At 64.3% G+C, this 53,812-nt stretch carries 46 protein-coding genes and 1 pseudogene; 23 read left to right on the top strand and 24 right to left on the bottom strand.

All coding sequences use genetic code 11. The features are described 5' to 3' along the window. The first annotated feature begins 78 nt into the window (after positions 1 to 78). From PQ627_RS18960 to PQ627_RS18935, 6 genes are all read left to right on the top strand, one after another. Positions 79 to 1,509, top strand: a complete 1,431-nt coding sequence (locus tag PQ627_RS18960) for a xylulokinase (protein ID WP_274262901.1) — start codon at positions 79 to 81, stop codon at positions 1,507 to 1,509. Positions 1,510 to 1,578: 69 nt separating this feature from the next. Continuing rightward, complete coding sequence (locus PQ627_RS18955; RefSeq protein WP_274262900.1) at positions 1,579 to 2,562, top strand: LacI family DNA-binding transcriptional regulator; 984 nt, start codon at positions 1,579 to 1,581, stop codon at positions 2,560 to 2,562. Between the two features lie 192 nt (positions 2,563 to 2,754). Further along, positions 2,755 to 4,497, top strand: a complete 1,743-nt coding sequence (gene araB, locus PQ627_RS18950) for a ribulokinase (protein WP_274262897.1) — start codon at positions 2,755 to 2,757, stop codon at positions 4,495 to 4,497. Further along, positions 4,494 to 5,201, top strand: coding sequence for an L-ribulose-5-phosphate 4-epimerase (locus tag PQ627_RS18945; protein ID WP_274262896.1), 708 nt, complete (start codon positions 4,494 to 4,496; stop codon positions 5,199 to 5,201). Before araB ends, PQ627_RS18945 begins: the two co-directional genes overlap by 4 nt. A gap of 66 nt (positions 5,202 to 5,267) precedes the next feature. Next, positions 5,268 to 6,788 (top strand): L-arabinose isomerase, encoded by a 1,521-nt coding sequence (araA, locus tag PQ627_RS18940; protein ID WP_274262895.1) that lies wholly within the window; start codon positions 5,268 to 5,270, stop codon positions 6,786 to 6,788. Further along, on the top strand, positions 6,785 to 7,693 hold the full coding sequence (locus PQ627_RS18935) for an aldose 1-epimerase family protein (RefSeq protein ID WP_274262894.1): 909 nt from the start codon (positions 6,785 to 6,787) through the stop codon (positions 7,691 to 7,693). The genes araA and PQ627_RS18935 overlap by 4 nt, the downstream gene beginning before the upstream one ends. A 57-nt stretch (positions 7,694 to 7,750) precedes the next feature. Here PQ627_RS18935 and PQ627_RS18930 read toward each other — a convergent pair whose 3' ends face one another. The 7 genes from PQ627_RS18930 to PQ627_RS18900 all read right to left on the bottom strand — a co-directional run bounded on the left by PQ627_RS18930 (position 7,751) and on the right by PQ627_RS18900 (position 13,039). Beyond that, entirely contained in the window at positions 7,751 to 8,593 is an 843-nt protein-coding gene (locus PQ627_RS18930) for a substrate-binding periplasmic protein (protein ID WP_274262893.1), read from the bottom strand. Positions 8,594 to 8,619: 26 nt separating this feature from the next. Further along, positions 8,620 to 9,273 carry an amino acid ABC transporter permease gene (locus PQ627_RS18925; protein WP_144660872.1) on the bottom strand — a complete coding sequence of 218 codons (654 nt, stop codon included), beginning with the start codon at positions 9,271 to 9,273 and terminating at the stop codon, positions 8,620 to 8,622. Then, positions 9,270 to 9,908 (bottom strand): amino acid ABC transporter permease, encoded by a 639-nt coding sequence (locus PQ627_RS18920; RefSeq protein WP_144660870.1) that lies wholly within the window; start codon positions 9,906 to 9,908, stop codon positions 9,270 to 9,272. The genes PQ627_RS18925 and PQ627_RS18920 overlap by 4 nt, the downstream gene beginning before the upstream one ends. Before the next feature lies 1 nt (position 9,909). Continuing rightward, positions 9,910 to 10,680 (bottom strand): amino acid ABC transporter ATP-binding protein, encoded by a 771-nt coding sequence (locus PQ627_RS18915; protein WP_262276277.1) that lies wholly within the window; start codon positions 10,678 to 10,680, stop codon positions 9,910 to 9,912. 23 nt (positions 10,681 to 10,703) lie between these two features. Continuing rightward, positions 10,704 to 11,477 (bottom strand): hypothetical protein, encoded by a 774-nt coding sequence (locus PQ627_RS18910; RefSeq protein ID WP_274262892.1) that lies wholly within the window; start codon positions 11,475 to 11,477, stop codon positions 10,704 to 10,706. Beyond that, entirely contained in the window at positions 11,470 to 11,970 is a 501-nt protein-coding gene (locus PQ627_RS18905) for a RidA family protein (protein WP_274262891.1), read from the bottom strand. The genes PQ627_RS18910 and PQ627_RS18905 overlap by 8 nt, the downstream gene beginning before the upstream one ends. A 151-nt stretch (positions 11,971 to 12,121) precedes the next feature. Next, entirely contained in the window at positions 12,122 to 13,039 is a 918-nt protein-coding gene (locus PQ627_RS18900; RefSeq protein ID WP_274262890.1) for a LysR family transcriptional regulator, read from the bottom strand. Between the two features lie 127 nt (positions 13,040 to 13,166). Here PQ627_RS18900 and PQ627_RS18895 point away from each other — a divergent pair, with 127 nt between their 5' ends. Then, the gene (locus PQ627_RS18895; protein ID WP_274262889.1) at positions 13,167 to 14,447 is read left to right on the top strand and encodes an amidohydrolase; all 1,281 of its coding nucleotides are present in this window, start codon (positions 13,167 to 13,169) and stop codon (positions 14,445 to 14,447) included. Between the two features lie 25 nt (positions 14,448 to 14,472). Beyond that, on the top strand, positions 14,473 to 15,438 hold the full coding sequence (locus PQ627_RS18890; RefSeq protein ID WP_274262888.1) for a LysR family transcriptional regulator: 966 nt from the start codon (positions 14,473 to 14,475) through the stop codon (positions 15,436 to 15,438). A 51-nt stretch (positions 15,439 to 15,489) separates the two neighbouring features. On the opposite strand, the gene PQ627_RS18885 is transcribed toward PQ627_RS18890, so the two are convergent. After that, on the bottom strand, positions 15,490 to 16,518 hold the full coding sequence (locus PQ627_RS18885) for a LacI family DNA-binding transcriptional regulator (protein ID WP_274262887.1): 1,029 nt from the start codon (positions 16,516 to 16,518) through the stop codon (positions 15,490 to 15,492). Between the two features lie 133 nt (positions 16,519 to 16,651). Here PQ627_RS18885 and PQ627_RS18880 point away from each other — a divergent pair, with 133 nt between their 5' ends. Genes PQ627_RS18880 through PQ627_RS18865 form a run of 4 tightly spaced genes read left to right on the top strand, consistent with a single transcriptional unit; the run spans position 16,652 to position 21,694 of the window. Then, positions 16,652 to 17,026: an L-rhamnose mutarotase gene (locus PQ627_RS18880; protein WP_274262886.1), complete on the top strand. Its 375-nt coding sequence runs from the start codon at positions 16,652 to 16,654 to the stop codon at positions 17,024 to 17,026. Further along, on the top strand, positions 17,023 to 18,189 hold the full coding sequence (rhaI, locus tag PQ627_RS18875) for an L-rhamnose isomerase (protein WP_274262885.1): 1,167 nt from the start codon (positions 17,023 to 17,025) through the stop codon (positions 18,187 to 18,189). The genes PQ627_RS18880 and rhaI overlap by 4 nt, the downstream gene beginning before the upstream one ends. A gap of 5 nt (positions 18,190 to 18,194) precedes the next feature. Further along, positions 18,195 to 20,231 carry a bifunctional aldolase/short-chain dehydrogenase gene (locus PQ627_RS18870; RefSeq protein WP_274262884.1) on the top strand — a complete coding sequence of 679 codons (2,037 nt, stop codon included), beginning with the start codon at positions 18,195 to 18,197 and terminating at the stop codon, positions 20,229 to 20,231. Beyond that, positions 20,228 to 21,694, top strand: coding sequence for a rhamnulokinase (locus PQ627_RS18865; protein ID WP_274262883.1), 1,467 nt, complete (start codon positions 20,228 to 20,230; stop codon positions 21,692 to 21,694). The genes PQ627_RS18870 and PQ627_RS18865 overlap by 4 nt, the downstream gene beginning before the upstream one ends. Here PQ627_RS18865 and PQ627_RS18860 read toward each other — a convergent pair. Together PQ627_RS18860 and PQ627_RS18855 are read right to left on the bottom strand one after the other, a co-directional pair. Further along, positions 21,673 to 21,951, bottom strand: coding sequence for a putative quinol monooxygenase (locus PQ627_RS18860; protein ID WP_274262882.1), 279 nt, complete (start codon positions 21,949 to 21,951; stop codon positions 21,673 to 21,675). The two genes, PQ627_RS18865 and PQ627_RS18860, sit on opposite strands and share 22 nt — an antisense overlap. Positions 21,952 to 22,051: 100 nt before the next feature. After that, complete coding sequence (locus PQ627_RS18855) at positions 22,052 to 22,966, bottom strand: AEC family transporter (RefSeq protein ID WP_274262899.1); 915 nt, start codon at positions 22,964 to 22,966, stop codon at positions 22,052 to 22,054. Positions 22,967 to 23,101: 135 nt separating this feature from the next. Between PQ627_RS18855 and panD the strand changes: the two genes are divergently transcribed. Next, positions 23,102 to 23,533 carry an aspartate 1-decarboxylase gene (panD, locus tag PQ627_RS18850; protein WP_186313571.1) on the top strand — a complete coding sequence of 144 codons (432 nt, stop codon included), beginning with the start codon at positions 23,102 to 23,104 and terminating at the stop codon, positions 23,531 to 23,533. 215 nt (positions 23,534 to 23,748) lie between these two features. Next, positions 23,749 to 24,675 carry an AEC family transporter gene (locus tag PQ627_RS18845; RefSeq protein WP_274262881.1) on the top strand — a complete coding sequence of 309 codons (927 nt, stop codon included), beginning with the start codon at positions 23,749 to 23,751 and terminating at the stop codon, positions 24,673 to 24,675. A gap of 35 nt (positions 24,676 to 24,710) precedes the next feature. Here the strand turns inward: PQ627_RS18845 and PQ627_RS18840 are convergent, their stop codons facing one another. Together PQ627_RS18840 and PQ627_RS18835 are read right to left on the bottom strand one after the other, a co-directional pair. Next, a complete protein-coding gene (locus tag PQ627_RS18840) occupies positions 24,711 to 27,347 on the bottom strand; it encodes a trehalase-like domain-containing protein (protein ID WP_274262880.1) in 2,637 nt (878 codons plus the stop codon). 106 nt (positions 27,348 to 27,453) lie between these two features. Then, entirely contained in the window at positions 27,454 to 28,443 is a 990-nt protein-coding gene (locus PQ627_RS18835) for an LLM class flavin-dependent oxidoreductase (RefSeq protein ID WP_274262879.1), read from the bottom strand. A 257-nt stretch (positions 28,444 to 28,700) separates the two neighbouring features. On the opposite strand from PQ627_RS18835, the gene PQ627_RS18830 reads away from it, so the two are divergent. Next, positions 28,701 to 29,684, top strand: a complete 984-nt coding sequence (locus tag PQ627_RS18830) for an ABC transporter substrate-binding protein (RefSeq protein ID WP_274262878.1) — start codon at positions 28,701 to 28,703, stop codon at positions 29,682 to 29,684. A gap of 88 nt (positions 29,685 to 29,772) precedes the next feature. Here PQ627_RS18830 and PQ627_RS18825 read toward each other — a convergent pair whose 3' ends face one another. Together PQ627_RS18825 and PQ627_RS18820 are read right to left on the bottom strand one after the other, a co-directional pair. Further along, positions 29,773 to 30,702, bottom strand: a complete 930-nt coding sequence (locus PQ627_RS18825; RefSeq protein ID WP_274262877.1) for a threonine/serine dehydratase — start codon at positions 30,700 to 30,702, stop codon at positions 29,773 to 29,775. 99 nt (positions 30,703 to 30,801) lie between these two features. Next, positions 30,802 to 31,689 carry an aldo/keto reductase gene (locus tag PQ627_RS18820; protein ID WP_274262876.1) on the bottom strand — a complete coding sequence of 296 codons (888 nt, stop codon included), beginning with the start codon at positions 31,687 to 31,689 and terminating at the stop codon, positions 30,802 to 30,804. 116 nt (positions 31,690 to 31,805) lie between these two features. Between PQ627_RS18820 and PQ627_RS18815 the strand changes: the two are divergent. The 3 genes and pseudogenes from PQ627_RS18815 (at position 31,806) to PQ627_RS18805 (ending at position 34,464) form a co-directional block, all read left to right on the top strand. Next, a pseudogene (locus PQ627_RS18815) lies at positions 31,806 to 32,722 on the top strand (helix-turn-helix transcriptional regulator). A gap of 23 nt (positions 32,723 to 32,745) precedes the next feature. Continuing rightward, the gene (locus PQ627_RS18810) at positions 32,746 to 33,186 is read left to right on the top strand and encodes a GNAT family N-acetyltransferase (protein WP_274262875.1); all 441 of its coding nucleotides are present in this window, start codon (positions 32,746 to 32,748) and stop codon (positions 33,184 to 33,186) included. A 72-nt stretch (positions 33,187 to 33,258) separates the two neighbouring features. Then, positions 33,259 to 34,464, top strand: coding sequence for an FG-GAP repeat domain-containing protein (locus PQ627_RS18805; RefSeq protein ID WP_400453844.1), 1,206 nt, complete (start codon positions 33,259 to 33,261; stop codon positions 34,462 to 34,464). 195 nt (positions 34,465 to 34,659) lie between these two features. Here the strand turns inward: PQ627_RS18805 and PQ627_RS18800 are convergent, their stop codons facing one another. From PQ627_RS18800 to PQ627_RS18770, 7 genes are read right to left on the bottom strand one after another with little or no spacing between them, the layout of a single operon-like run. Beyond that, positions 34,660 to 36,003 (bottom strand): NtaA/DmoA family FMN-dependent monooxygenase, encoded by a 1,344-nt coding sequence (locus tag PQ627_RS18800; RefSeq protein WP_274262873.1) that lies wholly within the window; start codon positions 36,001 to 36,003, stop codon positions 34,660 to 34,662. Positions 36,004 to 36,011: 8 nt separating this feature from the next. After that, the gene (locus PQ627_RS18795) at positions 36,012 to 37,064 is read right to left on the bottom strand and encodes an LLM class flavin-dependent oxidoreductase (protein WP_274262872.1); all 1,053 of its coding nucleotides are present in this window, start codon (positions 37,062 to 37,064) and stop codon (positions 36,012 to 36,014) included. After that, the gene (locus PQ627_RS18790; protein ID WP_274262871.1) at positions 37,061 to 37,882 is read right to left on the bottom strand and encodes a DUF1684 domain-containing protein; all 822 of its coding nucleotides are present in this window, start codon (positions 37,880 to 37,882) and stop codon (positions 37,061 to 37,063) included. Before PQ627_RS18790 ends, PQ627_RS18795 begins: the two co-directional genes overlap by 4 nt. Continuing rightward, positions 37,866 to 39,032 carry an LLM class flavin-dependent oxidoreductase gene (locus PQ627_RS18785; protein WP_274262870.1) on the bottom strand — a complete coding sequence of 389 codons (1,167 nt, stop codon included), beginning with the start codon at positions 39,030 to 39,032 and terminating at the stop codon, positions 37,866 to 37,868. Before PQ627_RS18785 ends, PQ627_RS18790 begins: the two co-directional genes overlap by 17 nt. Then, entirely contained in the window at positions 39,029 to 40,036 is a 1,008-nt protein-coding gene (locus PQ627_RS18780; protein WP_274262869.1) for an ABC transporter substrate-binding protein, read from the bottom strand. The genes PQ627_RS18785 and PQ627_RS18780 overlap by 4 nt, the downstream gene beginning before the upstream one ends. 9 nt (positions 40,037 to 40,045) lie before the next feature. Further along, on the bottom strand, positions 40,046 to 40,960 hold the full coding sequence (locus PQ627_RS18775) for an amino acid ABC transporter ATP-binding protein (RefSeq protein ID WP_274262868.1): 915 nt from the start codon (positions 40,958 to 40,960) through the stop codon (positions 40,046 to 40,048). Beyond that, positions 40,957 to 41,922 carry an amino acid ABC transporter permease gene (locus PQ627_RS18770; protein WP_274262867.1) on the bottom strand — a complete coding sequence of 322 codons (966 nt, stop codon included), beginning with the start codon at positions 41,920 to 41,922 and terminating at the stop codon, positions 40,957 to 40,959. The genes PQ627_RS18775 and PQ627_RS18770 overlap by 4 nt, the downstream gene beginning before the upstream one ends. Before the next feature lie 286 nt (positions 41,923 to 42,208). Here PQ627_RS18770 and PQ627_RS18765 point away from each other — a divergent pair, with 286 nt between their 5' ends. The 4 genes from PQ627_RS18765 to PQ627_RS18750 all read left to right on the top strand — a co-directional run bounded on the left by PQ627_RS18765 (position 42,209) and on the right by PQ627_RS18750 (position 47,542). Further along, positions 42,209 to 44,152, top strand: a complete 1,944-nt coding sequence (locus PQ627_RS18765) for an FAD/NAD(P)-binding protein (protein WP_274262866.1) — start codon at positions 42,209 to 42,211, stop codon at positions 44,150 to 44,152. Positions 44,153 to 44,231: 79 nt separating this feature from the next. Further along, positions 44,232 to 44,750, top strand: a complete 519-nt coding sequence (locus PQ627_RS18760; protein WP_144660801.1) for a GNAT family N-acetyltransferase — start codon at positions 44,232 to 44,234, stop codon at positions 44,748 to 44,750. A gap of 9 nt (positions 44,751 to 44,759) precedes the next feature. Continuing rightward, positions 44,760 to 46,478: a helicase HerA-like domain-containing protein gene (locus PQ627_RS18755; protein ID WP_274262865.1), complete on the top strand. Its 1,719-nt coding sequence runs from the start codon at positions 44,760 to 44,762 to the stop codon at positions 46,476 to 46,478. Positions 46,479 to 46,513: 35 nt separating this feature from the next. Then, complete coding sequence (locus PQ627_RS18750) at positions 46,514 to 47,542, top strand: hypothetical protein (RefSeq protein WP_274262864.1); 1,029 nt, start codon at positions 46,514 to 46,516, stop codon at positions 47,540 to 47,542. Between the two features lie 141 nt (positions 47,543 to 47,683). Here PQ627_RS18750 and PQ627_RS18745 read toward each other — a convergent pair whose 3' ends face one another. The 3 genes from PQ627_RS18745 to PQ627_RS18735 form a co-directional block, all read right to left on the bottom strand. Then, positions 47,684 to 49,657: an NHL domain-containing thioredoxin family protein gene (locus PQ627_RS18745; protein WP_274262863.1), complete on the bottom strand. Its 1,974-nt coding sequence runs from the start codon at positions 49,655 to 49,657 to the stop codon at positions 47,684 to 47,686. Then, positions 49,657 to 51,879 carry a cytochrome c oxidase assembly protein gene (locus tag PQ627_RS18740; protein WP_400423073.1) on the bottom strand — a complete coding sequence of 741 codons (2,223 nt, stop codon included), beginning with the start codon at positions 51,877 to 51,879 and terminating at the stop codon, positions 49,657 to 49,659. The genes PQ627_RS18745 and PQ627_RS18740 overlap by 1 nt, the downstream gene beginning before the upstream one ends. A 122-nt stretch (positions 51,880 to 52,001) precedes the next feature. Further along, positions 52,002 to 52,289 (bottom strand): HU family DNA-binding protein, encoded by a 288-nt coding sequence (locus PQ627_RS18735; RefSeq protein WP_011776355.1) that lies wholly within the window; start codon positions 52,287 to 52,289, stop codon positions 52,002 to 52,004. A gap of 442 nt (positions 52,290 to 52,731) precedes the next feature. Between PQ627_RS18735 and PQ627_RS18730 the strand changes: the two genes are divergently transcribed. After that, a complete protein-coding gene (locus PQ627_RS18730; protein ID WP_274262862.1) occupies positions 52,732 to 53,724 on the top strand; it encodes a patatin-like phospholipase family protein in 993 nt (330 codons plus the stop codon). Positions 53,725 to 53,812: the final 88 nt, after the last annotated feature.

The raw sequence follows: 53,812 nt of genomic DNA, 5'->3' as shown, positions 1-53,812 counted from the left end.
CCCACCACCGCAACCCCCGCCGCCGGGCTGCCCAGGATTTCCCGGGCAGCCCGGCGCGGCCCGCCAAAGGAACAACGCATGCCTCTCGTAGCCGGGATCGACAGCTCCACCCAGTCCTGCAAAGTGGTTATCAGGGATTCAGTTACCGGAGCCTTGGTACGCCAGGGCCGGGCCTCCCACCCGGAGGGCACCGAGATCCACCCGGATCATTGGTGGACAGCCCTGCAGGAAGCAATCGCGGCAGCAGGCGGACTCGACGACGTCGATGCCGTATCCGTCGGTGGGCAGCAGCACGGGATGGTGTGCCTCGACGAAAGCGGAAATGTGGTCCGTCCTGCCCTGCTGTGGAACGATACCCGCTCCGCGCAGGACGCTGAAGAACTCATCCGCAACGCCGGACAGGGTGATCCAGCTGCCGGAGCCAGCTATTGGGCGGGCAGCACGGGCACGGTTCCGGTGGCCTCCCTGACGGCCACCAAACTGCGCTGGCTGGCGCGGGTCGAGCCCGAAAACGCGCAACGGACGGCCGCGGTGTGCCTCCCGCACGACTGGCTGTCCTGGCGATTGGCCGGTCACGGGCCCGGAACAGGCCCGGCATCGCTGGAACTGCTCCGCACGGATCGCTCCGACGCTTCCGGCACGGGATACTTTTCGGCGACCAGCGGCGAGTACCTTCCGGATGTCCTGGAGAGCACCCTCGGGCACCTCCCGGTCCTGCCCCTAGTCGTTGGGCCCCTGGAGACGGCAGGCAAGACCCCAGGCGGCGCCCTGATAGGACCCGGTGTAGGAGACAACGCAGCTGCGGGGCTCGGCGTGAGTGCCGGAGTCGGGGACGTTGTCATCTCCATCGGAACGTCCGGAACGGTATTCGCGGTCTCGGATACTCCTTCCCGCGACTCAAGTGGACTGGTGGCGGGCTTTGCCGATGCCACTGGCCACTACCTCCCGCTGGCCTGCACGCTCAACGCCACGCGGATCTTCGATGCCACCGCCGCCTTGCTCGACGTGAGCCTGAACGAGCTTGGAGCCCTGGCGCTGTCCGCTCCGGAAGGTGCGGAAGGCTTGACCCTGGTGCCCTATTTCGAAGGCGAACGAACCCCGAATCTTCCCGAGGCCACGGGATCACTTCACGGACTCACCCTCTCCAACTACACCCCCGCGAACCTGGCCCGCGCGGCGATAGAGGGAGTTGTCTGCTCGCTGGCTGACGGTTTGGCTGCCCTCCAGGCCCAGGGTGTCGATGCCCGGCGGATCATCCTTGTTGGTGGAGGCGCTCAATCAGAAGCTGTTCAACACGTGGCTGCCTCCGCGTTCGGCCTGCCCGTCTTTGTTCCCAAGCCCGGCGAGTACGTCGCTGACGGCGCTGCACGGCAAGCGGCCGGAGTCCTCACGGGCCAGTTGCCCGGATGGCCCGTGGAAGGGCTCACTGTAGACCACGCTGAGCCCCAAGGCGTTGCGCCCTTCCTGGAGAGGTACCGCCATTACGCCGCCAAGGCAGCCATCGGCTGATCCTGGCCGCCAGTGCTTTATCGTGACAGGGTGAGCTCAGAACAATCTGCATCAGCCCGCCCTCCCGTCATGGAGGACGTAGCCCGCGTGGCAGGAGTTTCCCACCAGACTGTCTCCCGGGTCCTGAACAACCACCCGAACGTGAGTTCCAAGACCCGCGAACGTGTAGAGCAGGCCATCACCGAGTTGGGCTACCGGCGCAACACTGCAGCGCGCAGCCTGGTAACCCGACGGTCCCAAACCATAGGGGTGCTGGGCAGTGAGCTTGCCCAGTACGGCCCATCGCACACATTGCTCGGCGTGCAGCAGGCAGCCCGTGACGCCGGCTACTTCGTCAGCGTGGCGGGCCTTCGCGAGGTCACTCCGGAAACCATCAAGGATGCCCTGGCCCACTTCATGGACCAAGGCGTTGACGGCATTGTGGTGACTGTTCCGCATCCGGGCACGTTCGAGGTCCTCAAAGATGTCACCTCCCAGGTGCCATTGGTTGCCGTGGGTTCCGTCGGCGATGAGCAACTGGCTGGCGCCACGGTCGACCAGCGGCAGGGGGCGCGTCTCGCCGTCGAGCATTTGCTGGACCTTGGGCACCGGCGGATCGGCCACCTGTCGGGCCCCTCCGACTGGATCGACGCCGCCGCCCGCATCGACGGCTGGCGTGATGCACTGAACGCTGCCGGCATTGAGCCCGGTTCCCTGATCGAAGGTGACTGGAGTGCCGAATGCGGGTACCGGGAAGGCCTGAAGATCGCGGCCGAACGGGCCGTCACCGCACTGTTTGTGGCCAACGACCAGATGGCCCTTGGGGTATTGCGAGCCTTTCATGAAACCGGGGTGCAGGTTCCCGGTGACATCAGCCTGGTGGGTTTTGATGACCAGCCAGAGTCGGCCTACTTCATCCCGCCGTTGACCACAGTGGCCCAGGACTTCGAAGAACTCGGCCAACGGTGCATTGGGTTGTTGCTGGACCGCATTGAGAGCGGCAGCACCGGCACTGCGGCTACCGTGACTCCGCAGCTCATCGTCCGCTCCACCACGGCGCCGCTCCCCAGCTAAGCCGGAGCATCCCGGCAGCCTCGTCTGGGGCCCGCCCCCGCACCGCCCCGCGGCCCGCCCCCGCACCGCCCGTCCCGTCGCCGGACTTCTCTTGACATCAATGTTGTGAGCGCTAACAATTGCATCAGACGTTCTTCACTTTCCACCCCGACCCCCGGCAATGAGGCCCTGGCCAGCCGGATGGAGACCCCCATGAAAACCTCTGACAACCTCCCGCTCGATGAGCAGTTCGTCATCGGCGTGGACTACGGCACCTTGTCCGGCCGCGCCGTCGTGGTGCGCGTTTCGGATGGCGCCGAGATCGGCAGCGGCGTGTTCGAGTACCCTCACGCCGTCGTCTCGGACCGCCTCCCCACCAGCGGCCACCGCCTCCCTGCAGACTGGGCCCTCCAGGTCCCCAACGACTACCGCGACGTCCTGCGCAATGCCGTCCCGGCCGCCGTCGCCGATGCCGGCATCAACCCGGAGAACGTGGTGGGCATCGCCACCGACTTCACCGCCTGCACCATGGTTCCGACGACGGCGGACGGCACGCCGCTGAACGAGCTGGAACGCTTCGCGGACCGGCCCCATGCTTTCGTCAAACTGTGGCGTCATCACGCCGCCCAGCCGCAGGCAGACCGCATCAACCAGCTGGCCGAAGAGCGCGGCGAGTCCTGGCTCCCCCGCTACGGCGGCCTGATTTCCTCGGAGTGGGAATTCGCCAAGGGCCTGCAGCTTCTCGAGGAAGACCCCGAAGTCTACGCAGCCATGGAGCACTGGGTTGAAGCGGCCGACTGGATCGTCTGGCAGCTCTGCGGAAGCTACGTCCGCAACGCCTGCACGGCCGGCTATAAGGGCATCTACCAGGACGGAAAATACCCCTCGGAGGATTTCCTGGCAGCCCTGAACCCTGACTTCAAGGACTTTGTCAGCAGCAAGCTGGAACACACCATCGGGCGCCTGGGAGATGCCGCGGGATATCTCACCGAAGAAGCCGCCGGCTGGACCGGGCTCCCGGCGGGAATCGCCGTGGCGGTAGGCAACGTGGACGCCCACGTCAGCGCACCTGCCGCAAACGCAGTGGAACCTGGGCAGCTCGTCGCGATCATGGGAACTTCCACCTGCCATGTCATGAACGGCGATGTCCTGCGCGAAGTACCGGGTATGTGCGGCGTGGTCGACGGCGGCATCGTGGATGGACTCTGGGGCTACGAAGCGGGCCAGTCCGGAGTGGGCGACATCTTCGGCTGGTTCACCAAGAACGGCGTACCTCCTGAATACCACCGGGCCGCCGCAGCCCAGGACCAAAGCATCCACGAGTACCTCACGGAACTCGCGGAAAAGCAGGCCATCGGCGAGCACGGACTGATCGCGCTGGACTGGCATTCAGGCAACCGCTCAGTGCTGGTGGACCACGAACTGTCCGGCGTTGTGGTGGGCCAGACGTTGGCCACCAAGCCTGAGGACAGCTACCGGGCCTTGCTGGAGGCCACGGCGTTTGGGACCCGCACCATCGTGGATGCGTTCCGCGATTCCGGTGTTCCGGTGAAGGAGTTCATCGTGGCCGGGGGCCTGCTGAAGAATAAATTCCTGATGCAGGTCTACGCGGACATCACCGGCTTGCAGCTCTCCACCATCGGCTCGGAACAGGGTCCCGCACTGGGTTCGGCCATCCACGCTGCCGTTGCTGCCGGGAAGTACGCGGACATCCGGGAGGCCGCCGCTGCCATGGCCGCCGCGCCGGGGGCTGTGTACACCCCGATCCCGGAGAACGTGGCCGCGTACGAAGTGCTCTTCCAGGAGTACAAAACCCTTCACGACTACTTCGGCCGCGGAACCAACAACGTGATGCACCGCCTCAAGTCCATCCAGCGCCAGGCGCAGGGCGCAGGCGGGGTCTCCGAACCGGCGTCGAACTCTTCCACCGACAACGCTGAGCGGGTGTCCGCATGAACGCCCTTCTGGACACCATCGCGCAGGTCCGCAAGGACGTCTGCGAACTCCATACCGAACTGACGCGCTACGGACTCGTGGTTTGGACGGCAGGCAACGTTTCCGGCCGCATCCCGGGCCATGACCTGATGGTCATCAAGCCCTCGGGAGTCTCCTATGACGACCTCACCCCCGAGCTCATGGTGGTCACCGATCTTTACGGCACCCCCGTCAGGGGCATGAACACCGGCAGCAGCGGCACCATCGACTGGGGCAATCCCGACCTCTCGCCGTCCTCGGACACCGCAGCGCACGCCTATGTTTACCGGCACATGCCCGAGGTCGGTGGAGTGGTGCACACCCACTCCACCTACGCCACGGCCTGGGCGGCCCGGGGTGAGGAGATCCCGTGCGTGCTGACCATGATGGGTGACGAATTCGGCGGGCCCATCCCCATAGGCCCGTTTGCCCTGATCGGTGACGACTCGATAGGCCAAGGCATCGTGGAGACGTTGAAGGACTCCAACTCGCCGGCAGTGCTGATGCAGAACCACGGGCCGTTCACCATCGGCCAATCCGCCCGCGAGGCCGTCAAAGCCGCCGTGATGTGCGAAGAAGTGGCCAAAACGGTGCACGTTTCGCGCCAGCTCGGGGATCCGCTTCCCATCGACCCAGCCAAGATCGCCTCGCTTTACGACCGCTACCAGAACGTTTACGGCCGCTGAGCCGGACCACCAACGCTCTGCCGCCCAACCAGCCACCGCTTTACGCCCATACCCAGGAGCCATCAAATGCCCAACGCCAACAACACCTCGCTCGACCAGTACGAGGTCTGGTTCCTCACCGGCAGCCAGCACCTCTACGGCGAGGATGTCCTCAAGCAGGTCGCCGCGCAGTCGCAGGAGATCGCCAACGTCCTGAACGCCGCTGGTGAGGTGCCGGTGAAGCTCGTCTGGAAGACCGTCCTCACCGATTCCGACGCCATCCGCCGCACCGCCCTTGAAGCGAACTCGGACGATTCCGTCATCGGCGTGACCGCCTGGATGCACACGTTCAGCCCTGCCAAGATGTGGATCCAGGGCCTCGACGCCCTCCGCAAACCGCTGCTCCACCTGCACACGCAGGCCAACCGGGACCTCCCCTGGGCGGACATCGACTTCGACTTCATGAACCTGAACCAGGCGGCCCACGGCGACCGCGAATTCGGCTACATCCAGGCGCGCCTCGGCGTGCCGCGGAAGACCGTCGTCGGGCATGTCTCCAACCCGGAGGTCGCCCGCCAGATAGGCGCCTGGCAGCGTGCCTCCGCAGGCTGGGCAGCGGTCCGGAACCTGAAGCTGACCCGCTTTGGCGACAACATGCGCAACGTCGCCGTCACCGAGGGCGACAAGACCGAAGCCGAACTGCGCTTCGGCGTCTCGGTCAACACCTGGTCGGTCAACGAACTCGCCGACGCCGTCCACGGCGCGGAAGAGTCCGACGTCGACACGCTGGTTGCCGAGTACGAGCGGCTTTACGAGGTGGTGGACGAGTTGAAGGCCGGCGGTGCCCGGCACGAATCGCTGCGGTACAGCGCCCGGATCGAGCTGGGCCTGCGCAGTTTCCTGGAAGCCAACGGTTCCGCGGCCTTCACGACCTCTTTCGAGGACCTCGGCGAACTCCGGCAACTCCCAGGCATGGCCGTCCAGCGGCTCATGGCCGACGGTTACGGCTTCGGAGCCGAAGGTGACTGGAAGACCGCCATCCTGGTCCGGGCGGCCAAGGTCATGGGTTCGGGGCTGCCCGGCGGCGCCTCGCTCATGGAGGACTACACCTACCACCTGGAACCCGGCTCGGAGAAGATCCTCGGGGCGCACATGTTGGAGGTCTGCCCGTCCCTCACGGCGAAGAAACCGCGCGTCGAGATCCATCCACTGGGTATTGGCGGCAAGGAAGATCCCGTCCGGATGGTCTTTGACACCGACGCAGGGCCCGGCGTCGTCGTCGCGCTGTCCGATATGCGCGACCGGTTCCGTTTGGTCGCCAACGCCGTGGACGTCGTCGACCTCGACCAGCCGCTTCCCAACCTGCCGGTGGCCCGCGCGCTCTGGGAACCGAAGCCGGACTTTGCCACCTCGGCCGCCGCGTGGCTGACCGCCGGCGCCGCCCACCACACTGTACTCTCCACCCAGGTGGGACTCGAGGTGTTTGAAGACTTCGCCGAGATCGCCCGCACGGAACTGCTCACCATCGACGAAGGCACCACCATCAAACAGTTCAAGAAGGAACTTGCCTGGAACGCTGCGTACTACAAGTTGGCCGGCGGCCTGTGAGCGCTGAATACAGCCTGAAAGCCGGCGGCTACGAGGCGGTTGTCACGGAACGGTCCGCTGCGCTTCGTGTCTTGCAGTTCGAAGGCCGGGACCTTGTGGTTCCGTTCCCGGAAGGCGGCCCGATCCCGGACTACCGCGGCATCATCGCCGCGCCGTGGCCGAACAGGATCGCTGACGGGAGATACACCTTCGACGGCGTCAGCCACCAGCTGGCGGTCAGCGAACCGGAGCGGGGCACGGCGCTGCACGGGCTCGCTTACCCGCTCGACTGGACCGTCAAGGAACACGACCCCGGTTCGGTCACCTTGACGTGCACTGTGGGACCGACGTCGGGCTATCCGTTCGTGGTGGAACTCTCGACGCGGTATGTCCTGGACGAAACCGGGCTCCACACCTCCGTGACCGCCCACAACGCCGCAGACGTTGCTGCGCCCTACGGGGTCTGTCCGCACCCGTACTTGGTGGCGGGTTCTTCGCCCTTGGACGAGTGGATCCTTGAAGCGCCCGCTTCCTCGTTCCTCGAGGTCACGCCCGACCGCCTGCTGCCGGTTTCGCTGGAACCCGTGGAGGGGCATGAGTTCGACTTCCGTGCGGCCCGTCCGATCGGTGCCACCGAAATCGACCACGCGTTTACGGACGTCACGTTCGACGGCGGGCTGGCGCGGCTGTCGCTGCGCGACCCGGCGGGCACCGGCGTCGGAATGTCGTGGGACGGAAGCTGCCCGTGGCTGCAGATCCATACGGCAGACAAGCCGGCACCCATTCCGAGCCGTATTGGACTGGCCGTGGAGCCGATGACGTGCCCGCCCGATGCCTTCAACAGCGGCACGGACCTGATCCGCCTCGAACCCGGAGCCGAGCACACAGCGTCCTGGAGCATCTACGCCCTGCAGCAACCCAACTAGGGGACAGCACACGTCCTACTGAGCACTCAGTGGAGCAGGTGCTGTCCCCTACTTGGGTTAGCCGATCAGGCGGGCCGACCCCGTCTCTATCGCCGAGGCCGGGAAGCCGTTCTTCACCACGATCTTCTCCAGGCTGCCATCCTTGCGGAGGCTGTCCACGTAGTCGTTCAAAGCCTTGAGCAAAGCCGTGTTTCCCTTGGTCACCGGCAGGCAGGTCTGCGGCGGTTCGAGGGAGGCCTTAATGGCGTTGTCAGGCTCCAGAACTTCTACCTTGAGGCCGTTGCTGTTGTTGTGGGCCTCGCCGAAGCCATCGATGCCCACGTCAAGCCGGCCCGACTTGAGGTCCTGGAACAAGTCCACGGGCGCTTTGTAGAGCTGGAGGTCCCCGCCGAGGTAGCTCTTGGCGTCATCCACCCAGACGTTGCCGTTGACGGTGCCGACCTTCTTGCCCTTGAGGTCAGTGACTTTGTTGAGACCGTCCTTGGAGATCAACACCATCTGGTCCGTGTAGATGGGGTCGGTCAGGTCCAGGATGTCGGCCCTCGCCTTGGACCGCCACCAGCCGCCTGTCGCGACGTCGGCGCGTCCACCTTGGACTGTGGGGATAACTGCCGCGGCAGCAGCGGAAACAGTGGTGATGGAGAGACACTGCTTCTGCGCAAAACCCATGAGGATATCTCCGTCAACGCCTCCGAGCTCATTGCCCTTGAACGTGACGTAGGGAGGCGCTTCATAGACAGCCACCGTCAGGTTGCCCTTCTTAATGGTGCCGAAGTCCGATGCAGCTTTGCAGTCTGCGGAGACCTTGGATCCGGCCGCTTCAGTGCCACCGCCGCAGCCGCTGAGCGCCGCAGCCAGCGTCAGGGCAGCCACAGCGGACGCGATCATTCGTAATTTCATTGTGGTTCCTTTGCCTAAATGGCGTATCAACGGTGACGCGCCAAACGATGCTCAACGAAGTTGCTCAGGGAACTCGCGGGAATGGTGATCAGGGCGTACATGAGGCCCGCGAGGGTGAGGATGCTCAGGTAGCGGAACGTGATGGAGCCGATGGAGTAGGCCTGGCTCATCAGTTCCGGCATGGCAATGGTGTAGGCCAGGGAGGTCGCCTGAAACACCATGATCGCGAATCCCATGAGCGGTGGGATGGCGATTCTGATCCCTTGCGGAATCACGACAAAACGGAGGATGTCCCCGCGGGCCATCCCCAGGGCATGACCGGCTTCAATTTCACCGGCGGGCACTGCCTGCAAGCCGCCACGGATGATCTCGCTGGTGTAGGCCGCGGTAGTGAAGGCGAGCGCCAGCGATGCTGCGACGAAGGAGGTCAGCGTCATTCCGGCCGAGGGAAGGCCAAAGTAGAACAGCTGCAGGACCACCAGGGCAGGAGTTCCACGACCTACCTCGATCACACCGATCGACAGGACCCGCACCGGCCGGTTTCCCGAACTCGCGCCGAGGGCCAGAACAAGTCCGGCGGGCAAGCCAATCAGCAGCGTTACCAGCGTCAGCTGCAGGCTCACTCCGAGCCCGCCCAACAGGTCCGGGAAGTAATCCACCCAGTCGTTGAAGAAAGTCATCGCGCAACCCGCTTTCGGAGCTTGGCGTCCAGCAACCTTGTTGCCCAAGCGCAGGGAATGGTCATGGCCACGTACAGCCCGGCTGCCCACAGGAAGGGCACGATCGCATCACCGGACACCGTGGATTCATGGCTGGCCCAATAGATGGTGTCCTGGACTCCGATGACCGAGGCCACGGAGGAATCCTTGAGCAGGCCGATGGCGAAGGTGGCAGCAGCGGGAATGGACACGCGCAGGACCTGAGGTCCGATGACGCTGAGCAACGTCGCGGCGCGTGAAAGGCCCAATGCGTCGCTGGCTTCCCACTGGCCGTCATGGATGGCTGTCAGCCCGCCACGGTAGATTTCGGCCATGTAGGCGGAGGACACGAGGCCGAAGCCAATCACGGCAGCCGCGAAGGAACTGAGCTCGATCACACCCGTTCCTACGCCGAAGTAGATGATGAACAACCATGCCAATGGCGGGATCCCGCGCAGCAGTTCAATGAAGGAACGCGCGATGAACCGCACTGCCGCCAGCCGGGACCGGCGGGCCAGTGCCAACGGGATGCCACCGATGGCGCCAACCAGAAGCGAGGAAAGTGTCAGCGCGAGCGTCATGGAAACGCCCTGCGCCACCACGCTGAGGTGATCCATGTCAGCGCTCCAATACGGCACGCAGGAACCGGCGGGTGCGGTCCATGGCGGGAGCAGTGAAGACGTCGGCAGGGTCGCCTTCTTCGAGAATGGCACCTTCGGCCATCACCACTACGCGGTCCGAGACATCCCTGGCGAACTGCATCTCGTGGGTGACCACCACCATGGTCATCCCTTCAGCGGCCAGCTCACGCATGACCGCCAGAACCTCAAGGCCAACTTCCGGGTCCAGGGCCGACGTCGGCTCATCGAACAGCATCACCTGCGGGTCCAGAGCCAGAGCCCGGGCGATTGCAATGCGTTGCTGCTGGCCGCCGGAACAGCGGCCCGGATATTGCCTGGCCTTGTCTGCCAGCCCTACACGTTCCAGGAGCTTCATGGAACGTGCGTCAGCTTCTGCCCGGCTCCTGCCAAGGACGCGTTCCTGCGGAAGGGAGATGTTCCGCAGCACTGTCATGTGCGGGAAGAGGTTGAAGGACTGGAACACCATGCCCACGTTGCGGCGTAGCCGGACCAGGTCCTTATGGCTGATCTCCGTCCCGGCCACCACCTGGTTTCCCTCAACGGTGATCCGTCCGCTGTCCGGGACCTCCAGCAGGTTGATGCACCTGAGCAGGGTGCTCTTTCCAGCCCCACTGGGACCGATGATGGCGATGACCTCGCCTTCACGGACAGACAAGGACACGTCATTGATAACGGTGTGGTCCCCGTACCGCTTGACGACTGATTCCAGCGAGATGGCGGTCCTGCCCTGCTCGGTGTCTTCATGCATGACTGACTCGTTCCTGACCTGTGTCATTGGCTCAAGGCGGCGCTGGCTGGCGCCGGTGCCGCACCGGCGTCGAACCCTTTGCCCAGGGCGTTCAACGCAAAAGAGGCGATATCGAGGATCGGCACGTTGGTGTATTTGCGGATCTCTTGGCGGAATTCGGGCAACAAGGTGCATTCAAGGACCAGGACACCGACGTCGGCGAAGCGGCCACCGGGCCCGAACTCACGCTTGACCACCCTGGCGACGCCCTCCTTCAGCAAGGCTTGGTCCCAGCCGTTGCCCAGCGCGTGATCGTTGGTCAGCATGGTTGCCCAGCCGGGCTCGCCTTCCATGCCGGCGATGACGATCTGTGCCGACAAGGGGTGATCGGCCAACAGCTTGGTGGCGAGTGACTCCGAGACGGTCAACACACCGATGTAGCCGCTGGACAGCACCGAGGCGATGGGGAGCAGGTCCAGCCCACTGGTGATGACGTTGGTCGTCTGGCGCTTGTCCTTGCGGGCGTAGAAGAAGAAGCCGCAGTCGGTGATGACCAAGGGGCAGTGCGCAAGCTTCTTGCTCGCCTTCCAGAAGGCCTCCACAGCTTCGGGCTCACCGTTCACAAGAGGCTCCACCCGGGCACCCCGCGCCACCGCGTAGGCCACGGGAAGGCCCTGCCAGCTGGCGGGATTCTCGAAGAAGCCTACGGGGTTGTCACTGATGCCGGGCGCATCCGGGGTGAGGCATTCCACGTAGTCCACCGGATACGAGTCGAGGTCGCAGAGGATGACGCCAAGCTGGGGCTTGACTTCAGTCATTGCCGGCCACCTCCACGGGAACGTCGAGCGTTGCCTGGCTGCCGCCGTCGAACGCTTCTACGCGGGTTGCGGCACTGCCGACGATGGCGACGGCGTTGACCTCCACCCGGATGCCCGGCAGGTTCAGCTCCTCGCCGATCAGGATGCCGGTCGCCGTGGGGCCGGGAGCCGGGAAGTAGCTGAAGCGGATGTCGTAGGTACGCTGCCATTCTTCGTAGCTGAGCTCGCCGGCGTAGAAGGTGTTGAACTGGACGACGTCGCCCATGGTTCCGCCGAGGCTTTCGATGACCCGCTTCAGGGACTCCATGACGTTCTTGCACTGTGTCACGATGTCGCCGGGGTTGTTAACGTTGCCGTCAGCGTCGAGGTCCTCCTGGCCACCCACATAAATCATGTCCCCAACGCGGATGCCGTGGCTGTGGTTGATCTTGAAGTGGCCTGGCACCTGCCAGTGTCCGGGAACCTCTGCGAAGCGTCGTTCGAGGGTGGTCATTTTTCGTTTCTCCTTTGTGGTGATCGTCACTGATCACTTCAAGCATGGAACGAAAAAAGGGGGTTTGACCGGCTTGCAGAACGAGGTTTGCTGGGGCTGCCGCAAGAGATTCTTGGGCCTGGGTTAACGGCCCGACGGCGGCCTTGGCGGCTTAGGCGGCAGCGGCACCCAGGAGGCCATGGACCTCGTCGAGGACGGCTTTCACGATTGGCCGCCGGGCGTCGCTGCTGCGCGTTACCGTGAGCACCCGGCGTTGGATCCGGGGCTTGTCGAAGGCATGGATTCCTACCGGCGCCACCGCACTGTCCACGGAGAACGGCGGGAGCAAAGAGATGCCCCTTCCCCGCGAAATGGCTTCGACCAAGAGCAGAAGATCGTCCACAACCCACCGGCTGTTGGGTTCGAATCCCTCGTTCCGGCAGGCGAAACGGACCGCCTGTCCGCAGGCACCCACTTCGGGGGTCAACACCCAGTCCGCGTTCTTGAGGTCGGTCAGCTTCAGCCGTGGCGGCACAACAAAGTCCGGTGGAGTGATCAAGGCCAATGGCTCACTCATGACTTCCCTGGTCACCAGGTAGTCGGGAAAGGCGACGGGCACATTGTCGTAAAGGTCCACAATCGCAATGTCCAAAGCGCCGTTCAGCAATTGCTCGATGCTGTCCACCGGCTCCACGACGTTGACCGTCAGTTCGACGTCGGGAACGGTCACCTCGAGCTTTTCGGCGACCGGCAGCAGTACGTTCCGGGCAAGGGAGGGAATGGAGCCGATCCGGACCCGGCCGGCAAGCTCGCCGCTGAGCTGGTCCATCTCGGCGCGGGTTGCCTCAAGGAGCCGGACCACCGCGCGTGCGTGCTCCACCAGTATTTCCCCCGCACCGGTCAACCCGACGCCCCTTGATGAACGGTCCAAAAGCTGGACGCCGGTTTCACGTTCCAGGATGCTGATTTGCTGCGAGACAGCCGAGGACGTGATGCCCAGGACGCGGGCCGCGCCCGCCAGTGACCCCTGCTTCGCGACCTCGTTGAGGAGTCGCAGCCTGGTGACGTCCGGGAGGGGTTTTTCGGTCATGAATCATTCTTGCACAATAAGCTGTTCTTAAGGCACTTGCGCATGTATCTTAAGTAAAACAACGAGCCAGGCCTGGCGACAACGTCGTCGCCGCTTGGCCGGCCTACCTCCCCCGAAAGGACGCCACGTGAACCCCGTGGATACGCCCCCGTCCCCCTTGGCCCTGACCGGCATCCTCGGTGCCCCGGACTCACTTGCCAGGAACATCACCGCCACCATCGATGACCTCACCCCGGACCTCCAGGAACTCAGCCACGGAATTCACGGCATCGCGGAAGTCGGCTTCGAGGAACGGCTCTCCGTAGCCTTCGCCGCCGAATTCCTTCGCTACAGGGGCTATCCGGTCCAGGTGGGAAGGTATGGCCTGCGCACTTCGCTGCGTGCCGAAGCAGGCTCGGGCTCCCCGAAGGTGGCCGTGCTTGCCGAATACGATGCCCTTCCGGGGGTGGGCCACGGATGCGGGCACAACGTCATCTGCGCCGCGGCCGTAGGGGCGTTCCTCGGAGTCGCCGCGCATGTTGAAGAGCTGGGCGGCTCGGTTGTGCTGATCGGCACGCCTGCAGAAGAGAACGGAAACGGCAAGGAACTCCTGGCCAGGGCAGGCGCCTTCGACGACATCGACGCCGTCGTGATGCTGCATCCCTTCACCGGGGAATATGAGGTTGCGTCCTTTGCATCACTTGCCGTCCGCGACGTGGAAGTAACCTTCCACGGGGTGGCCGCCCACGCGTCGTCGGCACCGCACATGGGGCGCAACGCCCTCGACGCCGTGGTGGCCGCGTACCAGGGGATCGCCGCCCTGCGCCAACACATCCCTGCCACGGATCGCCTGCACTGCCTCATCACGGAAGGCGGCACGGCGGTGAACGTTGTCCCCCACGTGGCGCGCGCCGTCGTCGAAATCCGCTCCCTGGACCCGGCAGGTCTGGTGGACATCTCGCAGAAAGTGCAGGACATCCTGGAAGGTGCGGCACTGATGACAGGCACCCGCCTCGAAACCAACTGGGACCCATTCCCCGCCTATCTTCCCGTCCGCAGCAACAACGCATTGGCGGCCCGGTACCACGGGCATATGTCCGCGCGGGGCCGAAGGATCACATTGGAGAATGAGCTGGTGGGCGGTGGCTGGTCCACCGATCTGGGCAACGTCAGCCTGCGAGTCCCGTCGATCCATCCCACAGTGAGCATTTCCCGCGAAACTGCCGTGATGCACACGGAGGAGTTCGGCCAGCACTCCATCAGCCCCGTGGGCGACGCCGCAGTTGTGGATGGCGCCGTCGGATTGGCCCTGACGATTGCCGACTACCTCGCCGACGCCCGGCTCCGGGAACAGGTGCAGCTGGATTTTGAAACCGCCGGCGGCGCCGTTGATGTCGAACAGCTGCTCACTCCACCCACGCAGAAGTAGCAAGGCCATGCTAAATCCAGTTCATTTGCGCACCCTCTCTGTGGTCCTTCGTACGGGCTCTTTCGCCGACGCCGCGCGCGAAATCGGCTACACGGGCTCGGCCGTCTCGCAGCAGGTGGCGGCGTTGGAGCGGGCCGTGCAGGCGCCGCTGGTTGAGCGCGACGCCCAGAGCATCCGCCCAACGGAGGCTGCCAAGTTCCTTGCCGCACGCGCCCACGACATCATCAACGCCCTGGGCGCACTCGAAGACGACATGAAGGGCTTCAGCAAGGGCGACTACGGCCTCATGCGGCTGGGCAGCTTCAGCACGGCCAGCCAAAGGCTCCTGCCGGGAGGGTTGGCCTCCTACCTCCGCAGGCACCCGAACTCCTCAGTGGAACTGGAGGAGAGCGGACCCGTGGAACTTGCGGCCATGGTCCGGGATTCGACACTGGATGTGGCCGTGGTGTTCCACTACGACCTCGTCCCGCAAAAGTGGCCGGCCAATGTGGTGTCCGTCCCCCTGCTGGCCGAGGAGTTGGTGCTGCTGCTTCCGGAGGGCCACCGCTTGGCGGGAACGGACGACATCACGATGCAGGATCTCGCTGGGGAGAACTGGGTGTCCACCAAGGAAGAGTCGTCGGGCGACGCATGCCTCCGGCATCTATGCGCAGGAAGCGGGTTCGCTCCCCGTATCAGCGTGCGCAGCAACAATTACGATGCCATCCGCAGCATGGTCAGGTCCGGGCTCGGTGTCGCCTTGGTTCCCGCGCTTGACCACGTCCCCACGGAGGGGATCGTAGCCACGGGCATCCGCGGCTGTACGGCCCGGAGGCATATCTCTGCACTGCGGCAGAAGACGGAGGCGGGCATCTCCATCAGCAGTGTCATCCAGTGCCTTGGCCGCTCAGCGGACCGGCTGGCCGCCGCCACTCCTGGCCTGTTCCGTCAGACGAAGCAGCCCGAGGCGATGGTGCCGGTGGAGTACCTGGCCCGGCTCCGCGCGTCGTAATCCCACCCAACTAAGGGACAGATAACGTCGCTCTGAGCCGTCAGTGGAACGTTATTTGTCCCCTAGTTGGGTGGCGGGGGCGGTGCTTTGGCGCACCACGAGTTCGGGGGTGAAGACGACGGCGCGGTGCTTGGTTCCGTTGCTTTCCTGCTCTTCCGCGAGGAGCTCGACGGCGGTCCGGCCCAGTGCCTCGGTCGGCTGGCGGATGGAGGACAAAGGAACGACGGCGGAGGTTGCGAAATCGATGTCGTCGTACCCGATCAGGGCAATGTCCTCAGGGATGCGGACGCTGCGCAGCATGGTCAGGGACTGCATGACTCCAAGCGCAAGCAGGTCATTGGAGCAGAAGACAGCATCCGGACGTTCCTCCGGTGCACGCTCCACAAGATTGTTGCCCACCTGACGCCCGGCCAGCACCGTTTGCCCGGCAGAGTCGAGTACTTCGATGGACGCACCTTGCACCTCTGCCACTGCCCGCTGCGCGCCTTTGAGGCGATGCGCCACCTGGCGGATCGCGGGACTTCCGACGAAAACCAGACGACGGCGGCCGATGTCCAGCAGGTGTTTGGCCGCCAGATAGCCGCCTTCCTCATCATCGACGGAAACTGAGCTGCAGCGTTCCGTGTCAGCAAGCTGGTCCACCAGGACAGTCGGCACGCCGCGTTCACGAAGGTTGTCAATCCGATCGGCGACGTCGCCCACGGGAGACAGGAGCAACCCTTGCACGCGCTGCTCCTGGAAAAGATCCATGTAGTGCGCTTCCCGTGAGGCGTCCTGCCCACTGTCCCCTACCAGCACAACGCTCCCCAGCGCGGTGGCGGCGTCTTCGGCCGCGCGGGCTACTGAGGAAAAGAAGGGGTTGCCGACATCCAGGACCACCAGGCCAATGGTGCGGCTTTGGCCGGCGCGAAGTTGGCGGGCGGCGTCATTGCGCACAAAACCCAGCTCTGCGATCGATTTGAGGACGCGCTCTTTGGTCTTGGCGGAAACCCTGTCCGGATAATTCAGCACGTTCGAGACTGTGCCCACGGCAACGTTGGCGTGTGTGGCAACGTCCTTGATGCTGGCTGTTTGGGACATGCGTTCCGTTCTCGCTGGCTTCTCACCGACTCAAGTCAAAGGGTCAGTAACGTCTTGACACCCTCGTTTGCCCGGGGGTAATTTGAATCGTAACAAATGAAACGATTCAAAGACGAGTGACCCGGAGATCCGCATGAGGGTATGTTTCCGCTCCTCCGTCCAGCCGGAGTTGATGGACGAGTACAAGCGACGCCACGCGGCCGTATGGCCCGAGATGCTCCGCGCCCTGAAAGATTCGGGGTGGAACAACTACTCCCTTTTCCTGGCGCCGGACGGCCAACTCATCGGCTACGTGGAGTGCGAAGACTACGAGGCCGCACAGGCCCGCATGGCTCTCACCGACGTCAACGCACGCTGGCAGGCCGGGATGGCCAGCCTCTTCGCCGACAGCAATGTCCCCCCGGACGAGGGCTTCGAAATCGTCGAGGAAGTTTTCAACCTGGAAGACCAACTGGCTTCGGCTTCTGAAGCCGGCGACGCCCCTACCCATCAGAAGGAACACGCATGAACACCACAGAATCGGCCCTGGGCCGCTTGGGAGAATTGGCCATTGAAGTGCCGTCCTGGGCCTACGGGAATTCGGGGACCCGGTTCAAGGTCTTCGGCACCCCGGGTACGCCTCGCACCGTCCAGGAAAAGATCGCCGACGCCGCGAAGGTTCACGAGCTCACGGGGCTCGCACCTACTGTTGCGCTGCACATCCCGTGGGACAGGGTGGATGACTACTCCGCCCTGCGTACGTATGCCGAAGGGCTCGGGGTTGGTTTGGGCACCATCAACTCCAACACGTTCCAGGATGACGAGTACAAGTTCGGTTCCCTGACTTCGTCCAACCGCTCGATCCGCCGCCGCGCGATCGAGCACCACCTGGAGTGCATCGGGATCATGCACGCCACAGGGTCCCGGGATCTGAAGATCTGGTTGGCCGACGGCACCAACTACCCGGGCCAGGACGACATGCGCGGCCGGCAGGACCGGCTCGGGGAAAGCCTGCAGGAAATATACGCGGCCCTGGGTGACGAGCAGCGCCTGGTGTTGGAGTACAAGTTCTTCGAGCCTGCTTTCTACCACACCGATGTTCCGGACTGGGGAACATCTTATGCGCAGACACTGGCCTTGGGTGAGAAGGCGTTTGTGTGCCTGGACACCGGCCACCACGCCCCGGGCACGAACATCGAGTTCATCGTGATGCAACTCCTGCGGCTGGGCAAGCTGGGGTCGTTCGACTTCAACTCCCGCTTCTACGCCGATGACGACCTGATCGTCGGCGCGGCTGATCCGTTCCAGTTGTTCCGCATCATGCACGAGGTCATCCGCGGCGGCGGCTTCGGGACGGACTCCGGCGTCGCGTTGATGCTGGACCAGTGCCACAACCTGGAGGAGAAGATCCCGGGCCAGATCCGCTCGGTGCTCAACGTTCAGGAAATGACGGCCCGTGCCCTGTTGGTGGACACGGCTGCATTGAACGAGGCCCAGCGTGCCGGGGATGTCCTGGCCGCGAACGGCATTTTCAACGATGCCTTCTACACCGATGTCCGCCCGGTCCTGGCCGAGTGGCGTGAATCCCGCGGCCTGCCCGCCGACCCGATCGCTGCCTACAAGGCCAGCGGTTACCAGAAGAAGATCAACGAGGACCGCGCAGGCGGCCAGCAAGCCGGATGGGGCGCGTAATTCCTATGAGCAACAAGACTGTTGAAGAGCTGATTTCCCGTTCCAACCGCCTCGGCGCGGACAAGCGGAACACCAACTTCGCCGGCGGCAACACTTCCGCGAAGGGCACCGAAAAGGACCCGGTCACCGGCCAGGACGTCGAGCTCCTCTGGGTCAAGGGATCCGGCGGCGACCTCGGCACCCTGAAGGCCGAAAACCTCGCAGTCCTCCGGCTCGACCGGCTCCAGGCGCTCAAGTCCGTTTACCCCGGCGTCGAGCGCGAAGACGAGATGGTGGCCGCGTTCGATTACTGCCTGCACGGCAAGGGCGGCGCGGCGCCGTCGATCGATACCGCCATGCACGGACTCGTTGACGCCGCGCACGTTGACCACCTGCACCCGGACTCGGGTATCGCGATCGCGACGGCGGTGGACGGCGAAGCGCTCACGTCCAAGATTTTCGGTGACAAGGTGGTGTGGGTTCCGTGGCGTCGTCCCGGTTTCCAGCTCGGCTTGGACATCGCCGCGATCAAGGAAGCCAACACGCAAGCCATCGGCACCATCCTGGGCGGGCACGGCATCACGGCCTGGGGTGCCACGAGCGAGGAGGCCGAGGCCAACTCCCTCTGGATCATCGACACCGCCGAAACCTACATCAAGGAGAACGGCAAGGAACAGCCCTTCGGCCCTGCCCTGCCGGGCTACGGCGCCCTCCCCGAAACTGAGCGCAGGGCCAAGGCAGCAGCGTTGGCCCCGGTGATCCGCGGCCTGGCCTCCACCGACAAACCGCAGCTGGGGCACTTCAGCGATGACGCCGTCGTCCTTGACTTCCTCGCCGCGACCGAGCACCCGCGCCTTGGTGCGCTCGGCACCTCTTGCCCGGACCACTTCCTCCGTACCAAGGTCAAGCCTCTCATCCTCGACCTGCCCGCGGACGCGTCCATCGAAGACTCGGTGGCCCGGCTGAAGGAGCTTCACGCCGAATACCGGCAGGACTACCAGGCGTACTACGACCGCCATGCCGACGCAGATTCACCCGCGCTGCGTGGCGCGGACCCGGCCATCGTGCTCATCCCGGGCGTGGGTATGTTCTCCTTCGGCAAGGACAAGCAGACCGCCCGCGTGGCCGGTGAGTTTTACCTCAACGCGATCAACGTGATGCGCGGCGCCGAGGCGATCTCCACCTACGCCCCGATCGAGGAATCCGAGAAGTTCCGCATCGAATACTGGGCCCTGGAAGAGGCCAAGCTCGCCCGGATGCCCAAGCCCAAGTCCCACGCGACCCGCATCGCGCTGGTGACCGGTGCGGCGTCGGGCATCGGCAAGGCGATCGCCACCCGGCTGGCGTCCGACGGCGCGTGCGTCGTCATTGCCGACCTGAACCTTGAGAACGCCCAAGCCGTCGCCGCGGAACTGGGCGGGCCCGACGTCGCCATCGGTGTCCAGGCCGACGTGACCAACGAAGCCCAAATCGCCGCCGCGATCCAAGAGGCCGTGCTCGCGTTCGGTGGCCTGGACCTGGTGGTCAACAACGCCGGTCTGTCCATCTCCAAGCCGCTGCTGGAAACCACCGAGAAAGACTGGGACCTCCAGCACAACGTCATGGCCAAGGGCTCGTTCCTGGTGTCCAAAGCCGCGGCGAAGGTGATGATCGACCAGGGCTTGGGCGGAGACATCATCTACATCTCCTCCAAGAACTCCGTGTTCGCCGGCCCGAACAACATCGCCTACTCCGCCACCAAAGCCGACCAAGCCCACCAAGTCCGGCTGCTGGCCGCGGAACTGGGCGATCACGGCATCCGCGTCAACGGCATTAACCCCGACGGCGTGGTCCGCGGCTCCGGGATCTTCGCCGGCGGCTGGGGCGCCAAACGCGCAGCCGTGTACGGGGTGGACGAACAAGAACTGGGCAAGTACTACGCCCAACGCACGCTCCTCAAACGCGAAGTCCTCCCCGAACACGTAGCCAACGCAGCCGCCGTGCTCACCAGCAACGAACTCTCCCACACCACCGGCCTCCACATCCCCGTGGACGCCGGCGTCGCGGCAGCCTTCCTGCGGTGAGTGCCGACCTTGGTGATGTCGACGGCGGTGTCTTCGCCGCCGTCGACATCGGGGCCTCCTCCGGCCGCGTCATGCTAGGCCGCGTATCTCCCTCCACAGGCGTTTCCCTCGAGACGATCCACCGCTTTCCCAATGGGGTCATAGAGCTCAACGGCGGCCTCCACTGGGACTTCGACGTCCTCTTCGCTGAGGTTCTCGAGGGCCTGGCGGCGGCAGCTTCCGTTGCCGCTGCACGCGGGGAGCGGATCGCAAGCATTGGCATCGATACATGGGCTGTGGATTACGGGCTTGTGGATTCCGCGGGAACGTTGGTCTCAGTGCCCTTCAGCTACCGCGACGAGCGGTCCCATTCGGCTGTGGCTCGCGTGCATTCGCTCATCCCGCCGGAGAAGCTCTACGCGACCACGGGATTGCAGTTCCTGCAGTTCAACACGGTGTACCAGCTGGCTGCCGAACGTTCGCTTGAAGGTGTGCAGGCCCTTCTCATCCCGGACCTGATCGCTTACATGCTTACCGGCGAGCGCCGGACCGAAGCCACCAATGCGTCCACTACAGGTTTGTTGGATGCCGTAGCCGGTGAATGGGCCACGGATTTCCTGGACACCCTGGGCCTGCCCCGGAACATTTTCCCGCCACTGATCCAGCCTGGGGAATCCGTGGGTGCGCTCCTGCCTGCGATCGTGGAGCGTACGGGGCTTCCCGCGGACACCGAAGTGGTTGCCGTCGGTTCGCACGACACAGCATCTGCCGTCGCTGCTGTTCCTGCGTCTGCACAGGACTTTGCCTACATCTCCTCGGGCACGTGGTCGCTGGTGGGCGTGGAACTTCCCGAGCCCGTGCTCAGCGAAGCCAGCCGCACAGCCAACTTCACCAACGAACGCGGCGTCGACGGGACAATCCGGTACCTGCGCAACGTCGGTGGACTCTGGTTGCTCAGCGAATGCCAACGCACCTGGGCAGCCCAGGGCTTCAGCCAATCACTGCCTGCCCTGCTCGACGCCGCCGCTGCGCTCCCCCCAGGTGGGCCGCAGATCAACGCTGACGATCCCGCGTTCACGGCGCCGGACAACATGCCCGAACGCATCCGCGCAGCCGCGCGGCACAACGGTGACGTGCTCGCTGACCGGCCCGCCGCCGTCGTGCGGTGCATCCTGGACAGCCTCGCCTCTGCTTACGCCCGGACACTGGACGACGCCGAACGGCTCACCGGCCGCGAGACGTCGGTGGTGCACATCGTGGGCGGCGGGTCACAGAACAAGCTTCTGTGCCAGCTCACGGCCAACGCCACGGGAAAGCCTGTGGTGGCCGGCCCTGTGGAGGCTACTGCCCTGGGCAATGTCCTGGTTCAGGCGCGGGCTGCCGGAGTGGTGGACGGGGGCTTGGCTGAGCTTCGGGCGCTCGTGGCGGCCGGTACAGATCTGGCGCGGTACGAGAGTGGTCGTCAGAGTCCCGTCACCGTATAGCGGCGCTGGATGCCGGCCGTGGCCCGGCCCCATTCGCTGGCAGCGACACGGTCTTGATGTGCTCGGAATGATGCGGCGTCGTCGAACAATTCATCGACCTGCCACACCCAGGGGTTCTCGGTTGCGTTCACTTGGAAGGAGACGCAGCCGGGTTCGGCGAGCGTCAATTCGATGTGGCGGGCCAGATGTTCGACGACGACCGCCACCTCATCAAGGTCCTGGCATACGAGTTGCCCAGTGAGTTGTACTTCGGTCATGATTCCTCCTGTTCGCGGGAAACGTGCGTGGTCGCCGGAGCTTTCCAGGGGTTCTGGCGTGTTTGCCGCGACTTCGCGATTCGGGCCCGTCGCGGCCGCCTCACCCCATCACCCACGCCGCGCCCAGCAGCAGCGGCACCGCCAACATGGACGTGACCACCGCCGTCGACTGGGCGATCTTCTGCCCCACGCCGTACCTGAGCGCATAGAGCACCACATTCTGGCCGGTAGGCAGGATCGCGCAGGCTGTGACCACGAAGGTGCTGAAGGAATCCAGCCGGAACACAAACACCGCCAGCACCCATGCCATCGCCGGTTGGATCACGGACTTCAGAACGATGGCCAGGCTAGTTGGGGCGCGGTCCCCTGTCCCCTGCCCGGCGGAGAGTCCATGCAGTGACATGCCGAAGATGATCAGCATGAGCGGCACCGCGAGTTGCGCCACCAGCTTCAAGGGGTCAAGGGTCCAGTCCGGCAGTTCCAGTCCGAGGGCGCTCACCAGCACGCCGAGGATGGCGGCAACCGTCACAGGATTACGGAAGGGCGTGGCAAGGATGCGCCACACGGATACTTTCGTGGCAGTGGGGTTGGTCAGATCCAGGATGGTGAGCGCGATCGGTGTCACCAAGGCCAGCTGGAAGAGCATGATGGGAACAACGTAGGTGGTGCTGCCCAGGATGTAGAGGGACAAGGGAACGCCCAAGTTGGTGGAATTCACAATCCCGGTGGCCAGGGCGCCAATGGTGGTCCGCCTGACTCCCCAACGAAAAACGGCACCACAAACGGCGAAGACCAACATCACGGCAGAGGCAGTAACCACAGAGATCAGGCCGGTTGGACTCAGGATGTCGGAGATGTGACGGGACGCAATGGTGGAGAACATAAGGCTTGGCAGGCCCACCATGAAGGTGAGGGTCGAAAGCACTTTGCTCCCCTGCGGCCCCAGGGCATTTGTCTTGCCCAGAATGTAGCCCACCAGCAGGACCACGCCTACTACAAAGAAGCCCTTCAGCACTCCGTCCAAGCTTCTTATCCTTCAGTTAAGGCTGTTCCGACCCTAGCGATAGTAACCGTTTTCACCAGCGCAAAGGCCCGAACGTCTGCTACGTCACAGCGCCGGACGAGGGTCCCGCGCTAAACTGGTGCCACTATGATCCGCACAATGTTCAAGTCCAAGATCCACCGCGCAACGGTGACCCACGCCGATCTTCACTACGTCGGCTCAGTCACTGTCGACCTGGACCTCCTGGACGCGGCCGACATCCTTCCCGGTGAGCTTGTCTCCATCGTGGATGTCACCAACGGTGCCCGGCTGGAGACGTACACCATCGCCGGTGAGCGCGGTTCCGGCGTGATTGGAATCAACGGCGCTGCCGCCCACATGGTTCATGTCGGCGACACGGTCATCCTCATCACGTACGCGGAGATGACCACCGAAGAGGCGCGGGCCTACGAGCCCAAGGTGGTCCACGTGGGCAAGGACAACAAGATCGTGCAGCTCGGCAATGACCCCGCCGAAGCCCACACACCCGGCCTCATGCGCCCGCCCCACGCACTGAGCAACGCGGCGCACCTCAGCTAAGTTTTCAGCAACAACGCTCGACGTCGGCACTCACCTGAGTGCCGACGTCGTCGTTTTTGTACAGCTACCGCCCTTAGAAGGCCCCCTTAGGCTCGTGAGATGTACAAGAACTCCGGGTCCACATGGCGGAATGTGTACCTGAAAACGCTTACTCAGGCAGGAGTTCTGGCTAGGCTGTAGTTCGTGAACCAACGAAAACCCGCCCGCACGCTGTCATGATCGGCGTCCTGTCGGGGTTCTTCGTGGTGTGGGCCATCATCCTGGTGGGCATGTTCGTCGGGCGGCGCAACATCCTGGGAGAGAATGCGCGATCAGTCCTGAGCTCGCTGACGTTCTTCGTGGCCAGCCCGGCGCTGCTGTTCGAGACCCTGAGCAAAGCGAAGCTGCACGACGTCTTCGCCGCACCGCTCCTGGTCACGGCCGTGGGAGCCGTGATGACGGGGCTGTTGTTCTTCCTGCTGGTGAAGTTCTGGCTCAATCGCTCCATGCCCGAAGCCCTCATGTCCTCCATGAGTGCGTCCCTGGCAAACTCTGCGAACCTCGGCATTCCCATTGCCGTGTTTGTCCTCGGCGACGCCAGTTACGTAGCGCCGCTGCTGATCTTCCAACTGGCGTTCTTCACCCCGATGTACCTCATGGCCCTGGACGCCAGCACCAGTTCGCACCGCACCACTCCCCTGCGCTTCATACTGATGATCGTCAAGAACCCGATGATCGTAGGCTCTGCGCTGGGACTCTTGGTCGCAGGTACCGGCTTCCAGCTGCCCACCCTTATTCTCGAACCCATCCATCTCATTGGCGGGGCCGCGATTCCGGCGATGCTGATGGCGTTCGGCATGAGCCTGAACGGTTCACGGCCCTTGCAGAAGTCCTCCGGACGCCGGCTCGACACCCTGCTGGCCAGCGGCTTCAAACTCGTGGTGCATCCGCTGGTCGCGTACCTCTTCGCCAGGTTTGCCTTGGGAATGGACGGGCACGCACTGTTCGCCGCGGTAGCCACGGCAGCCCTGCCCACGGCCCAGAACGTGTTCGTCGCGGCCAACCGTTACCAGGCCGGAATCACCGTGGCCAAGGACACCGTGCTGATCACCACGATCGTGGCCGTCCCGGCGATGATCGCAGTGGCGTTGCTGCTCACCTGACGCCCCCTCTACCCAACTAGGGGTGCCAAGGCGGGCTATTCGACGTCGGCGGAGGCCAGATAGTGGTCCAGGAGCTGGGCGCAACGGATGAAACCAAGGTGTGAGTACGCCTGCGGGTGGTTGCCCAGGTGGGTTTCGGTCGCGGGATCGTACTCTTCGGGCAGCAACCCGGTTGGGCCGAACAAAGCCACCAGTTGGTTGAACAACTCAAGCGCGTCATCCAAACGCCCCACGGCCAAGTAGGCCTCGATCAGCCAGGTGGTGCAAATGTGGAAGCCGCCCTCCAAACCCGGCAGGCCGTCGTCGTACCTGTACCGGAAAACGGTTGGCCCCACCCGCAGCTCCCGCTCTACAGCGGTGACCGTATCCAGGAACCGTTGGTCCTGGACATCCAGGAGCCCCGAGAGGCCGATGTGCAGGACGGCGGCGTCAAGGTCAGGGCTGTCGTAGGCCACGGTGTAGGACCGGGCCGACTCGTCCCAGCCCTCGCGAAGAACCTCATCGCGGATAATGGCTGCCTCAGGGGCCCAGTCAGCGTGGGGGACCCGGCCGTGCTTCACCGCAGTTTTCACGGCACGGTCCAGCGTCACCCAACACATCGTCTTGGTGTAGACGTGGTGCCGTGGCGCGCGCCGGGCCTCCCAGATGCCGTGGTCGGGCTCATGCCAACGCGCCATGACGGCATGGGCCATCTGCTCCATCAGGAACCAATGCTCGTCGGGCAGGAAGTCCTGCCGTTCGGCAAGATCGCCAATCAACTCGGCGATAGGTCCGAACACATCCAACTGGACCTGGTGGTCAGCGGCGTTTCCAATGCGCACGGGACGCGAACCGGCATAACCGGGCAGGCTCTCCACGATCGCTTCTGTGGACAGGGGCGCGCCGGTGACCGAATACAGCGGGTGCAACCATTCAGGCCCGGGCGCGTTCTCCAGGATCCGGCCCAGCCAATCCAGGAAACCGTGCGCCTCGTTGGTGGACCCCAACGACACCAGCGCGTTGACCGTCATGGACCCGTCACGCAGCCAACAGTAGCGGTAATCCCAGTTGCGCGTCCCGCCGATTCCCTCCGGCAACGACGTCGTTGGGGCGGCCAGGACAGCGCCGGTCGGCTCGTGAACCAGCGATTTCAGCACCAGGGCAGACCGGCGGACCAGCGACGGTTTCATGGTGGGCAGTTGCAGCGTCCTGACCCACTCGCGCATGTCACGTCCGACGGCGGCACGCCTCATCGGCTCTCCGTCCGGGTCTGCGGGTGGCGGCTCGGTATCACCGCAGCGCATGTTCAGGACAATGGGTCCGTCACCGAGCGCGACTTCCGCGGTGGCAGTTGCGAAGCGGCCGTCGCTGGTGATGGTGAAGGCAACCCCGGGGGCCGCCAGGATGATGGGGTCCGAGGTGCCGAGGATGTGCACTTCTTCGCCGCGGATCTCCATGCTGAACGGGGCGTTGGCGTAGTCGGGCCGGGGCGCAAAAACCACGCGCGCCGAACCGGTCCCGGACAGGACGCGGACCAGGCTGGTGATGCCCTCCGGAGCAGGTTCCAGGTAATCGGTGACAGTGACGTCAGTCCAACGGGTCTCAACAATCATGGTGTTGTCCACGTAACGCTGCGCCAGCACCGGCGAGGGCTTCACCGGTTCGATGCTGAAGTGTCCTGCAGGGTCGCCGCCCAGGATATGGGCGAACAATGAACCCGAATCGGGCAAGGGGTGGCTCATCCAGCAGACCTTGGCATCCGGTGTGAGGAGAGCCGTGGATGATCCATTGCCGATCATCGAGTGCCGTTCCAGGCCCACGGCGTCCTCGCCGAACAGCCATGCGCGCCGGAGTTCGAACAACAAAGCCAGCACGCGCGCAAAGGCTTCCGGGTCCGGAATGGTGTGTCCCGCCGTCGTGCTCCCTGGCCCCACGTGCAATCCAAGGTCGGGGCCGCGCAGGGTAGCGAGCGCCTTCTCGTCGCTTTCGGCATCGCCGGCGTAAAGGGCGGCGCTGACGCCCAACCGCGCGCGCAACTGTTCCAGCGCCTGGCCCTTGGCGGGCTCCTCCACCGTAAGATCCAGGACGGACCCGTCCACGATGAAATACATCCCGAACTCGATGGCGATCTTCTGCGCCGCGAACGTTGCTCTTTCCACGACTTCCGGCGTCGCGGGACGCGTGTGCACACCCACCCCTACCGGTTTCCGGACAACGCTGATGCCTTTCTCGAAACCCACGGCTTCGGTAAGGGCAGTAGTCACCTGCTGGAGCAGCTGTTCCGTCGCGAGGGAGAGCGTATACGCGTAGCCCATGTCGAACTCGACACCATGTGAGCCCACCAAATGAACCTCGGCCGGCAGACGGGATACCGCCGCCAAGTCGCGCAAGGACCTGCCGGAAATGATGGCGGCGTGCGTGTTGGGGAGGGCCGCAAGTGCACGGAGGGCAACGGCCGCACTGTCCAAGGGCAAGGTTTCGGTGGAGACGCCTTCGGCCGAGCAGAGCGTTCCGCCGTAATTGCAGGCGACCAGAAGGCCGGGGACCCGCGACAGGATACGGAGCTCCGCGAACAACTCCGGCGTGATCCCATTCTCCGCGTCGGACTGAAGAACCGTTCTCAGCAGGCCAAGAGGGAGTGACTTCATCAGCAATGCTGAATCGGCGACTGTCTGGTTTAAAGGCGCAGGCATAGCGAATCCTTCCGAAGCGGATAGCTAAAGTTTCCGCCCGATGGGTTTCGCTTGCCTACCTCGTTTATTGCAAACGAGTAAAGTCTTTCCTTGGATTTATCCGGGCTTATGCCGGCACGAGTCCGGCGACGTCGGCCAGCAGCTCAACGGACCGCAACCGCTCCTCCGTGCCGACGCTCTGGTGTGCCACGATCAATTCGTCGGCGTCGGAGAACGCGGCGAATTCATCAAGGTAGTCGCGGACCACGTCCTTGGTGCCGACGGCGGAGAACTTCATCATCTGGGCGATGTGCTGGCCCTGCGGGGAATCGAGCACCATGTCCGCTTCGTCGTCGGTGAACTCGCGCCCGCCGCCGAAGAACAGCGAGACACGTGCACGCTTCACCGCCAGGTGGATGGCCTGGGCCCCGGCATTACTGTCTGCCGCCGTCACGTTGACCCCGGCGATCACATGCGGCTCAGCCAGCTGCTCCGAGGGCTTGAACTCGCGGCGGTAAATGGCCACGGCGTCCTGGAGCGCGGCAGGGGCAAAGTGTGAAGCGAAGGCGTACGGCAGGCCCAGTTGGGCGGCCAACTGCGCGCCGAACAGCGAGGACCCAAGAATGTAGAGCGGCACGTTGGTGCCCTTGCCCGGCGTCGCTTCAACACCCTGGATGCGGGTGGGACCGGTGAGGTAGCCCTGGAGTTCGAGGACGTCCTGCGGGAACCGGTCAGAGGATGTGTGGTCGCGCCGCAGGGCACGCATGGTGTTTTGGTCGCTGCCCGGGGCACGTCCCAGACCGAGGTCGATGCGGCCCGGGTGCAGCGTTTCCAGGGTGCCGAACTGCTCCGCGATGGTAAGCGGCGAATGGTTGGGCAGCATGACGCCGCCGGCACCGAGGCGGATGGTCTTGGTATGCGCGGCCACGTGGGCGATCAGCACGCTCGTGGCCGAGGACGCGATGGCGGACATGTTGTGGTGCTCGGCGTACCAAACCCGGCGGTAGCCCAGTTCTTCAGCCTTCTGCGCCATGGCCACACTGCCCGCGAGGCTTTCCGCCACCGTCTGGCCCTTCCCGATGGTTGCCAGGTCGAGGATGGAAAGAGGAACAGTCACGGGGAAGCCTTTCGGTACGTTTCGCGGTGCCCTCTTCTGCTTGCCGGGCACTTAAGCGACAACGACGGCGGCCCCCGGCTTATTTCTGTGAGTTGCGTCGCGTGGTGGTTCCGGGCCGCTTTTGTGACCCTGTTGGACGCCTTGTTAAGTGCCGTGAACCCTTGTATCCCAGCGTTTCGGGCTGCTTTGACCGCCCTCCCGGCCGACCCGGATAGTTGCAGCCAAGACCTCGCATCAGAGCCTTCAAAGGAGAACCAATGGCACGAATTACAGCCGCTTCCGGCGTCACTGCGGCGCTCGCCGCCGCCGCCCTGCTGGGGCTGGCGGCATGCTCGGATCCGGGAGCAACGGCAGCCGCGTCAGCCCCGGCGTCGAACGCTTCAATCAGCGCAACCAAGCAGTTCAACCTCACCCCGCAGCAGGACCGCATCAAGGTCTCGGTGGACCCGGCGGCAGCCGCCCTGGTTCCCGCTGCCATCAAGGCCGACGGCAAACTGACCGTGGTGACCACGGGCGGAACTCCCCCGCTGAGCACCTTCGCCACTGACAACAAGACCCTGATCGGCAGCGAAGTGGACATTGCCTACGCCGTCGGTGAGAGCCTGGGGCTGCAGGTGGAAGTACTGCCGGTTGCTTGGGCCGACTGGCCGCTGGGCGTGGAGTCCGGCAAATACGAGGCCGTCCTCTCCAACGTCACCGTGACCGAGGCGCGCAAGGAGAAGTTCGACTTCGCCACCTACCGCAACGACCTCCTGGGCTTCTACGCCAAGGCCGATTCGGACATCTCCACGGTGAAGGAACCCAAGGACGTTGCCGGCAAGCGCATCATCGTCGGTTCGGGCACCAACCAGGAAGCCATCCTGGTGCGCTGGGATGAGGAGAACAAGAAGAACGGCTTGAAGCCGGTCGAGTTCCAGTATTACGACGACGACTCCGCCTCCCAGCTCGCCCTCCAGTCCGGTCGTGCGGACCTGTCGTTCGGGCCCAACGCTTCCGCCGCCTACAAGGCCGCGAAGGACGGCAAGACCAAGCAGGTAGGCACCCTTGAGGGTGGCTGGCCGCTGAAGGCAGAAATCGCGTTCACTACCCAGAAGGGCAACGGCTTGGCTGTCGCAGCCCAGGCCGCCCTCAACAACCTCATCAAGGACGGCAACTACGGCAAGATCCTGGACCGCTGGGGGCTCTCGTCCGAGGCCATCCCCGCATCAGAGCTGAACCCGCCGGGCCTGCCCAAGAAGTAGCGCCCCACCCAAGGAGCTCACCCAACTGGGGGACAGCAAACGCCCCAATGACTCGTCATTGGAGCGTTTGCTGTCCCCTGGTTGGGTATCAGAGCTGTGATGGGTCCGTGTTCGCCCCGCACAGTACGACGGCGACCGTCTCACCATCGCGCGGGGCGTACGCGCCCGAGAGCAGCGCCGCATACGCTGCCGCGGCACCGTGTTCCACCAGGATCCGGTGCTTCTCCCATAGGGCACGCCGGGCTTCAACAATGTCGTGGTCCGTCACAAGCACACTCTCCACACCCGTGCGGCGGGCAACGCCAAAACCGATCTCCCCCACCCGGCGGGCACCCAGGGAATCAGCGGCAATGCCGGAAACGGCGACATCCACCGGTTCTCCTTGCGCCAAGGCAGTGTGCAGAGTGGGAACCGTTTCCGGTTCAACAGCAACAACATGTGCCCGGCCTTCCGCGGCCGCGGCAATGCCGCCCATCAACCCACCGCCGCCAACAGCGACCAGGATGGTATCGACGTCGGGCAGTTCATCCAGGAGCTCAAGCCCAACGCCACCGGCGCCTGCCACGATTTCAGGCTGGTCGTAGGCGTGGCAGTAGACGGCGCCCTTCTCCTCGGCGAAAGTGACGGCAGCCGCGTAGGCCTCGGCGTACTCTGCACCGCCCTGGACCACGGTGGCCCCGATGGCGTACAGCTTGTGGACCTTGTTCGCCGGAGCGGATTCCGGTACGAAAACAGTTGCCGGGACGCCAAGCTTGGCCGCAGCATAGGCGTTGGCCAGTCCCGCGTTGCCTCCGGAGGCCACCACAATCCCCACATCAGGGTCGAGCTCACCGCGCTCCTTTGCGGTGAGCAGTCGGTTGAAGGCGCCGCGGGCCTTGAAGGATCCCGTGTGCTGCATGTATTCGCATTTGAACCACAGATGGTATGGCTCACCGTTGCCACTCTCCGCCATGGGAGTGTGCCGAACCCAGCCGCTCGTCCGGGAGTATGCAGCTTCCACTTCTTCGCGTGTGACCATGGATGCCCCTTTCGTCAGGTTCATCCTATGGTTGGCGGGTATTCCCGGGCACGCGCACTCCTTCAAGGACAGCTCGTACCCTGCGTCCTGAAGGAATCATCACGCCTCCGGTATCACCATGGCGAAGCGCTCAGGCCGGGCAACATCAGGATCCGGCCCGTTCCGCACTCCACGGTCCAACGCGTCGATGGCCTCCAGCTCGCTGCTGCTGAGTTCGAAATCGAAGACGTCGAAGTTCTCTGCAATCCGGGCCTGGTTGGTGGACTTCGGGATGGCCGAGCGGCCCTGCTGAAGGTGCCAGCGGATCATGACCTGCGCCGGCGTCTTCCCGTGGGCCTGTGCGATGGCAGCGATCGCTGGGTCCGCCATTACGTTCTGCCGCTCTTCGCCCCAGCCGGGGTAGAAGGTGATCCCGCCGATCGGCGACCACGCCTGGGTGAGGATTCCGTTCTCAGCGTCGGCGGCCTGGACCTCCGGCTGCGTGAAGTAAGGGTGAAGCTCGATCTGGTTCACTGCCGGCACAACGTCGGTGGAAGCGAGCAATTCCTTGAGATGGTGAGGCATGAAGTTGCTGACCCCGATCGCCCGGACACGAGCCTCGGACAACAACTTTTCCAGCGCCTTATAGGCGGCGATTGTCTGGTCGAAACGGTCCGGAGCCGGCTGGTGCAGGATCAACAGGTCAAGGTACTCCACGCCAAGCTTGCCCACGGCCTTGTCCCAGGCATGCAGCGTTTGGTCGTAGCCATAGTCGCTGACCCAGACCTTCGTCTCGATGAAGACATCCGAGCGGTCCAGGCCTGAAGCACGGATTCCGTCACCGACCTCCCGTTCATTCCCGTAGGCCGCCGCCGTGTCGATATGCCGGTAGCCGGCCGCGAGCGCGGCCTGAACTGCCGCCGTCGTTTCTTCCGGGGCGCTTTGGAAAACGCCCAAGCCGAGCGCCGGCATGGTCACGCCATTGTTGAGAGTCAGTTCACTGTTCATGCCCTCCACGCTATTCACGGCAACGCACGCCTGGGAGTGCACACCATTACCTCTTTGCGTTCCCAAGTAACGGCAGTCCCTCCCTCGCGGAACCCGGGCAGCGTAGCGTTGCAGGCATGACCCACAGTGACGACGTGCGAAAGTTCCTGACCTCGCGCCGGGCGCGGATCACGCCCGAGGCCGCCGGCCTGCCTGCCTACGGCGGGAACCGCCGCGTTGCCGGGCTCCGCCGGGAAGAAGTGGCGATGCTTGCCGGGATGAGCATCGACTACTACATCAGGCTGGAGCGGGGCAATCTCTCCGGCGCGTCGGACAGCGTCCTTGAGTCGCTTGGCCGAGCTTTACAGCTTGACGACGCCGAAACAGCCCACCTTTTCGACCTCGCCCGCGCGGCTGGCGCCGCCCCACGGGTCCGCCGCAAGCGAAGCCCCCGCACGGTCCGCCCAAGCGTTCAGCGCGTCGTCGATGCAATCACGACGGCGCCGGCCTGGGTCCGCAACGACCGCGGTGATGTCTTGGCCTCCAATGAACTGGGCGCGGCGCTGTATATGGACCTGATGGCCGAGGAGACCAAGCCGCCAAACAGCGCCCGCTTCACCTTCCTGAATCCGAAGGCCCGGCAGTTCTTCGCTGATTGGGAGCGCAGCGCGGACGACATCGTGGCTGTGTTGCGCTCGACTGCCGGGAAGAACCCCTATGACCGGGACCTGACGGACCTCATTGGAGAACTCTCCACCCGCAGCGAAGAATTCCGCATCAGCGGGCCCGTCACGACGTGAAACACCACCGGACGGGCCGGAAGCACCTCCACCATCCGGTTGTCGGCGACTTGGACCTGAGCTTCGAGGCGCTGGAGCTCGCGGCCGATCCTGGCCTGCGGATCAACGTGTACACCGCAGATCCGGGAACACCGTCCGAGGACGCGCTGAAGGTGCTCGCCAGTTGGGTCGCTACACAACGGGACGCGGCGCAACAACGTGACGCGGCGCAACAACGTGACGCGGCGCAGGCATCCGTAGAAGAAAAGGGCTGAGCCGGAGCACCTAGGCTTGATCCATGCCTGACTTCGTCCTGCGCCCCGCCGCAGCCACCGACGCCGCTTGGATCGCCGAACTCCGCGCCGTGGTGATGCGGCCCGATCTGGAGCGCCTTGAACGCTTTGACCCGGTCCGTGTTCGCGAGCGATTCCTCAACGCCTTCCAGCCCGAGCACACGTACATCATCCATTCGGATGGCGTCGACGCCGGGGTCATTGCTGTCAGGCCTGAACCGGACGCGCGCTGGATAGAACATTTCTTCATTGCGCCGGCCCATCAGGGCAAGGGACTGGGCGGGGCAGTGCTGCGGCATGTCATGGCTGCATCGGTGGACGAGCGGCCCTTCCGGCTAGATGTGCTGCAAGGTAGCCCTGCCCGTCGCCTGTACGAGCGGCACGGCTTCACGCTCGAATCCGAGGACGCAGTCGACGTCTTCATGGTGGCCCCGGGCAACAGCTGACCACACCTGCACCGGAATGCGGTAACCTCGGCACACCACGCGGCTTCGACGCGACACTTTCCGGGGGGAAAAATGGGGTTCTTTCGAGCGCGCACTTCAAGGCACGCAGGTACCATCGCATTGACAGCTGGTCTCTTGGCGTCCGGCCTCCTGGCTGCCGGACCAGCCACGGCCGACTACCAGCCCACTCCGTATATCGACGGGGTTCCGTATGTCGGTTCCGAAATGCGCCGCCAGTACAACTACGACTACTGGGGCTGCAAAAATCCTGACGGCTCCGGCGACGGCATCTCCTTGGAGTGGCTGCGGGACGGCGAAACACTCCCCCAGGAGCGGCAGGGCGAAACCTTGCGGATCTTGCCTGAGGACCTGGGCAGCCGCATCTCCGTGCGGGTCCATCCTTTGACTCCCGGGGAACCCGGCTGTCCCACCGGCACCCAGCTCAGCCCTGAGACGACTGCCATCAAGGCTTCTTCCCGCGCCATGGGCTGGACAGGGCGCGGCAACTTCGAACCCCTGGCACGGACCCATGACGGCAGGCTCATCCTGTACCCGCGGACCTACACGTACTACAAGGGCTCCTGCGAGGGACCCTGCCCAGCGTACTGGGGCTCATGGGACGAGCCCCGGCAGGTTGGCGCGGGGTGGAACATGTTCAACATCGTTTTCTCACCCGGTGATTTCGACGGCGACGGGTTCAATGACCTCCTTGCCCGGAACTCCGCCGGCCAACTGTTCCTCTACCCCGGCGACGGCGAGGGCGGCTGGCTGCCCACCCGGCAGGTCGGCTCGGGATGGAACATCTTCGATTCGATAGTGGGTCCCGGGGACTTCAACGGCGATGGCAGCAATGACGTCCTGGCCCGCACACCCTCCGGCGATCTCTACCTCTACCCAGGTGACGGCGAGGGCGGCTGGCTCGCACCCGCCAAGGTGGGTTGGGGCTGGCAGGTCATGAACAAGATCATCACCAGCGGCGACATGAACGGCGACGGCACAGTGGAGATCTTCGGCCGGGACCACAACGGCGGCCTTCAGCTGTACCCCACCGACGGTCAAGGAGGATGGGGCGTTCCGGCTTTCATGGGCGGCGGCTGGAACACTTTCCTGGATGTGTCCGGCCTGGGCAGTTTCGCCCATCAGAGGTACAACAACCTTGTGGCCATCAACCAGAACGGCGACCTTGTGCTGTACTCCACAGGCGCAGCCACCACGAGTCTGTATGGACCGTACGGGCCAGTCGGCAATGGCTGGAACGTCTTCCGGGAATTGCTGTAGCCCGCATCGAAGGGACGAGCTAGAGCGGCTGCCCCAACACCGTGAGCTGCAGTGCAACGGTTCCGCGTTCCTCATCCACCGGGCCAGCCGTGAAATTCTGCTGGATCATCGCCAGGAGCATGGGAAACACCCCCCGTGATTCCGGGGTTTCGTTCCCGTCCGGGAGCGATGATCCAGCAGAATTTTCCAGCTTCATCAGACCTGGACCGACTCTTCGGAGCGAACCGGGGTTTCCAAGCCCAGGTTTTCCCGCAGTGTCGTGCCCCGGTACTCCGTGGGATACACACCGCGTTCTTGGAGCTCGGGCACCAGGTGGTTCACGATGTCGTCCAGGCCGGTGGGGATCAGCCAGGGCGAGATGTTGAACCCGTCCACAGCACCCACGCGGGCGTACTCGGCAAGGTGGTCGGCCACCGCCGAGTAGGAGCCGGTGAACGTGGAGTCGATGCGCGCCGTTTTCGACGTGACGAACTGGCGGATGGAGAGCCCCTTGTCCTTGGCCTCCGCACGCCACTGATCGGCAAGCTGGCGGGCCTTGGCGCCGTGGAATCCGCTGCCGCGCGTCTCCGACGTTTCTTCCACTACGGGATCGATATCCGGAAGCGGGCCATCGGGATCGTAGGAGGAAAGTTCACGGCCCCAGAACTGCTCCAGGTACGCGATGGCTTGCTGGGGCCCGATCTGCAGGCTGCGCACCCAGGCCTTCTTTTCCTCCGCCTCCTCCGGAGTGGCCGCGAGGATGAACTCGCTGGCAGGCATGATCTGTACGGCGTTGGCACCGCGGCCTGCTGCCACCGAACGGGCAACGATGTCGCGGCGGAACTCCACGGCATCATCGAACTTGGGGTGTGCGGAGAAGATAACGTCCGCTTGCCGGGCAGCGAAGTCACGACCCTCGGGTGAGTCGCCGGCCTGGAAGAGCACAGGACGGTACTGGGCGCTGCGCGGCAGGCGGGGAGTCACGTCAACGGTGTAGTGCTGGCCTTCGTGGAGCACAGGCCGGGCGGGTCCGGACGCCGTCTCCCACGAGTCCCAGATGCGCTTTGCCGTGTCGACAAAAGCTTCCGCATGCTTGTAGCGGTCGGCATGGTCCAGGTAGCCGCCGCGGCGGAAGTTGGCCCCGGTCCACGCATTGTCCGTGGTCACCACGTTCCATGCCGCCCGGCCGCCGGAGATCAGGTCGAGCGAGGACAAACGGTGTGCCAGGTCCGCCGGATCGTTGTAGGTGGTGTTTTGGGTGGCTACCAGGCCGATGTTCTTCGTCACCGATGCGAGGGCGGCGAGCATGGTCTGGGCATCGGGCCGTCCGGCGACATCCAGGGCATGTGGACGCCCCAAATGTTCACGAAGCCGCAGCCCTTCGCCCAGGAAGAACGCAGCAAACTTGCCGCGCTCAGCGGTCTGTACGATCCGGCGGAAGGATTCGAAGTCTGTCTGCGAACCCGATTCCGCTGCCTTCCAGACAGTGCCTGAGTTGACGCCCTGGAAGAAGATGCCGAACTGGATCTGGCCGCTCGGCTGGAAAATATCGCGTGTCATGGTGGTCCTTACTTTCCTGTTCCGGAGGCGGCGGTGGCGTAGCGGTTCTGCGCCGGCCCAAGGCCCAGCAGATCGCGGAAGGTTCCATCCTGGATAGGTCCGCGCAGCGAACCACTGCGCCGCAGCTCGGGAAGGACAAGACGGGAAAGCTCCTCAAGATCCACGTCCACGGCAGCGGGGTGGAGACGGATGCCATCGGCTTCGCCCAGCAAGACGTCCAGCAGCTCGACGAGTCCCGCAGCCGGTCCGGCATAACGTGCCCGTCCGCTGTCCGGCAAAGAGGCTACGCGCGCTTCCGCAGCCTGCCCGCGGGCGTCCAGCACGACGTCGAGCTCGGCAACAACGGCCACCGAACCGCCCAGCCTTGCACGGACGTCCCGGATCTCGGCGTTCAGCAGCTCGGGTGTGGGCGCCGAGACCAGAACAGCGTCGACGGCCTCAGCCGGCACCAGGCCGTCGCCCACCAAGGACGCGGCGGCAAGTACGGGCAGCTGCCCCTGCAGCGGCCTTGGAATGATGGACGGTCCCTTTACCGAATACGGGGTGCCTGCGAAATCGGCAGGGGTTTCGAAATCGGCGTAGTGGAGCTTGTCGACGTCCAGGTAGCGGCCCGTGGCCACATCGCGGATGACGGCGTCGTCCTCCCAGGAATCCCACAAACGCCGGCCCACCTCGATGGAGGCCGCGGCTTCCTGTGCGAGTGCCTCACCGGAGACAAAGGAGCGTCCGACGGCGGCAGCCGCCTCAGGTGACTCGTCCGCGGTTACGATCCACCCGGCACGGCCCCCGGAAACGTAATCCAGGCTGGCGAGCTGCGTGGAGATGTGGAAGGGCTCCGTATAGACAGTGTCCACTTCCGGCACGACGGCGAGGGTCCGGGTGATCGGGCCGGCGAACGCGGCGCGCTGCAGGGCATTCGCTCGTCCTGCTTGGGGTGCGTCCTGGAACGTGGCTACATGGAAGCCGGCGGATTCCGCGGCGAGGACAGCCCCGGCGAGGTCCTGGTATCCGGCCCCATCCAGTTCGATGGCCAGGAATCCTGGGGTATGGGAGATGCTCACTTCTGGTCCTGACGTTCGTAGGGAATCTTTTCGCCGGCTTCGATGGCCACGGGCAGCCGGTTTTCGGCAGGCGGCAGCGGGCAGGTGGCGAGGTCCGTGTAGGCGCACGGCAGGTTGACCGCGCGGTTGAAGTCCAGCGTCACGGTGCCATCAGCGGCGGGTGTCACGGACAGCGACCGGTTCGCGGCGTACGTGGTCTTTCCGGAAGTCTGGTCCGTGAACAGCACGGACAAGGACCCCGGTGCGTACCCGTTGAACGCGGTCAGCGCCAGCTCCTGCCCGGCAAGCTTGAAACGGATTTCACCCGGGGCTTCATAGACATGCTGGATGCCCTCGACGGCCGCACCCACGGTGGTCTCACGCGGCGCCTCGAACGGGACAAAGGTCCCAGCCACGGCAAACGCCGCATTGGGGGTGTACGCGGGTGTGCCCTGGTAGTCCTGGAGCAACGCGTTCTCCGGGTTCCTCGGGCGCACGATGTACTCGCCGCCACGCTTGGCCACCTCGATCACGGTGTCCCCGGATACGAGGTTGATGCCGCCGCGTTCCGCGATCGGCCCGAGCCCAACGCTGCCGCTGAGCTCAACTCCGTCCTGCAGCAGGCTTTCGCCCGCCTCAAGATCAACACGTACGACGTCGTCTGCCGCGCTCCAGGTTCCCGGCGCACCTTCCAGCCGGGTCGGCTCAGCGGTCAGCCAGTGAAGGTGGGTGACGGCCAGGAAGCCGTGCGGGTGGGCGCGGTGACGTTCGTGGGCTGCGTGCCACTCCTGCCATTCCTCGTCGAAGGCTTCGAGCGCGGTTTCAGTGTGCGTAGACATGTGCGGTGTCGCTCCTGTTCAAGGCGTGGTCGGCGGTGACGGCTGCTGCTGCGTCCGGTTCGGTGGCCCCGGCAAACTCCGGGCGGCCGGCAAAGGGGTCCCCGGACTCCCACAGTGTGGTGGGGGCGGACGTACGGACGGCCGGGATGACTTCCAGGGCAAACCGCTCCAGGATTTCCAGCTGCTGCTCGAACGGCAACGTGGTGGGCAGGGAGATCGACTGGAGATCGTGGTTGTACAGCGAGTGGTAGCTGAGGATCTTGTCGATGACCTGCTCCGGGCTTCCCACCAGTGCGGGCCCCTCGGCAACCGCGTGTTCGATGTCCCGGAAGGGCGAGTTGTTGCCGGGGACGTTGCGGCCGGCGGTCAGGCCCTCATAGACGGGACCGTACTGGCGGATGGCCTCCTGCGTGGTGTCCGCGATGAATACCCCGCCTGCCCCGCTGCCCGAGCCAAGGTACTGGTGCCGCGGATCATGGCCGTGGCGTTCGTACTCTTCGCGGTAGTGGTCGATCAGGACCTTGTAGTTTTCCCGGGGCTGGATGGCGTTGGCTGTGAACAGCGGATCGCCCCACTTGGCGGCGAGCGCAGCGGACGTCAGGGTTGTAGCCGAGCCGTGCCAAATCCGCGGCGAACCCGCGAAGGGGCGCGGCGTCGTCGTCGTTGGTTCGGTGAGGGCGGGCCGGAAGCGGCCGGACCAGGTGACACTTTCCTTGCGCCACAGGGTCCGGAGCAGCGCGTATTTCTCGGCCAGGAGGTCCCACTGGTCATCCAGTGACAGGCCGAAGAGCGGATACTGCAATACCTCGTTGCCCTTGCCGATCACCAGTTCGAGGCGGCCACGGCTGAGTTGGTCGATCGTTGCGTAATCCTCGGCCACGCGCACCGGATCCAGGACGGAGAGCACGGTGACCCCGGTCTGGAGGCGGATGCGGCTGGTGACCGCCGCGATGGCGGCGAGGACCGTCGTCGGCGAGGACGAGACGAACTCGCCGGCGTGCCGCTCCCCCACGGAGAAGCTGTCGAAACCGAGTTGCTCGGCACGGCGGGCAGTCTCCACCACCTGGTTGAGCCGGTCAGCGGTGGAGACGATCTCCCCCGTGACCGGATTCTTCAGGTGGGGAATGATATCCAGGACCTGGAATTTCATTTGCCTGTTCCAAAGGTTGCTTCGGTGACGGTCTTGGATTCGGGGACGGCTTCTTCGGAAAGGCCCCAGCGTTCCAGGACCTTGGCGTAGGAGCCGTCCTTGATGGTGGAGTTCAAGGCGTCGGTGATGGCCGGGGCCAGGCCGTTGCCCTTGAGCGTGGTTGCTGCCACCAAGGTCTCGGACGGCCAGCCGGCGTTGACCTTGCCAACTACCTTGAGGTCGTCACGGGTGTTCTCGCGGTAGGTCACGGACGGGTACGGAGCGAGGTTCAGGTCGGTTCGGCCCGAGGAGAGCGCCAGGATGGTGTCGGCGTCGGAGGAGTAGTACTGCAGCGTGGCCGGTGCCTTGCCCTTCGCTTCGAGCTCCTTGTTCCAGGCGAGCAGGATCTTTTCCTGGTTGGTGCCCGAGCCCACGGAAATCTTGAGGCCCGAGATGTCGTCGGAGCCCTTGATGTCGTAGTTGGAGCTCTTCTTCGCTTCGAAGCCCATGAAGGCTGCGCGGTAGGTGGAGAAGTCGAACAGTTTCACGCGGGCTGCGTTGATGCCCACGTTGGAGAACACAGCCTCGAAGTCGCCGGACTGGGTCTTCAGCGGCCAGTTCTCCCACGAGGTCACCTGCAGGTCCAGGTCAAGGCCGAGTTTGTCGGCCACCAGCTGGGCGATGTCCACCTCGACGCCGATCGGGGTCTTGTCGTCCGTGGCGTGGAAGGACAGCGGGATGGAACCGGCGGTGGTGGCAACGGTCAGCTTGCCGTCCTTGGCGATGGCGGCAGGGACGGCTGCAGCGGCAGTTGCATCCTTTTCGCTGCGGATGCGGTTCTGGTCCACGGAGGTGTTGTAGACGATGCCGTTCTTAGCGGCTTCGGATTCCGGCTTGGCTGCCGACGCCCCAGGGTCGGCGCAACCGGCCAGGACAGGAAGGACGACGGCGGGCAGCACCGCGAGTGCCAGAAGCTTGGTTTTGGCGGGACGGACGGCGGAGGTGGAACGGGTGGTGCGAAGCATGGAGGGGTCCTAGATGTTGAAAGCCGGTTCGATGACTCGGGAGAAGAATGTGCGGGTACGTTCTTCACGGGGGTTGGCAAAGATGTCCTGGGGCGAGCCGGACTCGACGATCACACCGTCGTCCATGAACACCACAGTGTCTGCGACGTCCCGGGCAAAGCCCATCTCGTGGGTCACCACAATGAGGGTGGTTCCTGATGTGGCGAGTTCCCGGATGACATCGAGGACCTCGTTGACCAGCTCCGGGTCCAGGGCGGACGTGGGCTCGTCGAAGAGCAGGATCTTCGGATCAAGGGCCAGCGCCCGGGCAATCGCAACGCGCTGCTGCTGCCCACCGGAAAGCTGGCGGGGGTAGGCGTCTGCACGGTCCTTCAGGCCCACGCGGTCCAGGAGTTCCAGTCCGCGCTTGCGTGCTTCGGCCTTGGAACGGCCCTGCGCCACGACCGGCGCTTCAGCCACGTTCTCCAGCGCAGTCAGGTGCGGGAACAGGTTGAAGTTCTGGAACACCATGCCGATGTTCGTGCGCTGCTTGAGGATGTCCTTCTCGCGCAGTTCGTGGAGCTTGTTGCCGCGGACCTCGTAACCCACCAGTTCGCCGTCGATGGTGATGTAGCCGCCGTCGACCTTCTCCAGGTGGTTGATGGTCCGCAACAGGGTGGACTTGCCGGAGCCGGACGGGCCCACGATCACTGCGACACCACCCGGGGGAACCGAGAGGGACACTCCCTTGAGGACCTCCGTGGCGCCGAAGGACTTGCGGACGTTGGTGATGTCGACCTGCCCGCGCGTGGGTACCGGCTGCACAGCCGTTGCGGCCGGAGCTGACCCGGCTGAAGCTGTCCCGGCCGAGGCGGCGGCCGGCGTTTCAGCGGCAGCCTGTGCCGCCGTCGTCGTTGCTTGCTTGCGTGCGGCGATGATGCTCATCGGGCGTCCTTCGTGGTCGAGGAGGGAGCATGGCTTGCAAAGAATTTCCGCGCTTTCTGCAACGGGGTGAGCGGGAGGTTCCGGACGGCGCCCTTGGAGAAGTGGCGTTCGATGTAGTACTGGAAAACGCTCAGCACCGAGGTGATGACGACGTACCAGAGCGTCGCCACCAGGAGCAGCGGCAGCACCTGCTGGGTGCGGTTGTAGATGACCTGGACCGTGTAGAACAGCTCGGAGTAGGCCAGGACGTACACAATCGAGGTGCCCTTGACCAGGCCGATGATCTCGTTGAACGCGTTGGGCAGGATGGCGCGCATGGCTTGGGGCAGGATGATCCTGGTATTGCGCTTCCAGGCCGGGATGCCCAAAGCGGAGGCAGCTTCGAGCTGGCCCTGGTCCACGGAGAGGATGCCGCCACGGATGATTTCCGCGGAATAGGCGGCCTGGTTCAACGTCAGGCCCAGGACCGCTGCAGCAAACTGGCTGATGAGCGTGGTGGTCTGCGCCTCGAAGAAGCGGACATCGGTGAAAGGGATGCCCAGGCTGATCTTCTCGTACAGGTAGCCGAGGTTGTACCAGAGCAGGAGCTGGACCAGCAGCGGGGTTGAGCGGAAAATCCAGGAGAACGTCCAGGACACCGAGACCAGCAATGGCGAAGCCGACAGACGCATGAGCGCCAGGATGAAGCCGAGCACGAAGCCAAGGACGCCGGAGATGGCGGTGAGCTTGAGCGTCTCGACAAGGCCGGTGACCACTGACTGCGCCGTGAACCACTGGGCCACTACGCCCCACTCCCAACGGGGATTGGTGACAAGGGACCAGGCGATCGCAACTACACCGGCGGCGACCACCACCGTCCCGACCCAACGCCAGGGATGCCGGGCGGGCACCAGCTTGTACTCGGAGTAATCCGGGGTGGGCGGTGCAGTGTCCGCCGTGGCAGGCGGTGCGATTGCACTCATGCGCCACCTCATTTCGTTGGTTGTTCTCTATCGGATGGCTGCCAATCTATGGGCGTGCCAAAGCCTCCAGCAAGGCGGGTATTTGCACTTCTTCACTGGACTTCTCGGGGCTTCGCCGGAGTTCTTGGAGCGTCACAATCCGCGTCACGAAACGTCGCATGAGTCTCTGTTTTGCGTTGGTTAACGGCCCATGACGCGTGGTGAACGGCCATTACCCGCTCCTCGACCAGCACCTCCGGGAGTCCCTAGATTGGGCATCACCAACCACTGCATTTCAGGAGATCCCATGCCGCCACGAGTTCCCGCCATCGCCTTCATTGGCGGCGGTCCCCGCACGGCCGGTGTCCTGGAACGACTCGCAGCCAACCGGCCGGACCTGTTCAACGGCCCCCTGGACATCCACGTCATAGAGCCCCACCAGCCCGGTTCCGGGAGGATCTGGCGCTATGACCAGAGCCCGGGACTGCTTCTGAACTCCACCGCCGCGGACGTCACCATGTTCACCGATGACTCCGTAACCTGCGAGGGTCCTTCCGTGCAGGGTCCGGGGCTGTCCACGTGGGCCGCCGGCGTCCTGGACGGAACCATCCGCGACGTCCCTCCCTTGGAAGCGCACTTGCTGGCCCAACTGCGCGAACTGACCCCTGCGTCCTTTCCCACACGCCAGCTCCAAAGCAAGTACCTCGAATGGTTCTTTGGCCGGGCAGTCAGCGCCCTTGGCCCCGAGGTGACGGTAACGGTCCAACAGGACACCGCCACCTCCGTTTCACCCGCCTCCGCCGTTTCGGTCGCCACTGAAGGCGGGCACGACGACGGTTCCCACCGCGTGCGGTTGGCCTCCGGCTCCGAGGTGGTCGCCGACGTCGTCGTGTACGCCTTGGGCCACACCGACTCCCAGGTTGACCCCGAGTCCGCCCGGCACAGCGAGTTCGCCGCCCGCCATGGCGGGTTCCATGCGCCGCCGTCCTACACCACGGACGTGGACTATTCGGGGATTGAGGCTGGCCAGGACGTCATCGTCTCCGGCATGGGCCTGGCGTTCGTTGACCTTCTCGTGCTGCTGTTCGAGGGCCGTGGCGGCCGCTTCGAGGAAAGGCCCGACGGCGGACTCGACTACCTGCCTTCCGGCGCCGAGCCGCGGATTTGGGCAGGGTCACGACGCGGGGTGCCTTACCACTCCAAGATTTCCTCCACACTGCGCACGCCAGTGGAACGTCCGCGGTACTTCACCGCAGCAGCCATCGACGCCTTGCTCGCCGAGCATCAGGAGCTGGATTTCCGGGCGCACTTGTGGCCGCTGATCGCCAAGGACGCGGGCTACGCCTACTACCGTGAGCTCTTCACCGGCTACCCGGAGCGTGTCCTGGGCTCCTGGGCCGACTTTGAAGCCCGCTTCGATGCCCTTGACTGGTACAGCCAGCTCCGGGAGGAACTCGTTGCCGTCTCCGTCCCGGATCCTGCCCTGCGCCTTGACCTGGAAAAGTTGGACCACCCGCTCAGTGGCTGCGCCTTCGCGGACCACGACGCCGTCCAGCGCGCCGTCACCACCTACATCCAGCGGGACCTCGACCTCCGGACCGGGCCCGACCACTCCGAAACCCTGGCCCTGTTCACTGCGTTGTTGTACGTGTACATGGACCTTGGCCGGCTGGTCCCGCAGGAACGGCTGAACGCCCGCTCCCAGCAGTCCATCCATGGGTGGTGGCACGGTTTCTTCAGTTTCGTGGACTCGGGGCCGCCGTCGCACCGTCTCCGCGAGATGCTGGCCCTCCACAGGGCCGGACTCCTCAAATTCCTGGGCCCCGGCATGTGGGTACGCGCTGATGAGTCCCTGGGCCGCTTCGTGGCGGGCTCGTTCCAGTCGCCGTTGGTTGTCGATGCGGCCGCGTACATTGAAGCGCGGTTGCCCTCCCCTTCGGTCGAGCGTTCGGCGAATCCCGCCTTGGCGGACCTGCACGACGCCGGTTGGGGCACCGAACAGCGGCTGCTCACTTCCGAGGGCACACACTCGACGGGCAAGCTCCTGGTTTCCGGGAATTTCGAGGTCCTCTCACCGGTTGGAAGCCCACAGCAGGGTTTGTTTGCCGTGGGTCCCTGGACTTCGGGCTGGGGCGCGGGGGCGTTCGCGCGTCCGAACACCAACGCAGCTCCTTTCCGGGAGAACGACGCCTTGGCCCGCAGGATCCTGGAAACCCTGACCACCGCCGTCCCAGCCCTCCAACCCAACTAGGGGACAGATACTGTCGCTCTGGCCCCTCAGTAGAGCGTTATCTGTCCCCTACTTGGGTTCCACCTACGAAAGGCACGCTATGACCTCAACCCCAACCCGCCCGCCGTCGGGCCTTACCGTCCTCAGTCTGCCCATGCGGGACCCTCGCGTGCGTCCGCTCCTGGACGAGCTCGCCGTTGAATACAACACCCGGTACGGGGACCTCTTCAGCAGCGAAGGTGCTTCCGAGGAACTGAACCGCTACCCCGCCGAGGAATTCGCACCCCCGCATGGTGCGCTGATCATCATTCAGGAGAACGGCGAATCCGTCGCCGGCGGCGCCTTCCGCCGCTACGATGAGCACACGGCTGAGCTCAAGCGGATCTGGACGCACTCGGCGCACCGCAGGCGCGGGCTGGCCCGTTTGGTCCTGGCAGAGCTCGAGAACGAGGCACGCCGGCGTGGCTACCGGAAGCTCTACCTGACCACCGGACCAAGGCAACCCGAGGCCAAGAACCTCTACCTCGCCACAGGGTACAAAGCCCTGTTCGACCTCGCCGCAGACCCCGAGGACATCAAGCATTTGGCCTTCAGCAAGGATCTTGCCAAGCCCAGCTAAGCTATGCGCATGGCCAAGAAAACCACTGCGGAAAAACTCGCCACCATCCAAGAGGGTTACACCTTGGAAGGGGCCACCATTGAGCTCGGCGCCGCAATTGTGGACGGTGAAGTCCACAAGGAAGCCCAGGTACGCCTGCCACTCGCCATGATGAACAGGCACGGACTGGTGGCCGGCGCCACGGGCACCGGCAAGACGGTCACGCTGCACATGATCGCCGAACAACTTTCGACGGCGGGTGTTCCGGTTTTCCTCGCGGACATCAAGGGTGATCTTTCCGGTTTGGCGACGCCGGCCACTGGCAGCGAGAAGCTGACTGCGCGTACCTCTGCGCTCGGACAGGACTGGCAAGCCAAGAACTTCCCGGTGGAATTCCTGTCCCTCGGCGGAGACGGAAACGGGATCCCGGTCCGGGCCACCATCACCTCGTTCGGGCCCATCCTGCTTTCCCGCATCATGGATCTCAACGACACCCAGGAGTCCAGCCTCCAGCTGATCTTCCACTTCGCGGATCAGAAGAACCTTGAGCTGATCGACCTCAAGGACCTCCGCGCGGTGATCCAGTTCCTCACCTCGGACGAGGGCAAAGCCGAACTCGCTGAACTCGGCGGGCTGTCGAAGGCTACTGCCGGGGTGATCCTGCGTGAGTTGATCGGCCTGGAAGCGCAGGGCATGGAGAAGTTCTTCGGCGAACCTGAATTCGATACCGCCGAGTTGCTCCGTACAGCCCCGGACGGCCGCGGTGTGGTCAGCTGCCTGGAACTGCCCACCCTGCAGACCAAGCCGCTCCTGTTCTCCACCTTCCTGATGTGGCTCCTGGCGGACCTGTTCGAGGAACTTCCCGAAGCAGGCGACCTCGACAAACCAAAGCTGGTGTTCTTCCTGGATGAAGCCCACTTGCTCTTCAACGACGCCTCCAAGGCCTTCCTTGAAGCCATCACCACCACCGTACGGCTGATCCGTTCCAAGGGCGTAGGCATTTTCTTCGTCACCCAGACGCCCAAGGACGTCCCGGCAGATGTCCTGGGCCAGTTGGCCAACCGTGTCCAGCACGCCCTTCGCGCTTTCACGCCCGAGGACGCCAAGGCCCTGAAAGCCACCGTGTCCACCTTCCCGGTGAGCGACTACGATCTCGAAGAGACCCTCACCTCGGCCGGCATCGGCGAGGCCGTCATCACGGTCATGAACGAGAAGGGCGCACCTACGCCTGTGGCCTTGACCAAGCTCCGCGCCCCTGAATCCGTCATGGGTCCCAGCGCCGATGACCTCATCAAGAGCACCATCGCCGCGTCTTCCCTCCTGGCCAAGTACGGGACAGCAGTGGACAACCTTTCGGCCTACGAGAAACTCAACGGCAAGGCCGCAGCGCCCACCGGGGATGCCGCACCGGGCCAGCCGCCGGTCCCGTCCTCCGGTTCACCGGCTTCGCCTGCCGGCACTTCCCAGGCCGACATCGATGCCGAGGCACGCCGTATCGAGGAAGAGATCCTCGGGCGGCCCAGTTCGCGTCCCGCGTCATCAGCCCCCGATTCCTTCCCGACGCCGCCCGCTCCCGTACCTGTCCCCCAGCAGCCCTCACCGCAGGACAGCGTGTTCGGAGACATTGCAGGAGCGCTCGGTGGAGCGTTGGGAGGCGGTCTGAAGAGCATGGTCCGGTCCATGGGAACCCAGCTTGGCCGTGACCTCATGCGCGGTGTTTTCGGCACATCTTCACGTCGCCGACGCTAGCACCAGGCGTCACAACCGGCACCTCCTGCACGTCGGTGGCTGCTGCGGCAGGTAACGTAAAGGGCGTGCAGTTGAGTCAAGCGTTCGTAAAGACCGCAGCCGGATGGCTGCTCGGTCTGATGCTTGCTGTCGCGGGAGCGATCGTCTCCATCAACTTGGTGAGCTCCTCCGTGGCCAGTCCACAGCAGCCGGTCAAGGAGTATTTACAGGCCCTCCAGGATGGAAACGGCGAAGAAGCGCTCGGGCTGCTGCGAGCCAAAGTGCCCAGTGCCAATGCTGCCATGCTGGACGGAACCGCCCTTCAGACCGCCGCTTCCAAGCTGTCCGACGTCAAAGTGGGGAACCCGGAGGCCCGCGGTACCAACCGAGTGTCGGTCCCGGTGGACTACACCTTGGACGGCAGCCGCCTCCATACCGAATTCCTGATGGAACGCACCGGAACACAGTGGCTTTTCTTTGCCAAGTGGGCGTTCGTTCCTACTACCCTGCCCACCATTGACGTCACCGTGGTGAACTCCAGCGAAGCCACCCTCAACGGTGTGCCGGTCAACATGCCCAACGGCCGCAACACGTTCGCCGTGTTCTTCCCGGGCAAATATGAAGCCAGCTTGAACGGGACCTACTTCGAAGCTCCCGTAACATCGGCACTGGTGGCAACGCGCGACGGCGGGCAGGCCCCCCTGAACCTGCAGACCCGTTCCACCAAGGCCATGAACGACGCCGTGGCAGGCAAGGTCCGCGAGTTCCTCGACAGCTGCGCGGCCCAGGCAACAGAACAACAGCGTCTGCAGCCCGACTGCCCCTTCTACCACGTCAGCAACGCCCGGGTAGTGGACGGAACCATCAAGTGGGCCATTACGGAGTACCCCAAGATCACCATCGAGCCGTTCAGCGGCAGGTGGGTTGTCGCACCCCTGAACGGCAAGGCCACTTTGACGGCCAGGGAGGTCAACCTCTTCACCGGACTCGTCAACGACCTCAACGTAGAGCATGACTTCAGTTTCACCACACAGTTGGACATCAAAGGCGACACGGTGACGGTGACGCCCTTGCTGACGTTCTAGCCGCTTGGCTGCGTAAGCCCCGCGTAAAACCGCTGCTTAAGCCCCGCTGCTCAAGCTCCGCTGCTCAACGCACAATGGCCCGGCTCCTGCCCCGCTGTGGGGAGGAACCGGGCCATTCATCTTTGGCTTGGGGTTGCCGTTTTAGTCCATGCCGCGCAGGTCCAGCACCAGCTCGGACTCGCCGTCGGCCTGCAGGACCACGGGAATGCCCCAGTCCTGCTGGTACAGATGGCATGCTGCGTGGTCAGGGATCTCGCCGTCTTCGGTCTCGGGTCCGTCACAAGCAGCCGCGCGGGCTGTGATGTGCAGGATGCCCTCGGGAACATCCGCCGAGAGTTCCAGCGTCCGCAGGAGACCCACCGATGTTCCGCCGCCGGAAACCAACAGCTCAGGCGGGGTGGAGGAAATCTTCATTTGGGTGGGATCGCCCCAGCGGTCATCAAGCTTCTGCCCGGTGGGAGCCTTGAAGCGCACAGCAAGCTCCAGTGTTCCGGGGGTCACCGGGCTCTTGGGACGCTGTGTTTGCGATGCACCTTCGTCCACCTGGAGGGCTTCTTTGGGGATCGGCACCAAGACCAGCTGGTGCTTGTTCGACTCAACCACCACCAGCAGCGGGTCGCTGCCTTCGACCTGAACCACGACGACGTCACTCGGCTCGGCAAGGCCCCTCGCCAGCGTGGAGACGGACTTGGTTGCGGGGTCGTAGCGGCGCACAGCTCCGTTGTACGTGTCGGCAATGGCCACGGAGTTATCCGGCAGCACCGTCACACCGAGGGGGTGCTGAAGGCGTGCTTCGGAAGCCTCGCCATCACGGAAGCCGAAATCGAACAGACCCTTGCCCACAGCGGTTTCCACCGTGACACCGGAATCGCTGATGACTAGACGGCGCAGGGACGAGGTCTCCGAGTCAGCTACCCAGATGTTGTCTTCGCCGTCGATCGCCACGCCCGAGGACTGGGCAAACCAGGCTTCCTCGGCTTTACCGTCCAGCAGGCCTTCGAGACCTGAGCCGGCCAGGATGGAGACCTCGTTGGCCAGGGGTTCGTAAGCGAAAATCTGGTGGGTGCCGGCCATTGCGATGACAACCTTCTGCAGCTTTTCGCTCCAGACCACATCCCACGGGGAGGACAATGAAACCTCGGTGCCAACACCCAGCGCTCCGACATCCACGGCGTCGCCCGCGAAGTCAGCCGGACCGTCGTCGTGGTGTTCAGACCAGGTACCGGCGCCTGAATCGGTGACGCGGGCAGGACCTGTGTCCAGGAGCCGTTGCACGCCGTTGCCGGCGATCGTCTGGACGTAACCGGAGCTGAGTGTCACACCGCGGAGACGGTGGTTGACGGTGTCTGCCACAACCGCGTCGTAGCCGAGCTTCCAGGCAAGTTCGGACGGCAGCAGGGTGACACCCTGGGGTTCGTTGAACTGAGCAATTTCGGACTGCCCATCCAGGTAACCCTTGGTGCCCGAACCAATGACGCGCTCGACGGTTTCCAGGTCCGGGCGCAACTCCACCAGACGGTGGTGGCCGGAATCCACTACCAGGTAATTGCCGTTGGCGAGCTGGGTTGCCTTGCCGGGGAACCGCAGGGTGCCCGACGTCGGCACCGGGGCTACGTAGGGACCGTTGCCGCGGTGGAGGGTCCCCTTCGCTTCGTGTTCGGCGACGAGTTCTTCCAGAAGGACAGCGAGGCCGTCTGCGTGGCCCTCACCGGAAAGATGGGCCACGATGTAACCCTCCGGATCCACGACCACCAGCGTGGGCCATGCACGAGCCGTGTACGCCTTCCAGGTGGCGAGTTCGGGGTCGTCCAAAACCGGGTGGTGGATCTCGTAGCGCTCAACAGCCGATGCCAATGCGACGGGGTCTGCCTCATGCTCGAACTTGGGCGAGTGCACGCCGACGGTCACCAGGACGTCCGAGTACTTCTCTTCCAGGGGGCGCAACTCATCGAGCACATGCAGGCAGTTGATGCAGCAGAAGGTCCAGAAATCGAGCAGCACGATCTTGCCACGCAGGGACTCGAGGTCCAGGGACTTGCCGCCCGTATTGAGCCAGCCGCGGCCCTCGAGTTCGGAGGCCCGGACCCGGTGTTGGGTACGTACGGATTCGCTCATCAGCGTCCTTCCAGCTTGGTATTCGGGTCGCTCTGCCCGGCATTGTCGTTTATGGGGCGTTCGGCCGGGGCTGATGGTGCAGCTTTGGCCGTCCGGCCCGCCAGCCTGGCATCACGCTCAGCCAGCCGGGCAAACATATCGTTGTAAGCACTGAGATCGGCGTCGTTATTCCTGTCGGCCGCGCGGTCCACCCGTCGTTTCTCCCGTTCGTCCGACCGGGACCACATGACCGCTACACCGATGGCCACCAGCAGCGTGGGGATTTCACCGATGCCCCAGGCAACTGCGCCGCCCAGTTGCTGGTCCCCCAAGGCCGTGGGGCCCCAGGCACGGCCCAGGTTGCCGAAGTAGTCGGCCGCGAGCAGACCTGTGCCGCCCATGATGGACACTCCGAAGAAGGCATGGAATCCCATGGTGGCCAGCAGGAGCAGCAGACGCATCGGATAGGGCGCACGACGAGGCAGTGGATCGCTGCCGATCATGCTGAGCACAAAGATGTATCCGGTCAGCAGGAAGTGCAGGTTCATGAGCTCATGGCCAACGTGCTCTCGCATGGCCAGGCCGAACAGGTCCGAGTAGTAGAACAAGACAATGGAGCCGGCGAAGTTGGCAGCCGCGAACAAGGGGTGCGTGACCACCTGCGAGAACCGGGAGTGCACGAAGAGCAGCAGCCACTCCCGCAGGCCACGTGAGCCGTGGGCACCCTCGCCGCGGGACGGCAGCGCACGCAAGGCCAACGTCACGGGAGTGCCGAGAACCAGGAAGATGGGTGCCACCATGGTGAGTGCCATGTGGTCCACCATGTGCGCAGAGAACAGCACACGGCCGTAGACTGCCGGCGGGCCGGACGTGATGTAGGTGAGGACCACCAGGCCGATCATCCAGTTCACCGTCCGGAAGGCAGACCATCGGTCTCCGCGCCGGCGGATCTTGACGATGCCCATGATGTAGGTGACGGCGCCGAACAAGGCAACGCCCACCCACAGCCAGTCAAAGCGCCATTCGGTCAGCCAGCGCGCAGGGGTCAGTTCCGGAGGCAATTCGTATCCGGAGAGGATGAACGACGGCGAGGCGTCGGGTGCGTAGGTGGTGGGCTGCGGCGGAGCCGAGCGTCCGAGCGCAACGGCGAGTCCCGACGTCGCGCCCATCACCAGCAGCTCAACCAAAACCAGCTGCCAGAGCACCCGCCGGGCCGACATGGAACCGTTCTTCCCGAGTTGCGGGATGACCCACTGGCGGTGCATGAAGCCGATGCCGCCCAGCACCAACGTGGCCAGTGCTTTGGCCACGATCAGTTGCCCGTAGGACGAGCCGAAAAGGTCTGCGGGGTTGGTGACCCGGATGGCAGCATTGATGACACCCGAAGCGAACACCAGGACAAAAGCGAAGCCTGCCAAGGAGGAGAAACGCCGGAGGGTCTGCTCCGTGATATCCGAAATCCCTTCCTTCCGTGAACCGGTAAGGAGTCCCGACAAGACAGCCAGCATGATGATTCCGCCCACCCAGGTGGAGACGCCCACCAAGTGCAGGCCCAGGGAATTGATGGCACCTTCGTGGTCGCTGGAACTCGAGGAGTGGCCGATAAGTGCTGTCGGGATCAATCCGATCAACGCGAGCACGAGGGTAAATGCCAGACCGGTCAAGGACCGGACGCCGAACAGCGCCGTCGTGACCACGGCGGCAATAATCGTCACGGCAAGCCACGCTTTGCCCGTTTCGATGTCGGTCATGAAGTAGACCAGTGAACGGGTGAACTCCGCGTCACCTGAGAGCGACTGCCCTGCGACGTCGGCGTAGGTCAGGACGAGGACTGCCACAGCGGACAGGGTCCACGCGGCACCTGCGGCAGCCGCCACCGCAAGGGCCCTGGCGAAGGCCGGATGCTCAGGAGCGTCGGCGTCCTTCTCGCGCGAACGGGATCCGCCGAGGTTCTTGGGCAGGATGCCGACAGCGAAGATCAGGCCGCCGATCACGGTGGCTATCGAGACGTTGTGGACGGCCTTGGCAAACGGCAGGCCCCATCTGACCAAGGCACCGGGGTCTGAAACCTGGCGGGCCGCCGAGGCGCCGGAGAAGATCAGCGCGCCGGCAAGAGTGAGGAACAGAACTGCCAATCCCGCCACTTGCCAGGGAAGTGAAATCCCCGCGGCTGTAGAGCCTCCCCGCACTCCCGGCTTGGGAGGAGACGAAGGGGCAGTTGCGGAACTTCTTGCTGATGGCACCTATCCATTGTCCGCTACCTGTCGCCGGGCTGCGAATCGAAAGGTGCGCTATGTGCATTACTCGAAGAAGAAAGGGCGGCAACCGTCAGGTTGCCGCCCTTTCAAGGCCTGTGCCGAAGAAGTTACTTCTTCTTGGCGACAGCTGCCTTCAGCTTGGAGCCAGCGGTCAGCTTGACGCTGTGGCCTGCTGCGATCTGGATGGTTTCGCCGGTCTGCGGGTTGCGGCCGGTGCGGGCTGCACGGTCGGTGCGCTCAACGGCGAGCCAGCCCGGGATGGTGATCTTCTCGCCAGCAGCGACAGAAGTCTCGAAAACTTCGAACAGTGCATCGAGCACGGAGTTGACTGCTGCCTGGCTGGTGCCAGCCTTGCCTGCTACCTCTGCAACGAGTTCACTACGGTTCTTAGCCATTTACGTCCTCCTGGACTCATACGTTTTTGAGCTTTCAAGCGGAATGCGAGCAAGCCACTGTTCGAAAACTTACCAGCTTGGGCTGCCTTGGCCAGCAAATTCCGCGTGTTTCCGCGCTTTTTTGACCAAAATCACCGGATTTCAGGGGTTTTTAGGAGCCCTTTAAGCCGTTGGCGTACCCTATGCCGATCAGACATGGAGGGAACGCCTGATGCCTCGAGGCGCGTTCGCGGACCCCGCTGTTGTGCCGGCATTGCACACCGGCCCTCGCCGGTGGTACTTTCTCGGTGATCGTGAACTTCGAACAACCATGAATTTCGGACTGGAGGTGAGACCCATGAAGGCAGTATCCACAGTGGGCGCTCCCTGCAGTCCACGATCCCGCGGCTGAGCAAGCCGCCCCTGGGAGCGCCTGACACGCATTTCGCGAAAGGCAACTCCCATGAACACATCTCCCTTACCCGACCCTTCTGTCCGGGAAGCCTCGGCGGCAGCACAAGTACGGCCCTCCGCTGACGCTTCTGCGCGCATCCCCCGCGGTGAGCGCGCATTGGTCCTCGGCGGCGGCGGATCCACAGGCAACGCGTGGCTCATCGGCGTCGTCGCAGGACTTTACGACGGCGGTGTGGACGTCACCCGCGCGGACCTGACGGTTGGGACCTCGGCCGGTTCCACGGCAGCGGCCCAGCTCGCCGGCGCTGCCCCCGCGGATCTGTTGAAGGCCACGCTTTCTCCCGTTTCCCTCCCCTCCCGTACACCTCGGGGAGCGGCCTCGGCAGCTTCGGGGTCACCAGCACAGCGGCCGGCTGGATCCGTTAGTGACCATATGGAGCGGACAGGAAAGATCCTGGACGCCTCGGTGGACATGGCCGACATGCGCCGCCGTATGGGGGCCGCGGCCCTCGACCTGGCAGCAGCCATGGATGGGGCCAGCGAAAGGTGGAGGGCCACCGTGGCGGGGCGACTGCCCCGGCAGCAGTGGCCGGAACGGGCTGTGCTTCTCACAGCCGTAGACGCCGAAACCGGGGAGCCTGTGGTGTTCGACCGCCACAGCGGAGTCGACTTGGTGGACGCCGTGGCCGCCAGCTGCGCCAGCGGCTTCGCCTACAACATAGGCACCAACCATTACATCGACGGCGGATACCGCACCAATGCGGAGAACGCCGACCTTGCAGCGGGATATCACAGGGTCTTGGTGCTCTCGCCGTTTGGCGGCCGGACACGGACGCCTCATGAATGGGGAATGGATCTGCAGACCCAGGTGTCTACGCTGCAGAGCAGCGGAAGCCAGGTGCGCACCATCGTCCCTGAGAGCGGCTCAGAGCACATGTTCGGGGTCAGCGCGATGGACCTGTCGCTCCGCCCAGCTGCGGCGCGGGCCGGCTACGAACAAGGGCTGTCCCTGGCCGCTGAGCTGGGTGGGTTCTGGGGGTAGTCCTTAACGGCTGCGGGCCTCCCTTGGGGGAGGCCTGCAGCGGTGTTGTGGTGGTTAATGTGGGAGACCCCCCAACCCGGTGTGGGTT

This window comes from Paenarthrobacter sp. AB444, from assembly GCF_028736865.1.
GTDB lineage: Bacteria > Actinomycetota > Actinomycetes > Actinomycetales > Micrococcaceae > Arthrobacter > Arthrobacter nicotinovorans_B.
Note: the sequence above shows the minus strand (reverse complement) of the source record. Positions and strands in the feature narration are given on the sequence as shown.

Coding starts and splice junctions, on each gene's coding strand:
- PQ627_RS18920 (WP_144660870.1), bottom strand. CDS start 9,908: ATGGATCACCTCAGCGTGGTGGCGCAGGGCGTTTCCATGACGCTCGCG.
- PQ627_RS18840 (WP_274262880.1), bottom strand. CDS start 27,347: ATGCCTGCGCCTTTAAACCAGACAGTCGCCGATTCAGCATTGCTGATG.
- PQ627_RS18825 (WP_274262877.1), bottom strand. CDS start 30,702: ATGGTCACACGCGAAGAAGTGGAAGCTGCATACTCCCGGACGAGCGGC.
- PQ627_RS18785 (WP_274262870.1), bottom strand. CDS start 39,032: ATGAAATTCCAGGTCCTGGATATCATTCCCCACCTGAAGAATCCGGTC.
- PQ627_RS18945 (WP_274262896.1), top strand. CDS start 4,494: ATGAACGCCCTTCTGGACACCATCGCGCAGGTCCGCAAGGACGTCTGC.
- panD (WP_186313571.1), top strand. CDS start 23,102: ATGATCCGCACAATGTTCAAGTCCAAGATCCACCGCGCAACGGTGACC.
- PQ627_RS18885 (WP_274262887.1), bottom strand. CDS start 16,518: ATGTCCCAAACAGCCAGCATCAAGGACGTTGCCACACACGCCAACGTT.
- PQ627_RS18910 (WP_274262892.1), bottom strand. CDS start 11,477: ATGACTGAAGTCAAGCCCCAGCTTGGCGTCATCCTCTGCGACCTCGAC.
- PQ627_RS18765 (WP_274262866.1), top strand. CDS start 42,209: ATGCCGCCACGAGTTCCCGCCATCGCCTTCATTGGCGGCGGTCCCCGC.
- PQ627_RS18930 (WP_274262893.1), bottom strand. CDS start 8,593: ATGAAATTACGAATGATCGCGTCCGCTGTGGCTGCCCTGACGCTGGCT.
- PQ627_RS18880 (WP_274262886.1), top strand. CDS start 16,652: ATGAGGGTATGTTTCCGCTCCTCCGTCCAGCCGGAGTTGATGGACGAG.
- rhaI (WP_274262885.1), top strand. CDS start 17,023: ATGAACACCACAGAATCGGCCCTGGGCCGCTTGGGAGAATTGGCCATT.
- PQ627_RS18810 (WP_274262875.1), top strand. CDS start 32,746: ATGCCTGACTTCGTCCTGCGCCCCGCCGCAGCCACCGACGCCGCTTGG.
- PQ627_RS18900 (WP_274262890.1), bottom strand. CDS start 13,039: ATGACCGAAAAACCCCTCCCGGACGTCACCAGGCTGCGACTCCTCAAC.
- PQ627_RS18915 (WP_262276277.1), bottom strand. CDS start 10,680: ATGCATGAAGACACCGAGCAGGGCAGGACCGCCATCTCGCTGGAATCA.
- PQ627_RS18780 (WP_274262869.1), bottom strand. CDS start 40,036: ATGCTTCGCACCACCCGTTCCACCTCCGCCGTCCGTCCCGCCAAAACC.
- PQ627_RS18955 (WP_274262900.1), top strand. CDS start 1,579: ATGGAGGACGTAGCCCGCGTGGCAGGAGTTTCCCACCAGACTGTCTCC.
- PQ627_RS18745 (WP_274262863.1), bottom strand. CDS start 49,657: ATGAGCGAATCCGTACGTACCCAACACCGGGTCCGGGCCTCCGAACTC.
- PQ627_RS18790 (WP_274262871.1), bottom strand. CDS start 37,882: ATGTCTACGCACACTGAAACCGCGCTCGAAGCCTTCGACGAGGAATGG.
- PQ627_RS18820 (WP_274262876.1), bottom strand. CDS start 31,689: ATGAACAGTGAACTGACTCTCAACAATGGCGTGACCATGCCGGCGCTC.
- PQ627_RS18805 (WP_400453844.1), top strand. CDS start 33,259: ATGGGGTTCTTTCGAGCGCGCACTTCAAGGCACGCAGGTACCATCGCA.
- PQ627_RS18860 (WP_274262882.1), bottom strand. CDS start 21,951: ATGACCGAAGTACAACTCACTGGGCAACTCGTATGCCAGGACCTTGAT.
- PQ627_RS18845 (WP_274262881.1), top strand. CDS start 23,749: ATGATCGGCGTCCTGTCGGGGTTCTTCGTGGTGTGGGCCATCATCCTG.
- PQ627_RS18925 (WP_144660872.1), bottom strand. CDS start 9,273: ATGACTTTCTTCAACGACTGGGTGGATTACTTCCCGGACCTGTTGGGC.
- PQ627_RS18905 (WP_274262891.1), bottom strand. CDS start 11,970: ATGACCACCCTCGAACGACGCTTCGCAGAGGTTCCCGGACACTGGCAG.
- PQ627_RS18960 (WP_274262901.1), top strand. CDS start 79: ATGCCTCTCGTAGCCGGGATCGACAGCTCCACCCAGTCCTGCAAAGTG.
- PQ627_RS18730 (WP_274262862.1), top strand. CDS start 52,732: ATGAACACATCTCCCTTACCCGACCCTTCTGTCCGGGAAGCCTCGGCG.
- PQ627_RS18735 (WP_011776355.1), bottom strand. CDS start 52,289: ATGGCTAAGAACCGTAGTGAACTCGTTGCAGAGGTAGCAGGCAAGGCT.
- PQ627_RS18775 (WP_274262868.1), bottom strand. CDS start 40,960: ATGAGCATCATCGCCGCACGCAAGCAAGCAACGACGACGGCGGCACAG.
- araA (WP_274262895.1), top strand. CDS start 5,268: ATGCCCAACGCCAACAACACCTCGCTCGACCAGTACGAGGTCTGGTTC.
- PQ627_RS18755 (WP_274262865.1), top strand. CDS start 44,760: ATGGCCAAGAAAACCACTGCGGAAAAACTCGCCACCATCCAAGAGGGT.
- PQ627_RS18830 (WP_274262878.1), top strand. CDS start 28,701: ATGGCACGAATTACAGCCGCTTCCGGCGTCACTGCGGCGCTCGCCGCC.
- PQ627_RS18760 (WP_144660801.1), top strand. CDS start 44,232: ATGACCTCAACCCCAACCCGCCCGCCGTCGGGCCTTACCGTCCTCAGT.
- PQ627_RS18770 (WP_274262867.1), bottom strand. CDS start 41,922: ATGAGTGCAATCGCACCGCCTGCCACGGCGGACACTGCACCGCCCACC.
- PQ627_RS18870 (WP_274262884.1), top strand. CDS start 18,195: ATGAGCAACAAGACTGTTGAAGAGCTGATTTCCCGTTCCAACCGCCTC.
- araB (WP_274262897.1), top strand. CDS start 2,755: ATGAAAACCTCTGACAACCTCCCGCTCGATGAGCAGTTCGTCATCGGC.
- PQ627_RS18800 (WP_274262873.1), bottom strand. CDS start 36,003: ATGACACGCGATATTTTCCAGCCGAGCGGCCAGATCCAGTTCGGCATC.